Here is a 54514-nt window from a genome sequence, read left to right on the forward strand (position 1 = left end):
CGCGGGCGCCCTCGTCCAGCGCCTGCTGCGCGGCGGCCTGCGCCCCCGGGCCGGTGCCGCCATCATCCTTGACGATCAGCCGGATGCGGGCGCCGGCGAATTCCGACAGCGCCATCTCGGCCGCGTTGCGCAGCGAAAGCGCCACCGCGCCGGCATTGCCGGAGGCGCCGAGCGGCAGGATGAGGCCGATGGGGGTGCCGGTGCCAAGGCCGGCATTGGGGTCGGGCGGCAGTTCCGGCATCGGTAGCGCCGCCTGCGGCGCGCTCATCTCCGGCCCCGAAGAGCAGGCGGCCAATCCTGCCGCGCCGGCCATGAGGAGAAAGCCGCGCCGGCTGGTACGGGCGAGGCGTGTGCGGATCGCGGCCGTGTCCTTCGCGTTCATGCGGTGCGTTCGGCTCGGCTGTGCGCCTGCCACCCTGGCCGACGTCGCTTCCTTTTTAGGACGGCGGGACTCGCCCTGTCACCTCGCCGCCGGTGCGCGGGCGGCGAAAGCGCGACATATCCACCCGTTCGGCCCGGTTTCCGGGGCTTTTCGCCCGCGCTCGCGCGCCACGAGACGCATGACGGCGGCGCCGGGGCTCTCTACAATGCGCCGCCATGACCCTTCCCAGCGACGCCGCTTCCCCCGATCCGCTTCCCGCCGAACCCGCTCCCGACACGGCGACCGCCCGCCGTTTCCGCATCGGCGCGCACAGCCTTCCCGCCGCGCGCCCGCAGCCGGGCCTCTACATCGTCGCCACGCCGATCGGCAATCTCGGCGACGTGACGCTGCGGGCGCTGGAGACGCTGGCGGGCGCTGACCTCATCGCCTGCGAGGACACGCGCATCACAAGGCGGCTGCTGGAGCGTTACGGCATCGAAACGAAACTGGTGGCCTATCACGATCACAATGCCGAGCAGGCGCGCCCCCGGCTGCTGGCGCGCCTCGCCGAGGGCGGTGTGGTGGCGCAGGTGTCGGATGCCGGCACGCCGCTGATCTCCGATCCCGGCTACAAGCTGGTAGCGGCGGCGATCGAGGCCGGGCACCGCGTCATTCCGCTGCCCGGCGCCTCGGCCAGCCTTGCCGCGCTGGTGGCGGCGGGGCTGCCGACCGACCGCTTCTTCTTCGAGGGTTTTCTCCCGCCCAAGAGCGGCGCCCGCCGCACCCGCATCAGCGAGCTGAAAACGCTGCCGGCGACGCTGATCCTCTATGAGAGCGGCCCGCGCCTGCCGGAAAGTCTCGCCGATCTCTCGGAAGGGCTCGGCCCCCGGCCGGCGGCGGTGTGCCGGGAACTCACCAAGACCTTCGAGGAAGCGCGGCGCGGCACGTTGGACGTGCTCGCCGCCTTCTATGCCGAGGCTGGCCCGCCCAGGGGCGAGATCGTGCTGGTGATCGGTCCCCCCGGGGCGGAGGAATCCAGCGCTGCCGATCTCGACGTCGCGCTGAAGCAGGCGCTGGCGAGCCTCTCGGTCAAGGACGCGGCGGCGGCGGTGGCGACCGCGACCGGCCTGCCCCGCCGCGCCGTCTATGCCCGCGCGCTCGCCCTGCAGGGCGGCGATGGCTGAGGCGGCGCGGCCGGACGGGACGCCGAAACAGGGCACGCCGGAAGAGCGGGCGCAGCAGCGCCGCCGCGCCGCCTTCACCCGTGGCATGGCGGCGGAGGCCGCCGCCGCCGCCCTGTTCGAGGCCGAGGGCTTCGTCATTCTGGAGCGGCGCGCCCGCACCCCGCGAGGCGAGATCGACCTTGTGGCGCGGCGCGACGGGCTGCTGGTGTTCATCGAGGTGAAGGCGCGGGCCTCGCTGCGTTTCGCTGCCGAATCGATTCTGCTGCGGCAGCGCCGGCGCATCGTCGGCGCGGCGGAGATCTATCTCTCCCGCCACCCCGAGCTGGCCGGGCTCGACATGCGGCTCGACGTCGTGCTGGTGGCGCCGGGCGCGCCGCCGCTGCACCTGCCGGGCGCCTTCGAGGCGGAATGAGCGGGGAAACGAGGTCGTGGCGCGACGCCGCGCGAGCGATTAAACAGGAAGGCGAATGCCGCCGGGCGACCCCGCCTCCGGCCGGCTCCCTCCTGTCGCAGACGGAACTCCCATGAGCCTCAACGTCGCCGTCCAGATGGACCCGATCGACCGCATCAATATTGCGGGCGATTCCGCCTTCGCCCTGATGCTGGAAGCGCAGGCGCGCGGCCATGCGCTCTCCTACTACACCACCGACCGCCTCGCGATGCGCGATGGCGAGGTGTTCGCCACCGTTCAGCCGCTGGAAGTGCGCGACCTGAAGGGCGACCACTTCACCCTCGGCGACCCGCAGCGCGTGCGGCTCGACAGTTTTGACGTGATCCTGATGCGGCAGGATCCGCCCTTCGACATGAACTACATCACCGCGACGCATCTGCTGGAGCGCATCCATCCGCGCACGCTGGTGGTGAACGACCCGGCCCATGTGCGCAACGCGCCGGAAAAGATCTTCGTCACCGAATTCCCCGATTTGATGCCGCCGACGCTGATCACCCGCGACCTCGATGAGATCAAGGCGTTTCGCGACGAGTTCGGCGACATCGTGATGAAGCCGCTCTACGGCCATGGCGGCGCCTCGGTGTTCCGCCTCACCCGCGACGACCTGAATTTCGGCTCGCTCTATGACCTGTTCGCCACCACCTTCCGCGAGCCCTGGGTGGTGCAGCGCTTCATTCCCGAGGTGAAGCATGGCGACAAGCGCATCATCCTGGTGGACGGGGTGTTTGCCGGCGCAGTCAACCGGGTGCCGAGCGAGGGCGATCTGCGCTCCAACATGGTGCGCGGCGGGGCGGCGGCGGAAACCGACCTGACGCCGCGCGAGCGCGAGATCTGCGAGCGGCTGGGGCCGGCGCTGCGGGCGCGCGGGCTGCTGCTCACCGGCATCGACGTGATCGACGGCCATCTCACCGAGATCAACGTCACCGCCCCGACCGGCATCCGCGCCATCAAGCGGATCGGTGGGCCGGACATCGCGCCGATCGTGTGGGACATGATCGAGGCCAAGCGGGCCTGAAGCGCGCCTGAGGGCGCGGGCGCCGGCCGGACATGAGCCGGCCAAACATGAAAACGGCACCGCCTCGGGGAGAGACGGTGCCGTCTTTGCGTCGCGAGCGCGCGGCGCCGTTCAGTGGACGCTGAGCGTCACCAGTTCGTTCTGCATAGCGTTAGCGATCGCCGCCTCCCGGCTGTCGGTCAGCATGATCGGCGTGCCATCGGCGGCGTGCAGGGTGAACAGCACGAGGCCCGGCGAGAGATGGGCCTGCGGGAACATTTCCGCCGCCTCTTCGGAACGGATGGTGCGCAGATAGGCGATGTGCCCGCCGCCGAGATTTGCGAAATCTTCCGCGGTGAGGGCGCCGGCGAGCGCCGAACCGGCGGAGGCGGGGTCGATGTGGAATTCATTGGTCATGATCGGCTACTCCTCTGCGTACAGTCGAGACCGGCTTGGGGTTCCGTCATTCATCCGTCGCTATGGTGATACGCCGGACGATGCGTTCCGGTTCCGGTCGCACCAGCTCGACGCAGAGCAGGCCGTTCTTCAGCTCGGCACCGATCACCCGCATGCCCTCGGCCAGCACGAAGACGCGCTGGAACTGGCGTGCGGCGATGCCACGGTGAAGAAAGACCCGTCCGGGCTCTTCGCTCTGGCGGCCACGGATGACGAGTTCCTTCTCCTCCACCGTCACCTCCAGCTGCTCGCGGGTGAAGCCCGCGACGGCCAGGGTGATGCGGAGCTTTTCCGGCTGCTCGGCCGTGGCCACCCGCTCGATATTGTAGGGCGGGTACCCGTCGGAACCTTTCATGACACGGTCGAGCGCCCGCTCGACCTCGTCAAAGCCAAGCAGGAAGGGGCTCGACAGCGAGGGAATACGCGACATGCTCCCAAAGTCCTCGTCTGAAGCGACTTTGTGTGATGGGACCCCGTTCAGGCATCCCGTTGGGAAGCGATATGGGACAGCGTCCGTCTCCGCGCAAGACGAGGGCCGGGCGATCAGCGACGCAAAGGGAGGCGGCGGGGCGCAGAGCGGCGCCACTCGCGCGCGCCACGCCGGGCCGGCAGGAGTGGGGCCGGTTGGCTCAGTGGGACGGGGCTTGGCGGCGGGCAGCGGCGCCGGGGTGAGCCCCCGCTCACCTTCAGGCGCACCGGAAGGTGAGCGCAAAGGCCTTCAAAGGCGCCGGCCTCGCGCCTCGCTCAGGCGGCGTGGCGCTCGCCATTGACGCCGAAATGGTCGAGATAGCGCGGGCTGATCTTCTCCACCGGCAGCACGATCAGCACATCAGTGGTGCCGAACTGGCGATCGACGACGGCGCCGCGCCCGATCTGGGCGCCGAGGCGCAGATAGCCCTTGATCAGCGGCGGCAGCGCGCCCAGCGCCGCCTTGGCGTCCAGCGCCTCGACCGAGACGAGGTCCATCGGCGCGGCATGGCGGGGCAGCGCCTGCGCCGCCCATTCCGGATCGGTGGGGGCGAAATGGTGCAGGAAGGCGAGCGGGCGGGCCAGCGCCTGCGGGTCGCAGCCCTCCAGGCTGGCGCAGCCGAACATCACATCGATGCCGTGCCGGCGCACATAGGCCCAGATGCCGTGCCAGAGCAGCTCCACCGTGCGCTTGTTGCGGTAGGAGGCGAGCACGCAGGAGCGGCCGAGCTCCAGGAAGCGGCGGTGCGGATGGCGCGCCAGCAGAGGGGCGATGTCGAACTCGCTCGCCGTGTAGAAGCCATTATGGCGGTCGGCGATCTCCTGGCGCAGCAGGCGATAAGTGCCGACGACGCGCGGCACACGCTTGCCACGCACCATCCGGCAGGATTCATGGTCGAGCACCAGAAGGTGATCGCAAATGCCGTCAAAGGCGTCGACATCGCGCCGGGTAAGCCGCATGGCGGCGGCGGGCGTCGCCGACATTTCCTCGTAGAACACCTCGTAGCGCAGGCGCTGGGCGCGGCGCACATCCGCCGCCGTCACCGCCAGGCGCACTTCCAGCGCGCCGATCCGCCCCAGCGTCGCCGGGCCGGGTTCGCCCCGGCTGCCGCGATGGCGCACGCCGGAATAGGAGCGCAGCGCCGGCATCAGGCGGGAGGGGGTGAAGGCCGCCGGCACCAGCCGCAGCGGCGCGGCGCCCTTCGGGCCCGGCGTGGCGTGCTTGGGGTTGAATTTGGGGGTGAAGAAGCTGCGCCAGGCCGCCAGCCCGGGTGTGGCGAGCGAGGCGGTGAGGGCGACGACACGCGACGACGGCGGTGTCTCGACAGTCCCATCGGCGAACAGCTGCGTCATGACCGACCCCCCACGCTGCCTTCACTATAGCGTTTTATGACAGGAATCACATTTCTCGGACGCTCATGTGACAGCCCGATCGCACCGGCCTGCCGCAACGGGAGTGGGGCCCGCCGGCGGGGGACGAAAGCGCGCGTGGCGGCGGAGATGACGGATCGTCCCCAGCGGCGGCCTGCGGCAGCGGAAGGGCAGGAGGGGAGCTGTGCGACGGGCGTGGCATGACCGCCCCGGCGGCCACAGCGCAAGGGCGGGGCGCGCCTGCGGTAGAGCCGGAGCTGGCGGATGATTGCCCAGTTTGCTCGCCCAATCCTGCTCGCCCAATCCTGCTCGCTTGGTCCTCTTCGTTTGGTCCCGCTCTTTCAGCCGGCGCCGCCAAGCCCGGTGCGGTATGCGGCGCGTGCCTCTCTGGAAACGCTTCCAGCCGCCTCATCCCAACGCGCCGCCGGTCCCGTCCGTGATCGGGGAGAACTCCCGGCGAAGTATCGCGGCTCTGCGCTTGCGGGAGCGGCTGCGGCGACGGTCGCTCGGATGTCTTGCGAACGGTTGCCGAGGAGGGAGAGGCATATCCTCGCGCCTCTCTGGAAATTCTTCCAGCCGCGCCCTTCTGGCAGAATGTTAGGTCCCGTACCTGTCGTGGAGAACTCCCGGCGAAGTATCGCGGCTCTGCGCTTGCGGCAGCGGCGGGAAGTCAGGAGGGGTGCCCGAGGTCATACGAACGGCCCGTGAGCCGGAGGGCCCCTCTGGAAACGCTTCCATCCGGCGCAAACCCCTTTCGCGCGGCCGCCGACGTGCCGGGCTGGTCCTGCCGGTTCGCGTGCTGGGCGTGCTCCAGACGTGTGCCGGGGCATGCTTTCCCCTTGGCCTTTCTCTCCCCCTCAGGCCGCCGCAGGGTTGCGGTCGGCGGCGGCGCGGTAGGCGAGGGCTTCGGCCAGATGGGGCCGCCCGACCGTTTCGGCGCCGGAAAGATCGGCCAGGGTGCGCGCCACCCGCAGCACCCGGTGATAGCCCCGCGCCGACAGGCGCATGAGCTTGGCAGCGTCCGCCAAAAGGGCCGAGCCCGCGGCGTCCGGGGTGGCGATCTCTTCCAGCACCGGCCCGCTGGCTTCGGCATTGGTGAACAGGTCCGGCCGGCCGAGCGCGCAGAAGCGCTCGCGCTGCACGATTCGCGCCTGCGCCACCCGCAGCGCCACGGCGGCGCTGGGCTCGGACGGGCCGGGGCGCACGAGATCGACTGCCGCGACCGCCGGCACGTCGAGATGCAAATCCACCCGGTCGAGAAACGGGCCGGACAGGCGCGCCTGGTACTCCGCCGCGCAGCGCGGCCCGCGCCGGCAGGTCTGCCCCGGCTCGCCGGCCCGACCGCAGCGACAGGGATTCATCGCCGCGATCAGCTGGAAGCGGGCGGGATAGGAGATGCGGTGATTGGCGCGGGCGATCACCGCCTCGCCGGTCTCCAGCGGCTGGCGCAGTGAATCGAGCACGGCGGGGGCGAATTCCGGCAATTCGTCGAGGAACAGCACGCCATTATGCGCCAGCGACACCTCGCCCGGCCGGGCCCGCATGCCGCCACCCACCATCGCCGCCATGCTGGCGGAGTGGTGCGGGGCGCGAAAGGGGCGCCGGCTGGTGAGCGCGCCGCCCTGCAGCGTGCCGGCGACCGAGGCGACCATCGACACTTCCAGCAGCTCGGACGGGGTGAGCGGCGGCAGGATGGAGGGAAGCCGCTGCGCCAGCATGGATTTGCCGGCGCCCGGCGGGCCGCTGAGCAGGAGATTGTGGCGCCCGGCGGCGGCGATCTCCAGCGCCCGGCGCGCGGTTTCCTGGCCCTTCACCTCCGCCAGATCGGGCAGATGCGCCGTGCCGGCCTCCAGCCGCGGCTCCGGGCGGGCGAGCAATTGGCGGCCCGCGAAGTGATTGACCAGCTGGATCAACGAATGCGGCGCCAGCACCGCCATGTCGGGGCTGGCCCAGGCGGCCTCCGGCCCGCAGGCCTCCGGGCAGATGAGGCCATGATTGCGGGCATTGGCGCCGATGGCGGCCGGCAGGACGCCGGAGACGGCGGCGATGCGCCCGTCGAGCGCCAGTTCGCCCACCACGGTGAATCCGTCGAGCGCGTCAGGGCTGATGGCGCCGATCGCCGCCATCAGGCCGAGGGCGATCGGCAGGTCGTAATGGCTGCCTTCCTTCGGCAGGTCGGCGGGGGCGAGGTTGACGGTGATGCGCCGGGCGGGCAGCGCGAGGCCGGAGGCGGTGAGGGCGGCGCGCACCCGCTCCTTCGCCTCGGTGACTGCCTTGTCGGCCAGGCCGACGAGATTGAAGGCCGGCAGGCCCGGGCTCACCTGAACTTGAACATCGACCGGGCGGGTCTCGACGCCCTCGAACGCCACCGTTGCCACGCGCTGGACCATCGACGCCCTCCTGCCGGAGCCTGGCGCGCCGGGAGCCGGCGGACGCGCGGGTGGCAGGATACGGCCCTCGCCGCCGACGTCAAGAACAATACAGGAACAAGCTCCGAGAAAGATGAACAAAACGTTAGGGAAGGGCGGCCGCAGCCCTATGATAGAAAAACTCTATCGTGGCACGGAACACCTGAATTGATTTCGGTTTCCGTGCGTACCATCCTTACCTTTGGAAAATTCTAAAAGAAGGCTACGGGAGAAATGCCGCATTACGAACCCTGGAGCGACGAGCGCGCCCGCGCGGTCATCGATGAGTTCACTCATCTGGAAGGCCCGCTGATGCCGATGCTCCACGCGGTGCAGGAGACGTTCGGCCACGTTCCCGACGCCGTCGTGCCGATGCTGGCCGAGAAGCTCAATGTCTCGCGCGCCGAAGTCCATGGCGTCGTGACCTTCTACCATGATTTCCGCCACGAGCCGGCCGGCCGCCATGTGCTGAAGCTCTGCCGCGCCGAGGCCTGCCAGGCGGCGGGCGGCGACGCGCTTGCCGAACATGCCGAACACAAGCTGGGCTGCAAGCTCGGCGAGACCACGGCGGACGGGCGCGTCACCGTCGAGCCGATCTATTGCCTCGGCCTGTGCGCCACGGCGCCGTCGGCCATGCTGGACGGCCGGATCGTCGCGCGGCTCAATGAGCGCCGGCTCGACGCCCTGATCGCGGAGGCGCAGTCGTGAGCACCCATTCCATGCCCATTCGCATCTATGTTCCCAAGGACGCCTGCGCCATCGCCTGCGGTGCTGACGAAGTGGCCGAGGCCATCGCCGCCGTGTCGCTGGTCCGCAATGAGCCGGTCGAGATCGTCCGCAACGGTTCGCGCGGCATGCTCTGGCTGGAGCCGATGATCGAGGTCGTCACCACTGACGGCCGCATCGCCTATGGCCCGGTCGAGGCCGGCGACGTCGAAGGCCTGTTCGCGGCCGGCTTCCTCACCGGCGCCGACCACGCGCTGCGCATCGGCAAGCCGGAGGAGCACCCCTTCCTGGCCAAGCAGACGCGCCTCACCTTCGCCCGCTGCGGCATCATCGACCCGGCTTCTTACGAGGATTACCGCGCCCATGGCGGCTATCGCGGGCTGGAGCGCGCGCTGACGCTGGGCCCGGCGGGCATCATCGAGGAAGTGAAGACGTCCGGCCTGCGCGGTCGCGGCGGCGCCGGCTTCCCGACCGCCATCAAGTGGAAGACGGTGGCGGACGCAAAGGGCGACCAGAAATACATTGTCTGCAACGCCGACGAGGGCGACAGCGGCACCTTCGCCGACCGCATGATCATGGAAGGTGACCCCTTCGAGCTGATCGAGGGCATGACCATCGCCGGCATCGCGGTGGGCGCCACCAAGGGCTATGTCTACACCCGCTCGGAATATCCCCACGCCATCTGGGCGATGGAGAAGGCGGTCGAGGTGGCGCGGGCCAATGGCATGCTCGGCGCCAACATCGCCGGCTCGCCCTACAGCTTCGACATGGAAGTGCGCATGGGCGCCGGCGCCTATGTGTGCGGCGAGGAAACCGCCCTGCTCGACAGCCTGGAAGGCAAGCGCGGCACGGTGCGGGCCAAGCCGCCGCTGCCGGCTCATAAGGGCCTGTTCCAGAAGCCAACCGTCATCAACAACGTGCTCTCGCTCACCGCCGTGCCGCATATCCTGGCCGATGGCGGGCAGTTCTACGCCGATTTCGGCATGGGCCGCTCGCGCGGCACGATGCCGATCCAGATCGCCGGCAATGTGAAGTTCGGCGGCCTGTTCGAGACCGCCTTCGGCATCACGCTGGGCGAGCTGGTGAACGATATCGGCGGCGGCACCGCCACCGGCAAGCCGGTCAAGGCCGCCCAGGTCGGCGGCCCGCTGGGCGCCTATGTGCCGACCTGGCAGTTCGACCTGCCCTTCGACTATGAATCGTTCGCGGCCAAGGACGCGCTGATCGGCCATGGCGGCATCGTCGTGTTCGATGAGAGCTCGGACCTCGCCAAGATGGCCCGCTTCGCCATGGAGTTCTGCTCGGTGGAGAGCTGCGGCAAGTGCACGCCCTGCCGCATCGGCTCGACGCGCGGCGTCGAACTGATGGACAAGATCATCGCCGGCGAGCGCGTCACAGCCAACCTCGCGACGCTGACCGATCTCTGCCAGACGATGAAGCTTGGATCCCTTTGCGCCCTTGGCGGGTTTACCCCGTATCCGGTGCTGAGTGCGCTGAACCATTTCCCCGAGGATTTCGGTGCGCCCCCGCGCGTCGTCCTCGAAGCCGCCGAATAGGAGGACGCCCCATGTCACTCGTCCATGAGATCGACTACGGAACGCCCGCTCCCAAGACCGACAAGATGGTGACGCTCACCATTGACGGGATGGAAGTGACGGTGCCGGAAGGCACCTCCATCATGCGCGCGGCGATGGAGATGGGGACGCAGATCCCCAAGCTCTGCGCCACGGACTCGCTGGAGGCCTTTGGCTCCTGCCGCCTGTGCCTGATCGAGATCGAGGGCCGCAACGGCACCCCGGCCTCCTGCACCACGCCGGTGGCGCCGGGCCTGAAGGTCCACACCCAGACCCCGCGCCTCGCCCAGCTGCGCAAGGGCGTGATGGAGCTCTATATCTCCGATCACCCGCTGGACTGCCTGACCTGCGCCGCCAATGGCGATTGCGAGCTGCAGGACATGGCTGGCGCGGTCGGCCTGCGCGAAGTGCGCTACGGCATGGAGGGCGCCAACCATTTCGCCCCCTCCTCCGAGCTGCTGATGCCGAAGGACGAGTCGAACCCCTATTTCACCTATGACCCGGCCAAGTGCATCGTCTGCAATCGCTGCGTGCGCGCCTGCGAGGAAGTGCAGGGCACCTTCGCGCTGACGATTTCCGGCCGCGGCTTCGGCTCGCGCGTCTCGCCCGGCCAGTCGGAAGCCTTCCTCACCTCGGAATGCGTCTCCTGCGGCGCCTGCGTGCAGGCCTGCCCGACCGCCACCCTCTCCGAGAAGCGGCTGATCGACATCGGCACCCCCGAGCATTCGGTGGTGACGACCTGCGCCTATTGCGGCGTCGGTTGCACCTTCAAGGCGGAAATGCGCGGCCAGGAAGTGGTGCGCATGGTGCCGTGGAAGGACGGCAAGGCCAATCGCGGCCATAGCTGCGTCAAGGGCCGCTTCGCCTGGGGCTATGCGATGCACCAGGACCGCATCCTCAAGCCGATGATCCGCTCCAAGGTCACCGAGCCGTGGCGCGAAGTGTCGTGGGAAGAGGCGATCGCCTACACCGCCTCCGAGCTGAAGCGCATCCAGGACACCTATGGCCGCAAGTCGGTCGGCGGCATCACTTCCTCGCGCTGCACCAATGAAGAAGCCTATCTCGTTCAGAAGATCATCCGCGCCGGCTTCGGCACCAACAATGTCGACACCTGCGCCCGCGTCTGCCATTCGCCGACCGGCTATGGCCTGAACCAGGCGTTCGGCACCTCGGCGGGCACGCAGGACTTCGATTCGGTCGAGGATTCCGACGTCATCCTCGTCATCGGCGCCAACCCGACCGACGGCCACCCGGTGTTCGGCTCGCGGATGAAGAAGCGGCTGCGCGAGGGCGCGAAGCTGATCGTCATCGATCCGCGCCGCATCGACCTCGTGCGCTCGCCCCACGTCACGGCGGACTATCATCTGCCGCTGCAGCCGGGCACCAATGTCGCCGTCGTCACCGCGCTGGCCCATGTCGTCGTCACCGAAGGTCTGGTGAACGAGGAATATGTCCGCCAGTTCTGCGACTGGGAGGAATTCCAGGACTGGGCCGAGTTCGTCGCCGATGCGCGCCACTCGCCCGAGGAAGTCGAGAAGCTCTCCGGCGTGCCGGCCGAGCAGATCCGCGGCGCGGCCCGGCTCTATGCCACCGGCGGCAATGGCGCGATCTATTACGGCCTCGGCGTCACCGAGCACTCGCAGGGTTCCACCACGGTGATGGCGATCGCCAACCTCGCCATGGCGACCGGCAATATCGGTCGTCGCGGCGTCGGCGTGAACCCGCTGCGCGGCCAGAACAACGTGCAGGGCTCGTGCGATATGGGCTCGTTCCCGCATGAGCTGCCGGGCTATCGCCACATCTCCGACGACGCCACCCGCGCCACCTTCGAGGCGATGTGGGGCCGCCCGCTCGATCCCGAGCCGGGCCTGCGCATTCCCAACATGCTGGACGCCGCCGTCGACGGCACCTTCAAGGCGATCTACATCCAGGGCGAGGACATCCTGCAGTCCGACCCGGACACGCATCACGTCGCTTCCGGCCTCGCGGCCATGGAGCTGGTGATCGTGCAGGACCTGTTCCTGAACGAGACCGCCGCCTATGCCCACGTCTTCCTGCCGGGCTGCACCTTCCTTGAGAAGGACGGCACCTTCACCAATGCCGAGCGCCGCATCCAGCTCGTGCGCAAGGTGATGGCGCCGAAGAACGGCTATGGCGACTGGGAAGTCACCCAGATGCTGGCCCGTGCCATCGGCATGGACTGGAACTACACCCACCCCTCGCAGATCATGGACGAGATCGCCGCGCTCACCCCGAGCTTCGCCGGCGTGTCGTTCAAGAAGCTCGACGAGATGGGCTCGGTGCAGTGGCCCTGCAACGACGCCAATCCCGAGGGCATGCCGATCATGCACATTGGCGGCTTCGCGCGCGGCAAGGGCAAGTTCGTCCTCACCGAATATGTCGCCACCGATGAGCGTTCGGGCCCGCGCTTCCCGCTGCTGCTCACCACCGGCCGCATCCTCAGCCACTACAATGTCGGCGCGCAGACCCGCCGCACCGAGAACGTGGCCTGGCATCCCGAGGACGTGCTGGAAATCCACCCCCATGATGCCGAGCAGCGCGGCGTGCGCGACGGCGACTGGGTGCGGATCGACAGCCGCGCCGGCTCCACCACCCTGCGCGCGCAGATCACCGACCGCGTGGCGACGGGCGTGGTCTACACCACCTTCCACCACCCGACGACGCAGGCCAATGTCGTCACCACCGACTTCTCGGACTGGGCCACCAATTGCCCCGAGTTCAAGGTGACGGCGGTGCAGATCGCCCGCTCGAACGGCCCGTCCGAGTGGCAGGAAGACTATGACGAGTTCACCCGCCAGAGCCGCCGTATCGCGGTCGCGGCGGAGTGAGCGGAGCCCTGAACCGATGATCGCGCCGGTCGCCCGCGTCTCGCGCATGGCCGTCACCCCCTCGGGGGCGACGGTGGGCGAGCGGGCGATCCCCGAGGAGACGCCGGTCGCCATCGTCCATAACGGCTCCACCTATGCCGTGATGATGGCGACGCCGGCGGACCTCGAGGATTTCGGCTATGGCTTCAGCCTGACCGAGGGCGTGATCGACAGCCTCGCCGACGTGCAGTCCATCGAGACGCTGGAATTCGAGGACGAGGCCGGCGTGCTCGGGGTCGAGGTGCGGCTGTGGCTGGACGAGGCGCGGGCCGGCCAGATGGTGGCGCGCCGCCGGCAGATCGCCGGCCCCACCGGCTGCGGCCTGTGCGGGGTGGAAAGCCTGGAACTGGCAGTGAAGCCAGCCCGCACCGTGGCGGACGGGGCGCGTTTCTCCGCCGCTGAGATTTCCCGCGCCGTGGCCTCGCTGCCGCCAGCGCAGCTGCTCAATCACCAGACCCGCGCCGTGCATGCGGCCGCCTTCTGGGAACCCGAAGCCGGGCTGGTGGCGGTGCGCGAGGATGTCGGGCGCCACAACGCGCTCGACAAGCTCGTCGGCCATCTCGTGCGCGAGGGGCATAAGGCGGGTGGCGGCGTTGTGCTGCTGACCAGCCGGGTGTCGATCGAGATGGTACAGAAGACCGCCATGCTCGGCGCCTCGGTGCTGGTGGCGGTCTCCGCCCCCACCGCGCTGGCGCTGCGGACGGCGGAGAAGGCGGGCATCACCCTCGTCGCCATCGCCCGCGACGATGGATTTGAAGTCTTTACCCACCCCCATCGCATCGTGCTGGACGGGGCAGAGAAGGAGCGTATCGCCCATGTCGGCTAACACGATGGAACGTCTGGTCTACATGGCGAACCAGATCGGCAAGTTCTTCCAGCCGCAGGGCCATGAGAAGACCGTCACGGGCGTCGCCAAGCACATCAGGGACTTCTGGGACCCGCGCATGCGCGCCCGTATCGAGGACCATATCGCTGCCGGCGGCGAGGGGTTGGCGCCCGACGTGCTGGAAGCGCTGCGCTCGCTGCCCAAGGTGAGCCGCGACACCATTCCCGCGCCGCACCCGACGCTCGACGTGCCCGGCCCGACCGCGCACCACCACTGATTCGGCCGATCTCCCGAGCGGGCCGGCACGCCGCAGGGCGCTGCCGGCCTTGCCATGTCGGCGCCAGGTCCGTCTGCCTTCCGTAAGGGCATGAGCCGGCGGCGTTTTCCGGAACGCCTGTTTTCACGCAATTGCCGCGTGGGGAGCGGATTCTTCACCGCACCATCACGCTTCCGCCATCGGCCCGCGTCATCCGATCCTCTACTGTGGGGCAGGGTAGCGGGCGGAGGATGGCGGGGTCATGCACGAAGACGGACACGGATTGCTGCTGGGGGCGCTGGTGTTTCTCGCCACCGCCGTCATCGCCGTTCCGGTGGCGCGCCGGCTCGGCCTGTCGCCCATTGTCGGCTACCTGCTGGCCGGGGTGGCCATAGGGCCGTCCGGCCTCGGGGCGTTCGACGATCCCGAGCGCATCATCACCGTCGCCGAGATCGGCGTGGTGCTGCTGCTGTTCATCATCGGGCTGGAGCTGCAGGTCTCGCGGCTGCTGGCGCTGCGGCGGGCCATTTTCGGGCTGGGCACGGCGCAGCTTCTGTTCAGCGGCGCCGCCATCGCGGTGCTGACCCATTATGCGGCCAACGGCTTCGACTGGCGCGGCGCGCTGGTGGCCGGCATGGCGCTGGCGCTGTCGGCGACCTCGATCGCGCTGCAACTGCTGGAGGAGAAGAGCGGCCTCGCCCAGCCTTACGGCCAGCGGGCCTTCGGCGTGCTGCTGTTCCAGGACATGGCGATCGTGCCGCTGCTCGCCCTGCTGCCCTTCCTCGGGCAGGGCGCGCATGAGGAGCACAGCTTCCTCGATTCGGCCAGGCATGTGGCGATCATCGTCGGGGCGATGCTGCTCATCATCGGCGCCGGGCGCTATCTGCTCACCCCGCTGTTCCGCATCCTCGCCCGTTCCGGCGCCCGCGAGGTGATGACGGCGGCGGCGCTGCTGGTGGTGCTGGGGGCCGGGGCGCTGATGGCGGCAGCCGGCATGTCGATGGCGCTGGGCGCGTTCCTCGCCGGCGTCATGCTGTCCGAATCCAATTTCCGCCACGAGCTGGAAGCCAATATCGATGCGTTTCGCGGCCTGCTGATCGCGCTGTTCTTCATGGGCGTGGGCATGTCGATGAACCTGGCCGTGGTGCTCGCCAACGCGCCGCTGCTCATCATCGGCACGCTGCTGGTCACGCTGGTGAAGGCGGTGTCGGTGTGGGCCGTGTTCCGCTTTTCCGACAGCACGCGGGCCGACGCGGTGCGCTCCGCCTCGGTGCTGACCCCGGCCGGCGAATTCTCCTTCGTGCTGTTCCCGCTCGCCCTCGGGCTCGGGCTGATCGATTCACGCCAGTCCGACATGCTGGTCGCCTGCGCCGCCATGACCATGCTGCTCGGCCCGCCGGTGGCGCTGCTCGGCGAGCAGCTGGCCCGGCGGCTGGATCGCCGCGCGAGCACCCTGCCGAGCGAGGATTTCAGCGACGCCCATGGATCGGTGCTGGTCGTCGGCTTCGGCCGCTTCGGCCAGATCGTCTCGCAATGCCTGCTGGCGCAGGGGATGGAGGTGACGATCATCGACAATGATGTCGAGATGATCCAGAACGCCGGCCGCTTCGGCTTCCGCATCTATTACGGCGACGGCACACGGCTCGACGTGCTGCGGGCCGCCGGCGCCGAGCGGGCACGGGTCGTCGCCGTCTGCGTCGACCGGCGCGAGACGACCGACCATATCGTCGAGATCATCCGCCAAAACATGCCCGATGTGCGCCTGCACGCGCGGGCCTTCGACCGCACCCATGCGGTGGCGCTGCGCGGGCGGGGGGTCGATTACGAGATTCGCGAAACCTTCGAATCGGCGCTGGCCTTTGGTGAAGCCGCCCTGCGCGCCAATGGCATCGACGCCGCCACCGCGCAGGCCACCGTGGCCGATGTGCGCCAGCGCGACCTGGAACGGCTGCGCCGTCAGCTCGCCGAGGGCGAGGATCGCGGGCCGCTGCCGCTCGAACCCGAGCCGCTGATCGCTCCCGAGCGTCCCGCGCGCCCGCTCAATCCCGAGGCCGAGGACGTGCTGAAGCACGAAACCGAGTTCTCTTCCTGACTTGTGAACGCGCCGTGATGGGTCGATGGCGGCGCTTTCTCACCCGGCCCGTTCCAATTGTCGCATGGTCGGCATAGGCTTGGCCTAGACATTCGGCTTGAATGCAACGGGCGCCGGCCCGGGCCGCGGGGTTCGCGGGCGCTGGCGTCGTATCGGGGAGAAAAGCAGATGCAGCTCGGAATCGTTGGCCTTGGCCGCATGGGTGGCAATATCGCGCGCCGTCTCACCAAGGCGGGACATGACTGCGTGGTGTGGGACCGCAACGAGGCCGCCGTGACGGAGCTGGGCGGCGAAGGCAACCGGCCCGCCGCCGACCTCGGCGATCTCGTCGCCAAGCTCGACGCACCGCGCGCCATCTGGGTGATGCTGCCGGCCGGCGGGCCGACCGAGAGCACCATCGCCACGCTGGCCGGCCTTCTGTCGCCGGGCGATGTCATCATCGATGGCGGCAACACCTTCTACAAGGACGACATCCGCCGCGCCGCCGAGCTGGAGCCCAAGGGCCTGCACTATGTCGATGTCGGCACGTCAGGCGGCGTGTGGGGCCTGGAGCGCGGCTACTGCATGATGATCGGCGGCACCAAGGAGGCGGTCGACCGGCTCGACCCGATCTTCGCCGCGCTCGCCCCCGGCCTTGGCGACATTCCCCGCACCCCGGGCCGCGAAGGGCGCGATTCGCGTGTCGAGAGCGGCTACATGCATTGCGGACCGGCCGGCTCCGGCCATTTCGTCAAGATGGTGCATAACGGCATCGAATACGGGCTGATGCAGGCCTATGCCGAAGGCTTCGAGATTCTCCGGCACAAGGATTCCACCGCCCTGCCCGAGAATGAGCGCTTCACGCTCGACCTCGCCGATGTCTCCGAAGTCTGGCGGCGCGGCAGCGTGGTGTCCTCCTGGCTGCTCGATCTCTCCGCCATCGCCCTGACCAAGGACGAGCAGCTGAGCGATTTCCCCGGCGAAGTCGCCGATTCGGGCGAAGGCCGCTGGACGGTGATGGCGGCGATCGAGGAGGCGGTGTCCGCCGAAGTTCTTTCCGCCGCGCTCTACACCCGCTTCCGCTCGCGCCAGGACCACACCTTCGGCGAGAAGCTGTTGTCGGCCATGCGCTTCCAGTTCGGTGGCCACACCGAATTCAAGTCCAAGTAAGCGGCGGATAGCGATCCATGGGAAGCGAGTCCGTCGTTCTCGGCCAGAAGGTGCTGGCGCCCGATACGGCGCCGGCACCGGCCTCGACCTTCTTCATCTTCGGTGCCTCGGGCGATCTAACCAAGCGCCTGCTGCTGCCCTCGCTCTACAACCTCGCCCATGAGGGCGTGCTGGTCGACGACTTCGCCATTGTCGGCGTCGACCATGTCGCGCAGAGCGAGGAGGACTACCGCGCCTTCCTCACCGACGCGGTGCGGGAACTGCCGGGCACGGTCGACCCCGAGGGCGAGACCTGGCGCTGGCTGATCAGCCGGATCTTCTACGTCTCCGGCGATTTCGAGGACCCGGCCACCTATGGGCGCATCCGCGAGCGGCTGGACCAGCGCAAGGCGCAGACCGGCAATGCGGTGTTCTATCTCGCCGTGGCGCCGCGCTTCTTCGCCACCATCTCCGAGCAGCTCGGCGCCGCCGGGCTGCTGAAGGAGGCGGAGGGCGCCTTTCGCCATGTCGTGGTGGAAAAGCCCTTCGGCTCCGACATGCCGTCGGCGAAGGCGCTCAACCGGCGCCTTCTGGCGGTGGCCGACGAGCGCCAGATTTACCGGATCGACCATTTCCTCGGCAAGGAAACGGTTCAAAACATGATGGCGCTGCGCTTCGGCAACGGCATTTTCGAGCCGATCTGGAGCAAGGAATATATCGACCATGTCCAGATCACCGCCGCCGAGACGGTGACGGTGGAGCAGCGCGGCGGCTTCTACGACGCGACAGGCGCGCTGCGCGACATGGTGCCGAACCACATGTTCCAGCTGCTCGCCATGACAGCGATGGAGCCGCCGAACTCCTTCGATGCCGACGCGGTGCGCTCGGAAAAGACCAAGGTGATCGAAGCGATCCGCCATATGCGCCCGAGCGAGGCGATCGGCGCGGCGGTGCGCGGCCAGTACCGCGCCGGCTTCGTCAATGGCGAGGCGGTGAAGGACTATCGCGACGAGAAGGACGTGCATCCCGACAGCCGCACCGAGACCTATGTGGCGCTGAAATGCTTCGTCGATTCCTGGCGCTGGAACGGCGTGCCGTTCTATGTCCGCACCGGCAAGGCGCTGGCGGTGCGGCGCACCGAGATCGCCATCCAGTTCAAGCGGGCGCCGGGCGTGCTGTTCCGCCATTTGCCCACGGCGCTGAAGCCGAACCTGATGGTCATCCATGTCCAGCCGGACGAGGGCGTGTCGCTGCGCTTCGCCGCCAAGGTGCCCGGCCGCAAGGTCAAGCTCTCGGATGTCGAGATGAGCTTCAAATATGCCGACTACTTCAAGGCGGCGCCCAGCACCGGCTACGAGACGCTGATCTATGACTGCCTGTGCGGCGACCCCACTCTGTTCCAGCGCGCCGACACCATTGAGGCCGGCTGGGAGGCGGTGGAGCCGATCCTCGAGGCGGTCAGCGGCGGCGAGAACGAGGTGCAGTTCTATTCCGCCGGTTCCAGCGGCCCGGCCATGTCGGATGTGATGCTGGCGCAGGACGGCTTCCAGTGGCTTCCGCTCGAAAGGGATCGCCCGCGATGAGCGTATCGAACCTCGCTGAGGCGATCGACGAGCACGGGGGCGCTGACCGCGGCCCCTCCTCGCGCATCCGCCTCATGGTGTCGGATGTCGACGGCACGCTGGTGAACAAGGCCAAGGAGGTGACGCCGGCCACGATCGAGGCGGTGCGCCGCCTCCACGCCGCCGGCATCGCCTTCGCCGCCGTCTCGGCCCGGCCGCCGCGCGGCATGAAGCTGATGGTCGAGGCGCTGAATGTCGACCTTTTCGGCGGCTTCAATGGCGGCTCCATCCTGCGCCGCGACTTCTCGGTGGTGGAAGAGCATTTCGTGGCGGCCGATGCCGCCCGTGCCGGCATCGCTTTGATGCAGCCGCGCGGCGCCTCGATCTGGGTGTTCGCCGACAATGAGTGGTTCGTCACCGACCCCGACAGCACCTATGTCGCCGGCGAAATCCGCACCGTGGCTTTCCAGCCGACGGTGGTGGAGGATTTCGGCGACCACATCACCCGCGCCGGCAAGATCGTGTTCTCCTCGACCGATTTCGACATGCTGGCGGCGAGCGAGCCGGAGCTGCAGGCGCTGGTGGGCGATGGCGCCACGGCGCGGCGCTCGCAGGCCAAATATCTCGACATGACGCCGCCCGGCACCGACAAGGGCTATGCGGCGCGCGCCTTCGCTCGGCATTACGGCGTGGCGATGGACGAGGTGGCTGTTATCGGCGACATGGCCAATGACCTGCCGATGTTCGGCGTCGCCGGCCTCGCTATCGCTATGGGCAATGGCGCAGCGGAGGTGAAGCAGCAGGCGCATTTCGTCACCCTCACCAATGAGGAGGACGGCGTCGCCCACGCCATCGAGCGCTTCGTGCTGCCGCGCGCGCCGCGCTGAATCGCCCCTCTCTCTGGAGTGGCAGGGAATCGACCGGGCGGCCGGCACAGGCCGGGCGCCCGGTTCCAGCGCCTTATTCGGTTGGAGCGAGCCCGTGCGGGCTAGATGCCGAGCCGCTGGCCGAGATTTTCGAATCCACCGCTGCCGAGCAGGCCGGAAACGCCGATGAAGATCAGATAGATAGCGACGATATAGGCGAGCAGGCGCGGCATGATCAGGATGAGAATGCCGGCGATCAGCGCGACGATCGGCTGGATGGCGATGATGTTGATGTCCATGGGACGCTCCGCTGGGTGGTAGCGACATAAGCCGCCGCGCGCAGGATGGTTCCCCGCCCGCGCCGGCGCAAGCGGGGGAGGGCGAGGCCGCTCCCCTCATCGTCCAACGGCCGTCAGGACCGGGCGTGACCCGGCCCACCACCTCCCCTTGCCCAAGGATGGATCCTCGGGTCAGGCGAGGGGATGACGGTGTGGGGTGGGAAGCGTGGCCCCTTCGCGGTTATCCATCGGGACGTCATCCTGAGGTGCGCGCACAGCGCGCCTCGAAGGATGGTTCTCGGTGCGGCAGGCGCAACGCCCTGCGTGCTTCGAGGGCGCCTTCGGCGCCACCTCAGCATGACGGGCGTCGGTTTCGATCTTGGGCACCGACAATGCGCTGAAAAGGCGTGGATCCGCGGGTCTGGCCCGGGGATGACGGCGTGGGGCGCAGGGGCCGCAGGTGAGGGCGCGGGCGCCCCTACCCCTCGATGCGGTCGAAATCGGCGATGCTGCGGGTGGCGGCGCGGATGTCGGCGAGCAGGCGCAGGCGGTTGACGCGCAGCGCCGGGTCTCCCGCATTCACCGTCACCTTCTCGAAGAACGCATCCACTGGGGCGCGAAGGCCGGCGAGCAGCGCCATGGCGGCCTCGAAATCCTCACGCGCCAGCGCCTGTTCGATCTGCGGGCCGAGCGCGGCGATGGAATCGGCCAGCGCGCGCTCCTCCGGCTCGTGCAGCAGCACCACATCGACGCCGCCCTCATAGGCGACGCCGTCCTTCTTCTCCTCGATGCGCAGAATATTCGCCGCGCGCTTGGTGCCGGCGAGCAGGTTCTTGCCGTCCTCGGTGGCAAGGAACCGCCCCAGCGCCTCGACGCGCTTCACGACGAGCAGGAGATCGTCCTGGCCGGGAAGGGCGAACACAGCGTCGACGAGGTCGTGACGGGCACCAGCCTCGCGGAGGTGGACCTTCAGGCGGTCGGCGAAGAAGGAGAGGAGGTCGGGTTCGGCGAAATCGCCAAGCTTCACGGTCAGCCCGTTCTCCAGCACGATCCGCACCACGCCCAGCGCCGCGCGGCGCAGCGCATAGGGGTCCTTGGAGCCGGTCGGCTTCTCGTCGATGGCCCAGAAGCCGACCAGCGTGTCGAGCTTGTCGGCCAGCGCCACCGCCACCGAGACCGGGGCGGTCGGCACGCGGTCGGTCGGGCCCTGCGGCTTGTAGTGTTCTTCCGCCGCGGCGGCGATTTCCTCGGGCAGGCCCTCAAGCCGGGCGTAATAGCGGCCCATCAGCCCCTGCACCTCGGGGAATTCGCCCACCACTTCAGTGCGCAGATCGCTCTTGGCGTAGAGCGCGGCCTGCTCGGCAAGGTTCGGGTCGGCGCCGACCATCGGCGCCAGCGCCTTCGCCAGCGCGGCGATGCGGCGGATGCGCTCCAGCTGCGAGCCGAGCTTCTCGTGGAAGGTGACGTTGCCGAATTTCTCCAGCCGCTCGGCGAGAGGCACGGTGGCGTTGGTCTTCTGGTCGGTTTCCCAGAAGAATTTGGCGTCCGACAGCCGGGCGCGGATGACGCGCTCATTGCCGGCGATGATCGCCGCGCCGCCATCGCTGGCGGCAAGGTTCGAGACGAGAATGAAGCGGCTGGCGAGGCGCCCGGTGGCGGGGTCCCTCAAGACGAAGCATTTCTGGTTGATGCGGATGGTGGCGCGGATCACCTCATCCGGCACGTCGAGAAAGGCCGGGTCGAAGGCGCCCATCAGCACGACAGGCCATTCCACCAGGCCGGCGATCTCCTCCAGCAGGCCGGCATCCTCCACCAGCTCCAGCCCCTGCGCGAGGGCGAGGTCCTTGGCATCGTTGAGGATGATGTCCTTGCGGCGCTCGCGATCGACCACGACGAAGGCGGCCTCGAGCTTGGCCATCCAGTCTTCCAGCCGGCGCACGCGGATCGTGCCTTCGGACAGGAAGCGGTGGCCGCGTGTGGTGTCGCCCGAGCGGAGGCCGTCGACTTCGAAGGCCACCACTTCCGGCTCCTCGGTCTCGGGGCCGAAGGTGCACAGGATCGACTGAAGCGGGCGCACCCAGCGCAGCGTGGTGGGGCTTGTGGAGCCCTTGCCCCAGCGCATCGATTTCGGCCAGGGGAAGGCGCGGATCACCTGCGGGATGATCTCGGCGATCACCTCGGGCGTGGCGCGGCCATGCTTGTGCAGGCGGGCGACATAGAACTCGCCCTTTTTCGGGTCGCTCTCGATGCTCGCCTGGTCGATCGAGGCAAGGCCGGCGGCCTTCAGGAAGCCGTCGATCGCGCCCTGCGGGGCGCCGACGCGCGGGCCCTTGCGCTCTTCATGCGTGTCCGGCTGCTGGGCGGGCAGGCCGTGCACGGCCAGCGCCAGCCGGCGCGGAGTGACGAACGCCTTGGCGCCCTCATAGACCAGGCCGCGCTCCACCAGCGCGTCGGTGACGAGCTTGCGCAGGCTTTCCGCCGCGCCGGCCTGCATGCGGGCGGGGATTTCTTCGCAGAACAGTTCGAGCAGAAGATCGGGCATGGCGCTGCGTCACGTCGGCTGGCGGGCGGCGCCGTGTGGGGCGCGCCCTTGCGGGAAGGTCGCGGGACGCCTAGCACGTCGCGCCCCGCGAGGGGAGGCATCACGTTCAGGAAAGCGCGCGGCCGCGCCCTTCCTTCATCGTCAGCGCGGCAATGAGCGAGAGCGCGGCAACCACGATGAGATAGGCGGCCGGGCCCATGTCGAACTGCTCGCGGTTGACCAGATACACCGCCACCATCGGCGCCGTCCCGCCGGCAAGGCCGAGCGCGAGATTGTAGCTCAGCGAGAGCGCGGTGCAGCGGGTGGCGGGGCGGAACATTTCCACCAGCACGCAGGGCATCGGCCCGGCATAGGCCGCCATCAGCACGGCAAAGCCGAGCTGCCCGGCGAGGGCATAGAAGGCATCGCCCGAATCCAGCAGGAGGAACAGCGGCCAGGAGAACAGCACAAAGCCGATCAGCCCGCCGCAGACCACCGGCTTGCGCCCCACCCGGTCCGAGAGCGCGGCGAAAACAGGCGCCAGCCCCAGCACAACCACCATGCTGATGGTGTTGATCTGCAGCGACAGCCGCTCGGTGAGCCCGTCCACCTGCTGCATATAGGTCGTGAGATAGACGAACAGCATGTAGAAGCTGACGCCCAGCGTGAGGTTGAGCACCGCCGCGCGGATCATCTCGCGCCCGTCCGCGCGCAGGGCCTCCACCAGCGGCAGCCGGCCGACGCGGTGCGGCCGCGCGGGCGCCGCCCGCTCCTGCGAGGAGCCGCGCAGATAGAGCGTGAAGCCGCCGAGCAGGATGCCGAGCAGGAACGGAATGCGCCAGCCCCAGGCGATCAGGTCGTCCGTGCTCATCAGCGTCGCGGTGGCCGCGCCCACCGCCGAGCCGAGCAGCGTGCCGCCCGAGGCGCCGCAGCCGGCGAAGGAGGCGATCAGTCCGCGCCGGCGGACCTTCGCGTTCTCGGCCAGGAAGATCGCCGAGGTGGTGTATTCGCCGCCGATCGAGAGGCCTTGCAGCAGCCGCAGCACCAGCAGCAGCGCCGGCGCCGCCGCGCCGATCGCCGCATAGGTCGGCAGCAGGCCGATGGCGACCGTCGAGGCGGTCATGGTGGCGGCGGAGATGAACAGCGCCTGCCGGCGGCCGTAGCGGTCGCCAATATGGCCGAAGACGATGCCGCCCACCGGCCGCATGATGAAGGAGGCGGCGAAAATCCCGAAGGCGGCAATCAGCCCGACAAAGGCGTCACTGTCGGGGAAGAAATTCTTGGCGAAGATGGCGGCGAGGAAGCCATAGGCGGCGAAGTCATACCATTCCAGCGCGTTGCCGAGCGCCCCGGCGAGGAGCGCGCGCGGCCCCGCCGGCGCGGTGGCGGGTGTGGGCCCGGTATCGGGATAGGACGCAATGTCGAGGCTGGACATGGACGCGGCTCCCGGCGGATTGGAGAGGATCAGGGCGCGGGAGTGCCGCCCGCCGCAGTGGCCAGCCAGGCCGCGCCGCAGGCCTTGGCCAGTTCGCGCACGCGCAGAATATAGCTCTGCCGCTCGGTGACGGAGATCACCCCGCGCGCGTCCAGCAGGTTGAACACGTGGCTGGCCTTGATGCACTGGTCATAGGCCGGCTGCGCCATCAGATGCCGGGCCTTGCTGCCGTCTTCCCAGCCCGCTTCAAGATATTTCGCCGCCGCGCTTTCGGCCATGCGGAACTGCTCGAACAGCATGTCGGTGTCGGCATGCTCGAAATTGTGCCGGGAATATTCCTCTTCCGCCTGCAGGAACACGTCGCCATAGGTGACCTTCTCGTCGCCCTCGCGGCCATTGAAATTGAGGTCGTAGACGTTCTCGACCCCCTGCACATACATGGCGAGGCGCTCCAGCCCGTAGGTCAGCTCGCCCGCGACCGGCGCGCACTCGAAGCCGGCCACCTGCTGGAAATAGGTGAATTGCGAGACTTCCATGCCGTCGCACCAGCACTCCCAGCCGAGCCCCCAGGCCCCGAGCGTCGGGCTCTCCCAATCGTCCTCGACGAAGCGCACATCGTGCAGATTGAGGTCGATGCCGATGGCCGACAGCGAGGCGAGGTAGAGGTCCTGCAGGTCGGCGGGCGAGGGCTTCAGTATCACCTGGTACTGGTAATAATGCTGCAGCCGGTTCGGGTTCTTGCCGTAGCGCCCATCCTTGGGCCGGCGCGAGGGCTGCACATAGGCCGCCTTCCACGGCAGCGGCCCGAGCGCCCGCAGCGTCGTGGCGGGGTGGAAGGTGCCGGCGCCGACTTCCATGTCGTAGGGCTGCAGCACGACGCAGCCCTTGTCCGCCCAGAAGGCATGGAGCGCGAGAATGAGCCCCTGGAACGAGTTGTCGGGGCGCATATGCGGCGGCAGAGCGGGATCGATCATGGAATGAGCCGGCGGTTGGCTTGAAATGGCGGCGCAACCTAGGCCGGGCGGGGGCGGGGATCAAGGTGGGGGCCGGTCCGGCCCGATCATGAGATCACCATCATCCTGAGGTGCCCGGCCCGCGGCCGGGCCTCGAAGGATGCTCGTCCTGTGCACCAGAGCGACCATCCTTCGAGGCTCGCTGCGCTCGCACCTCAGGATGACGGCGCTTCGGTGGATGAACCGACCGCCGGGTTTCCGCCTATGTCGTGGAGCGCACTGACACAGACCATCGTCATCCCCGGGCCTGACCCGGGGATCCACGCCTTGGGCGTGCGGCGAAGACTGGGATGGCCGGGTCAAGCCCGGCCATGACGGCGCGCAGGTTGCCCGGCGCGGGATCAAGGTGGGTGCCGGCCGGGCACCTCAGGATGACGGTGTTAGTGGGGTGATCGGGCCGCCCCGTTCCCGCCCGGAAAGAATCCGACTATCACTTCCCCATGCCCGACACGCTTGCCGAATCGCCCGTCTCCAACGCCCCCGACTGGACCGTCTCGGAGCTCTCCGGCGCGCTGAAGCGCACGGTAGAGGATTCCTTCGGCCATGTGCGGGTGCGCGGGGAAATCTCCGGCTATCGCGGCCCGCATTCCTCCGGCCACGCCTATTTCAGCCTGAAGGACCAGAACGCCCGGCTCGACGCCGTGGTGTGGAAGGGCAATTTCGGCCGGCTTCGCCTGAAGCCCGAGGAAGGGCTGGAAGTGGTCGCCATCGGCCGCATCACCACCTTTCCCGGCAAGTCCTCCTACCAGATCGTCATCGAGCAGCTGGAATTCGCCGGCGCCGGCGCCATCATGGCGATGCTGGAGGAACGCAAGAACCGGCTTGCCGCCGAGGGGCTGTTCGCGCCTGAGCGCAAGCGGCGCCCGCCCTTCTTGCCCCGCGTCATCGGCGTCGTCACCTCGCCGACTGGGGCGGTGATCCGCGACATTCTTCACCGGCTGAACGACCGTTTTCCCCGCCATGTGCTGGTGTGGCCGGTGCGGGTGCAGGGCGACACATCAGGCGCCGAGGTGAGCGCGGCCATTCGCGGCTTCAATGCCCTTCCCCCCGGCGGGCCGATCCCGCGCCCGGACGTGATCATCGTCGCGCGCGGCGGCGGCTCGCTGGAGGATCTGCTCGGCTTTTCCGAGGAGAGCGTGGTGCGGGCGGCGGCCGACAGCGCCATCCCGCTGATCTCCGCCGTCGGCCACGAGACCGACGTCACGCTGATCGACTTCGCCGCCGATCTGCGCGCCCCCACCCCGACGGCGGCGGCGGAGATGGCGGTGCCGGTGCGCGCCGACCTCGTCGCCGAGGTGGCGCAGCTGCACGCGAGGCTGCGCGCCAGCTTCGCGCGCGGGCTTGACAGGCGGCGCAGCGACCTGCGCGGCCTCGCCCGGCTGCTGCCGAGCGCCGACGCGGTGCTCGCCGTGCCGCGCCAGCGCCTCGACATTGCCGGCCAGCGCCTGCCGCGGGCGCTCAAGGCCAATGCCGGCGCCCACCGCCTGCGACTCACCCGCGCCGAGAGCCGCCTCACGCCGTCGATTCTCACCACCGCCCTTGCCCGGCGGCGCGAGCGGGTTGCCGTCGTGGCTGCCCGGCTGCCGCGCGGGCTGAGCGCCACCACCGCCGGCCATCGGCTGCACCTCACCCGCGCCGAATCGCGTTTGCGCCTGATCGCGCAGTCCCAGCGCGACCGCCGCGAGCGCGGCCGCGAGCGGCTGGAGAATCTGCGCACGCGGCTGCAGCGCTGCCAGCGCCAGCAGGCGCTGGAGCGTGCCGGCCGGCTCGATGGCGTCGCCAAGCTGCTGGCGGCGCTGTCCTATAAGGGCGTGCTCGCGCGTGGTTATGCTCTTGTCCGCGACGGTTCGGGCGCGCCGGTGCATGCGGCGGCCGGCATCCATGCCGGCGACGCGCTGGAGATCGAGTTCCGCGACGGCCGCGTGGCGGTGCAGGCCACGGTTGCCGGCCCGGACGCGCCCCCCTCCCCGGTCCGCCCGGCGCGCAAGCCGGCGAAGACGCGCGCGGCCCCCTTGCCGGACCCGCCCCGCCAGCCCACCTTGTTTGACAGCTGAGGGCTGCAGCGCCGATACGTAGTGGCAACGGGCTTGCCGGACCCCCGGCCGGGTCTTTATTGTCGCGGCAACCGAACCGACAGGATGAGCGGGACCATGAACCGCTTCGAACGATTTTCCGCCTCGGGTGAAGCCGAAGTGCGTTATCTCGACGGCGACTTCCGTGTCGTGCGTCCGGGCACCTTCGTGCGCTGCGCCGTGACCGGCGAGGCCATCCCGCTCGACGAGCTGCGCTATTGGAGCGTGGACCTGCAGGAAGCCTACGCCACCCCGCAGGCGGTGCTGGCGCGGCTGCATCCCGATCGGCTCACGCCGGGCTGATCCCCCAGCCCCCGCGCTCTATTGCTCGCGCGGGCCGGCGTCCAGCCCGCCGAGCATGCGCTCCAGCGCCTTGGCGCTTTGCGGCTCCAGTGCCATCCGCACCGGCAGCACGTCCGACACCTCGATCAGATGCTGGCCGATCTCGCTGCCGGCCAGGCGCATGGCGTCCTTCTCGGTGGTGACGAGCAGGAGATCCATCGCCTCGGCCTGGGCGCGCAGCTCCTGCACGTCGGCGGCGGTGTAGACGTGGTGATCGGGAAAGGCCCGCGTCACCACAGGCAGCACGCCGAGCGTGCGCAGCGTCTCGAAGAACTTGGCCGGCCGGCCGATGCCGGCATAGGCGAGAACGCGCTTGCCGAACAGCCGCGCCACCGCCTGCGCCTCCGGCGCCAGCCTGCCGCGCAGCACCACGATGCCGGCGGCATAGCCCTCGCGGGCGGCGCGCTCGCCCGGCGCGCCCTCGCCGATGACGAGCAGCGCCTGCGCCCGCTCCAGCTGCGGGGCGAGCGGGGCGCGCAGGGGCCCCGCCGGCAGGCACAGGCCGTTGCCGATGCCGACGCCGGCGTCGATGACGAGGATCGACAGCGACTTGGCCAGCGCCGGGCTCTGGAAGCCGTCATCCATGATCAGCACGTCCGCCCCCGCCTGGGCGGCGGCCTGCGCGCCGGCCAGCCGGTCACGGGCGACGAAGGTCGGGGCGCTGCGGGCCAGCAGCAGCGGCTCGTCGCCCACCTCGTCGGCGCCATGCAGCAGCGGGTCGACCCGCACCGGGCCTTTCAGCCGGCCGCCATAGCCGCGGGTGAGCACCGCCGGCTTGTGGCCGTGCAGGGTGAGGCGGCGGGCGATCTCGATCACGGTCGGCGTCTTGCCGGCCCCGCCCACGGTCGGGTTGCCGATGCAGATCACCGGTACGCCGACCCCCGTTCCGGGCCGGCGCAGGCGGGCCAGCGTCGCCCCGCCCACCAGCGCGCCGAGCGGCGCCAGCAGCTGTGCTAGCCGCCCGCGTTCCCGACGCCACCAGAAAGCGGGTGCCCGCATGAACTTCAGTGCCTCTCCAGCTGGATCTGTACCAGATAGGGATCGATCGCGCCCAGCGTGCGCTCCAGCGCGCCGCCGAAGCTCTCCACCGTGACCTGCGCCGCCGCGATCATCTTCTGCCGCGAGGCGCCATCGGCCAGCAGCATGTAGATGGCGGCGGCCAGTGAGCGACCATCGGTTGCCAGCGCCGCGCCGCCGGCCTCGTCGAGCCGGGCATAGAGCGCGTTGAAATTGATCACGTGCGGCCCGTGCAGGATCGCGGTGTCGAGTTTGATCGGCTCGATCGGGTTCTGCCCGCCCTTGCGGACCAGCGAGCCCCCGAGCAATGCCACCGGGCCGAGGCGGTAGAACAGGCCGAGTTCGCCGATCGTGTCAGCGACATAGATGGCGGTGCCCTTGTCGGGCTGGTAGCCGTCGCTGCGCAGCACCGCCGGGCAGCCCGCCGCCGTCGCCAGCTGCACCACCGTCGTGCCGCGCTCGGGATGGCGCGGGGCGATGACGGTGAGCAGATTCGGCAACTCCTTGGCGAGCCGCTGATGCGCCTCGATGACGATCTCCTCCTCGCCCGGATGGGTGGAGGCGGCGACGAACACCACCCGCCCGGCCGTCGCCAGCCGCAGCGCGTCGAAGGCGGCGATGTCGACCGGCGGCGGGGGGGCGTCGAATTTGAGGTTGCCGGTTACGGTGACGCGCGGCGCGCCGAGCTGGCGCAGCCGCTCGCCATCCTCCGCCCCCTGCGCCAGGCACAGATCGACCCGCGCCAGCAGCGCCGACACGCTGCTATGGACGCGCCGCCAATTGGCGAAGGAGGAGGGCGACATCCGCGCATTGACCAGCACCAGCGGCGTCGACCGGGCGTTCACCTCCAGGATGAGGTTCGGCCACAGTTCCGATTCCACCAGCAGGACGAGGTCGGGTCGCCAGTGCTTGAGGAAGCGGCGCAGGAAGAGCGGCGAATCCAGCGGCACGAACTGATGCGGCACATCGGGCGGCAGCCGCGCCTGGGCGAGCCGCGCCGAGGTCAGCGTGCCCGAGGTGAACAGCACGCGAAAGCCGCGCGCGCGCAGCCGCTCGATCAGCGGCAGCACCGCGATCATCTCGCCGACGCTGGCGCCGTGCACCCACACCAGCGGCCCGCGCGGGCGCGGCGCGCTGGGCCGGCCATAGCGCTCGGTGAGCCGCGTGCCGTCTTCCTTGCCGCGCTTCAGCCGGCGCGCCAGCAAAAGGCCGACAAAGGGCGTCGCCAGCCAGGTGGCCGTCCGGTAGAGGCGCACGAGAAGGGGGGAGCGGGCGCGAGCCATGGCGCGCTAGCCGTTGCGGGAGGGGGCGGGAGCGGTATCGCCGGCCCTCACGGCGGTGGCCGGGGCCTCGACGGCGCGCTTGCGAGCGAGCGCCCTCGCCTCCTCCGGCCGGCCGACGAGCTCCTCGGCGCGGGCGGTGGCGACCTCCAGCTGGCGCTGCACCTCGCGCCGCGCCGCTTCCAGCTCTGCCGGCCCGGCATCGGCGGCCACAAGCACCCCGTCGCCGGCGACCACGGCGGCGCGGCCGAAGGGCAGGTGGATGGCCGATTTGTCCCAGCTGCGGGCGATGATGCGCCGCGAGGTGGCGATGGCCACCGGGTAGATCGGCCGGCCGGAATGCTTGGCGATGGTGACGACGCCAAGGCCGGCGACGCGCGAGATCTTCGGCACGTCCGCCGTCATCGCCACATTGGTGCCCTCAGCCAGATGGCGGATCATCTCCAGCGTGGCGTTGAACCCGCCCTTGGTGCGGAAATCGCGCCCCTGCGCGCCCGAGCCGCGCACCGCCCCGATGCCGAGCGCCTCGGCGGCAATGGCGTTCACGTCGGCATCGGCGCTGCGCGAGATCATCACCTTGGCGCGGTGATAGGGCCGCACCAGGAAGGGGGTGAGGAAATGCTGGCCATGCCAGAAGGTGAGGATCATCGGCAGCTGGGCGTCGGCCAGCTCATAGAGATTGGTCGGCTCCATCACCACGCGCTGGGTGCGCCAGACCAGCCTGAGATAGGACGCCATGCCGCGCCCGAGAACGGTGCGGACCGTCGGTGAGGTGCGCAGTCGACGCCACATGCGAGAAGCCGGCGGTCAGCTGGTCTTCGCGCTGGCTTCCGGGTCCAGCAGGCGATGGAGGTGCACGATGAAATAGCGCGTCTGCGCCTGGTCGACCGTCTGCTGCGCCTTTGCCTTCCACGCGGCGTGGGCGGTGGCGTAGTTCGGAAACACGCCGACGATGTCGAGCGCGTCGAGATCCTTGAAGGTGACGCCGTCGATCTTCTCGAGCTCGCCGCCGAAGACGAGGTGCAGAAGCTGGGGACTGGTGGTCTCGGGCATTCCGGTCGCGTCCTGTGCTCGGGGATCGTCAGCGCGCCAGAGCCACAAGGGCGGGGTGCAGCAGGCTGCCGGCAGAAACCAGCGCCCCATGCCGCGGCACCGGCGCGTTATAGGCGAGCGGACGGCCGTCGAGCGTGGTCAGCCGTCCGCCTGCTTCGTGCACCAAAAGGTCCGCGGCGGCAAGGTCCCAATCATTTCCGTTCGGCGAGGCCAGCGCCGCGTCGAGCTCGCCGGTGGCGACCCGGGCGAGGCGCAGCGCCAGCGAACGGATGCGATCAACCCGCTGCCAGCTGCCGGCCCGGTCGAGATGGGCGAGCCAGGGGGCCGGTCCATCGATCACGGCCCCGGCCAGCGCAGGGGTGGCGGAGACCCGGATCGGCTGGCCGTTGCGCGTCGCCCCGCCGCCCAGCACGGCGATGAAAAGCTCCTCGGTGACGGGCGCGAAAAGGGCGCCGGCAATGGGGCGGCCATCCTCCACCAGCGCCGCCTCGACGCACCAGTCGGCGCGCCCGGCCATATAGGCGCGGGTGCCGTCGATGGGATCGACGATCCACACCCGGCGGCGCGCCAGGCGGGAGGGCTCGTCCACCGTCTCCTCCGACAGCCAGCCATAGTCTGGGCCGAGCAGGCTGAGCCGCTCGCGCAGCATCGCGTCGACGGCAAGGTCGGCCTCGGTGACGGGGGAATCATTGTGCTTGGACCAGCTCTTCACGCCGGCGCGGAACATCTCCACCGCCACCGCGCCAGCCGCGACCACCGCCTCGGCCAGATGCTGCGCCGCGACCGCAGGGTCGGCGAGAGGATCGGGGCGGGGCAGGCCGGTGGCAAAGGTTGGCATGGGTTCCATTGGCGGGGAGTACGCGGGAGAGGTGAGGATTGCAAACGCGATATCGGCATTGCGAGTCATTCCGACAAGCTTTCATCAAGCATAGGTGCCATTCCCCGCCGAGAAGAAACCGTCAACCATCTCCCTTAAGCGGGCCAGCAACCGCCCGCGACTAGGGTGTCCCCACGACCGAGGCCATAGAGCCAGAAGATCGGCGGGGAGTTGCGTGATGCGTCAACAGAAGATGGAAGCACAGATGAGGCCGATGATTCCGGCGCCGGTGCGCGGGCCCTATGTGGCGCTGGCGCGCCCGAGCGGGCCGGAAGGCTGGCCACTCCGGTTCGACGCCGCCGATGCCGGTGCCGATGACGGCCGGCGCCAGATCGAGATCGGCCCGGAGGCGGTGATCCTGCGCCGGCGCGTGGCCGGGGTGGCGATGAAGGCGGCGCGCCCGCTCACCGCCTATCTCGGCCTGGCGGTGGCGCTGCTCGACCCGGAGGGCGATGATGACGGCGTCGCCATCGTGCTGGTGCATGAGGACCCGGCGCTGTCGGTCACGCTCTACAGCGCCCCCCATATCGACGATGTGGTGGCGGAATGGCGGGGCTGGAGCGCGGCGCTCGGCCGGCCGATGCTGGTGACGCAGGCGGATGGGCGGCATCGGCCGGCTTACGCCATGATCGGCCGGCTCACCCTTGGCGAGGTGCGCGGGCGCCGGGCGCGCCGGGGCGCGCTCAAGCACCGCCGGCCGAGCGTCTATCGCCGGCGCGGCGCCGGCCGCCCGGGCGAGCTTATGGTGCATCGCGGCGAGCGGGAGCTGAGCGCGCGCGACTGAACGCACGCGCCTTCGGTCGCCCGCCTGTCAGTCGCCACCCTGCCGCCCGAACGGGCGCACCAGATGGCCGTGAAAGGCGAAGGCGGTCATGGTGAGGCCCGCCAGCAGCAGGCACGCGGCCGCGAGCGCCGGCACCAGCCCGCTCGCCGCCAGCAGCAGGGCACCGATGCCGGCACCGGCCACAAAAGACGCCCACGAGCCGGCATAGGCCAGCGCCTCCACCGGCTCGCCGCGCCCCTTCGCCCAGCGCGCCAAAGCCTGACCAAGGCCGAACAGCGCCCCGGTGACGAAGCTCTTGCCGATATCCGCCCCGGCTATGACCTGGTGCACGCTGTTCTGCATGCCCATGGCGAGCGCCACCGGCAGCAGCGTCAGCCGGCCGGTATCAAGGCCGGCCAATCCCGCCGCCAGCGCGAACAGCAGCACCTCGCTGCCGAGCACCGCGACCAGCTTCCATTCGCCCACCGCGTCGGTGATCAGCGTGCCGAGGAAGGCGCCGGCGACGAAGCCGGCAATGACCGAGGCGGTGAAAAGCGCCAGCGGCCAGTGCCCCTGCGCCAGCTGGATGCCGAGCCGGGTGCTGTTGCCGCTCATGAAGGAGAGGAAGAGCCCGCCGAGATGGGCGTAGCCGACGGCATCGACAAAGCCGGCGACGAGCGTGGCGAAGGTGGCGAAGAGAAGCGGGCGGTAACCGGCATCGGTCATGGAGGCTCTCATGTCCCGCCAGTGAGGGGGTCGGCGGCACGGCAGGAAGGGTCAATAAAAAAGGGCGCAAGAGGCGCCCTTTTTCTTCTCAATTGGCACAGTCTCCTGCGGCCTGGGCGGGTGCCTCAGGGGCAGACATGCACCCAGCCGCCGCCCCAGCCACGACGCCAGAAGCAGTTCGGACGCAGCGGCGGGCCCCAGCCGCGGGCATAGGGGGGCACGTACCAGTTGTTCCAGTTCGGGCGCCAGGCGCAGCGCCAGGGGCCGCAGACCCAGCGTACCGTCTCGGTCAGCGAGGTCGAGGGGGCGAGGACGTCGACAGCGGCAGCGGCGGGCGTGGCGAGGCCCGGCGTGGCGACGCCGGCCTCGGCCGAGCCGAGACCGCCGGCGGTGAAGGCCGCGAAGGCCAGGGCGGCGGCGAAGACCGCGCGGCGCAGCTGCGCCAGAACGGACGTGACGAAGGGATAACGCATGAAGCACTCCCGGGGGAAAGATGGCGATAGCAAGGCAGGATAGCACGGGCCTTGTCTCGCACCAGCCGTAACCCCATGCGGCAACGGAAATTTTCGTCTGGTAAGCGGTGGCGGGCGACAGCGCGCGTTGCGCCGCTTAGAGTCCACCCCCGCGCGGGACGACCGCGCCCCGCGCCGCGCGCGGCCCCCTCATTCCGGAGACCTTCCATGCGCTCGAAGATCATCGGCACCACGCTTCCCGTTCTCGAACTTCAGCTCGACGCCGGCGACCGGGTCGTCGGCGTGCCGGACCAGCTTTCGTGGATGTCCGGCGACATCGCGCTCACCACCTCCACCGCAGGGGGCGGGGCGGGCGGATTGCTTGGTCTGATGAGCCGGGCGGTCTCGGGCGGCGGGCTGTTCATGACCGAGTTCCATGCCGAGCGCGGCCCCGGCAATGTCGCCTTCGCCGCCAAGCTGCCCGGCAGTTTCGTGGAGATCGAGATCGAGCCCGGGCGCGGCTATCTCGTCCATCGGCACGGCTTCGTCTGCGGCAGCCCCGGCATCGAGGTCACGACCGCCTTCCAGCAGACGCTGGGCGGGGCGGTGTTCGGCGGCGAGGGCTTCATCCTGCAGAAGCTTGCCGGCCGGGCCAGCGCCTTTGTCGAGCTGAGCGGCGAGCTCGTCACCTATGAGCTGCAGGCCGGCCAGCAGCTGCTCGTCCATCCCGGCCATGTCGGCCTGTTCGAGGAGAGCGTGTCCTTCGAGTTGACGACGATGCGCGGGGTGCGCAACGCGCTGTTCGGTGGCGACGGGCTGTTTCTGGTGCGGCTCTCCGGCCCCGGCAAGGTGTGGCTGCAGAGCCTGACGGCGCCGGGCCTTGCCCATGCGATCATCCCTTATCTGCCCGAGCGCCGGGGATAGGCACCTCCAGAAAAGGGCTCAGGGCGGGGGCGTCAGTTCGGGGGCATGCCGGCACCGGTGCCACTGAGCAGAGCGAGGCCCACCAGCCCGCCGCCCAGCACCAGCAGCGCCGGGTTCACCTTCTTCACGCAATAGACCCCGGCGAACACGGCGAAGGCGATGATGATGGTGAGCCGGCCGTCGATCGCCGTGCGGGCGATGGAAATGGTGCCCGACGCCATCAGCCCCACCACCAGCGGCGCCAGCCCCTGCTGCAGCGAGCGGCGCCAGGGCGAGCCCTCGAAATGGTCCCAGACCCGCGAGGCGGCCCAGGAGATCGCCCCCGCCGGCAGGAAGAAGCCGACAAAGGCCATCAACGCCCCGAGAAAGCCGGTGACGTGGTAGCCGATGACGATGACCATCAGCATGTTCGGCCCGGGCACCACCTGGCCGAGGCCGTAAATGTCGCGGAACTGGTCGTCGGTCAGCCAGTGATGGGTTTCCACCACCAGCGCCTTGGTTTCCGGAAGCACGGCGGCACCGCCGCCCACCGCGAGGATCGACAGCAGCGAGAAGACGCCGAGGACCGACAGGTTCTCGTTCATGAGGCTTCCCCTTCGCCCTCGCCCGAATCGCCCTTGCGCGGCCGGAACAGGAACACCGCCACCGGCCCGACGGTCAGCAGCACCCAGACCAGTGAGATGTGCAGGAAGCTCACCATCAGCACGGTCGCGGCGATAATGGCGACGTTCAGCATCTGGCCAAGCTGCTTGTGGCCGATCTGCAGCGTTACCGCCGAGAGCATGCCGACCGCCGCCGCCCCGACCCCGACCAGCGCGGCGTTGACGTAAGGATTATGGGCATTGGCGGCATAGGCGACGCCCAGCGCCAGCACCATGCTGCCGCCCGGCAGCGTCATGCCGGTGAAGGCGACGATGGACCCGGCCACGCCGCGCAGCCGGTCGCCGACGATGATGCTCATATTGGTGGCGTTGAGGCCGGGCAGCGCCTGGGCGATCTCCAGCGCCGAGAGGAAATGCTCCTCGTCGAGCCAGCCCTTCTTCAGCACCAAGCTGGCCCTGAGATAGGCGACCACCCCGCCGCCGAAGCTGATGGCGCCGATCAACAGGAAGGTGACGAAGATGTCCCACAGCCGCACGTCCTGCGGCACCGCATAGGCGGGCGGCGCCTCGGCGGCAGGCGCCGCGCCCGGGACAGGCGGGAGGGGAGGGCTCATGGCGGGGGCGGTTCCCAGATGCGAGGGGGCGGCGTCAGCCCTCGTGGCTGGCCACGAGCTGCTTGCCGAAATTGTAGACCAGCGCCGTCTTGGTGGCGCCGAGCTTCACCCATTCGGGCGCCCGGGTCTGCGCCGCCTTGAAGAACGCCTCCGCGCGCTCGCGGGCCTTGGCGTGCAGCGCGTCATAGCGGTCGAATTTCGCCTGGAAGGCGAACTCGCCGATGATCGCGCTCTCGGTGGCGCGGTCGCGCCAGACCGCGATGGTCGCCTTGGCGGTGAGGCCATGGCCGAAATCGAAGGAGCCGACATTCACCTGCACCTCTTCCACCGGCAGGTTGTTGACCAGCGAGATGGTCGCCGCCTTGTCGGCGGGGCAGTGCTCGGCCAGCTCCGGGAACACGGTGGTGATGCGCTCCAGCCCCTCATTGAGCACGAGGCCGGGGCTCAGCAGCACGCAATTGTGCGAGTAGAGCGAGCGCATGCCGCCCAGGCTGTCCTTCAGCGGCAGCAGCTCTTCCTTGAACTTGATGTCGGCATGGCCGCTGAGATGGGGCACGACATCCACCGCCGCGGCGACGGCAAGATCGGGATGGCGGAATTTGAGCGTCAGCTCATGCTCCGGCTCGGGCCAGCCATCGGTGTAGAAGGTGCGTTTGCGCAGAATGAAGGCGTTGCGGTAGAGGTCGTAATCGGGCGTGTCGTAGAACAGCACCTCGCGCACCTGGCGCTTGAAGCCGTCCTTGTTCGTGGTCACCCCGACCTTGAACTCGGGGGCGATCAGGCCCAGCTTGTGCCAGTAGACCTCGAACTGGTGCGGATCGAAGAAGCGCTCCGGGCGGAGCAGGATTTTGCATTCGAGGTAATGAATATCATCCATGGAAGATCCCGCTGGCCCAAGCCGCTTGCAGGGTTGAGAGATTTACGCCTCTCGCGAGGCCGCGACAAGGCCGCTGGATGGCGATGTCACATGCGCGTCATCGATTGCGCACCTTGAAGACAGAGCCCCAAATGTGGTCCAACGAAGCCGATCCGTTGCTCCGTGCCTGCGGACAGGACCACGGGGGTCCTTTCCCGCGAGAAGAGAGATAGCGCCATGCCCTCCAAGCTCGACCAACTGCGTACCATGACCGTCGTCGTGTCCGACACCGGCGACATCGAGACGGTGCGCCGCCTGAAGCCGCAGGACTGCACGACCAATCCCACGCTTCTGCTCAAGGCGGCGGAAATGTCCGCCTATTCCTCCCTCGTCGACGAGGCCCTCGACTGGGGCACCAAGCAGGGCGGCACCTCGGACGCCGTCGTCGCGGCGACCTGCGACCGGCTGGCGCTGAACTTCGGCGCCGAACTCTCGAAGATCGTCCCCGGCCGGGTTTCCACCGAGGTGAATGCCGATCTCTCCTTCGATACGGAAGCGACGCTGGCCAAGGCGCGCTCCTTCATCAAGGCCTATGAGGAGCGGGGCGTCGGCCGCGAACGCATCCTCATCAAGATCGCCTCGACCTGGGAGGGCATCCGCGCGGCGGAGGTTCTGCAGAAGGAAGGCATCGACTGCAACCTGACCCTGCTGTTCTCGCTCGCCCAGGCGGCGGCGGCGGCGGATGCTGGCGCCTTCCTCATCTCGCCCTTCGTCGGCCGCATCCTCGATTGGCACGTGAAGGCGGGCGAGGGCCCGTTCACGCCCGAGACCGACCCCGGCGTCGTCTCGGTGCGGCAGATCTACGCCTATTACAAGAAGCACGGCATCTCGACCGTGGTCATGGGCGCCTCCTTCCGCAACACCGGCGAGATCGAGGCGCTGGCCGGCTGCGACCGGCTGACCATCGGCCCCTCGCTGCTCGACCAGCTCGCCGCCGATGAGGGCACGCTGGAGCGCAAGCTCGACCCCGCCAACACCGAGGGCGCGCCGGAGCGGCTGCATCTCGACGAGAAGGCGTTCCGCTTCGCCCTCAATGAGGACCCGATGGCGACGGAAAAGCTCTCCGAGGGCATCCGCCAGTTCGTCCGCGACCTCAATTCGCTGCGCGCGCTTGTCGCCAAGCGGATCGAGGGCGCCAAGGCGGCCTGAGACCGCCCGATCGCTGCTGAATTGCGGAGGAGGGCGGCGCCCTCCTCCTTCGTTTCTTCCGCCGGTTCCTGCCGTCATGTTCGTGCCCGATCTCGGCTTCGCCGTCGCCGCCGGCCTTGCCGCCTTCTTTGTCGGCATGAGCAAGGGCGGGGTGCCGATGATCGGCTCGCTCGCCGTGCCGACCATGGCGCTGTTCATGTCGCCGGTGGTGGCCGCGGGCCTGTTGCTGCCGGTCTATGTCGTCAGCGACATGTTCGGGGTCTGGGCCTATCGGCGCGAATTTTCCGGCCGCAACCTCGCCATCCTCATTCCCGCCGCGACGTTCGGCATCGGCATCGGCTGGGCCACCGCCTCGCTTGTGACCGACGCGATGGTGATGCTGATCGTGGGCGTGATCGGCCTCGCCTTCTGCCTCATCCGCTGGCTCGGCGGCGCCGGGCGGGAGGCGCGGCCGGCCGACGTGCCGCGCGGGCTGTTCTGGGGCGCGGTGTCGGGCTTCACCAGCTTCGTCAGCCATGGCGGGGCGCCGCCCTACCAGATGTATGTGGTGCCGCAGCGCCTGCCGAAGATGGTCTATGCCGGCACCACCACTCTCGCCTTCGCCGCCATCAACGCCATCAAGCTCATCCCCTATGCCGCGCTCGGCCAGCTCAACCCGGCCAATCTGACGGTCACGGCGGCGCTGATGCCGGTGGCGGTGGCGGCGACCTTCGCCGGCGTCTGGCTCACCAGGCGCCTGCCTGAGGCTCTGTTCTACAAGCTGGTGATGGGCGCGCTGTTCCTCATCTCGCTGAAGCTCACCTATGACGGTGCGGTGGGGTTGATCGGCGCCTGAGGTCGTGCTCAAGCGCGCGACGCCGGCCCCAGCAGCGATTGCACGAGGTTCACCCAGTAGCTGGCGCCCACCGGCAGCAGCGCGTCGTTGAAGTCGTAAGCCGCGTTGTGCAGGTTCGGCCCCGGACCGCTGGCAAGGCAGAGATAGGCCCCGGGCACCGCCTCCAGCATGTAGGCGAAGTCCTCCGCCGCCATGATGCGCTCGAAATCGGCATCCACCGCCTCGCCCACCGTGGCATGCGCCGCCGCCAGCGCGTGGCCGAATTCCTGTGCGTGGTTTACCAGCGAGGGGTACCGGCGATCATATCGCACCTCCGCCCGCGCGCCCTGTGCGGCGCACACGCCCTCGACGATGGCGCGGAACCGCTGCTCCGCGAGGTCGCGCACCTCAGGCGCGAAGGTGCGCACCGTGCCGCGCAGCACCACCTCGTCGGGAATGACGTTCCAGGTGTCGCCGCCATGGATCTGGGTGACGGTGACCACCGCCGCCTCCTGCGGGTTCACGGAGCGGGCGACGATGGACTGCAGCTGAGCGACGATGTGGGAGGCCGTTAGCACCGGGTCGATGCCGCGCTGGGGCATGGCGGCATGGGCGCCACGCCCGATCACCTTCACCTCGAAGATGTCGAAGGCGGCGAACATGGCCCCGGGCCGGCCGAGAAAGGTGCCGAAGGGCGCGTTCGGCCAATTGTGCAGGCCATAGACGCCCTGCATCGGGAAGAGGTCGAACAGGCCCTGCTCGACCATCACCTTGCCCCCGCCCTCATTTTCTTCCGCCGGCTGGAAGATGAAATGCAACGTGCCTTTGAAATCGGGATTTTCGCTCAGATGCCGCGCGGCGGCGAGCAGCATGGTCATGTGCCCGTCATGGCCGCAGGCGTGCATCTTGCCCGGCGTGTCGGACCGCCAGGGCAGGTTGGTCGCTTCGTGAATGTCGAGCGCGTCCATGTCGGCGCGCAGGCCGATTGCGGGGCCGTCGCCTTCCTTGCCCTTCAGCGTCGCCACCAGCCCTGTGCCCGCCAGCCCCCGATGCACCGGCAGGCCGAAGCTCTCCAGCTTCTCAGTGACGAAGGCCGAGGTGCGATGCTCCTCGAAGGCGGTTTCCGGCATGGCGTGCAGGGCGCGGCGCCATCCCGCCAGTTCGTCCGCCTGCGCCGCCAAAGCGGGGAGGATGCCGGGCAGTATGCCAGCAGGGATGGAGGCCTCGCGCGTTTCGTCCTTCACCCTTAATACCCCTTGCTGACGGCGCCGGGCGCCAGGACCGAACTGCCTCTACCGATCCGCCTATTTGGGCTGCGCCCAAGCGGCAGGCAAGCGCGCCCTTGTGACCGGCGGAGGGCGGGCCGCTGCGCTATGCCGGACCGGCGCCACAAAAATTCGTCGAGGCAACGGATGAAGGGCGGCCACGGCTCCGTATACGGGACATGAAGCGCGACGAGACCTCCTTCGACGTGCCGGCCCAGCTCGGCGTGATGCGGCGCTATGCGCGCTCGCTGACGCGCGACGACATCGAGGCCGAGGACCTGGTGCATGACGCGCTGGTGCGCGCCTATGAGCGGCGCGGCAGCTTCGACACCGAGCGCGCCGCGCCTGGCAAGGGGGCGCGGGATTCGGGGCAGAGGGGCGCGGAGCAGAAAGGCTCGGTGTTGCGGGGCTGGCTGCTGTCGGTGCTGCACAATGTCTTCATCGACCGCCGCCGCTCGCGCATCGCCGAGGCCCGGCGCGAGGCTGACAGCGTCGACCTCGCCGAGACCAGCGCTGCCCCGGCGCAGGAGCACCATCTGCGCCTCGCCCAGGTGCGGGACGCCTTCATGGCCCTGCCGGAGGAGCAGCGCGCGGCATTGCACCTCGTCGCCATCGAGGGGCTCGGCTATGCCGAGGCCGCCGCCACGCTCGGCATTCCGCCGGGCACGCTGATGTCGCGCCTGTCGCGCGCCCGCGCCACGCTGCGGGCGATGGAGGACGGCACGGCGGCGGCTCCCAATCATTTGCGCATCGTAGGAGGTACGGATGAACCGTCCCGTTGATCCCGTCTCCGGCGACGATTTGCAGGCCTATGTCGACGACCAGCTGAGCGTCGCCCGCCGCATCGATGTCGAGGCCTATCTCAGCGCCAACCCTGCGGCCGCCTCGCGAGTGATGGGGGATTTGCGCATCCGCGACGAGCTGCGCCTGGCGCTCGCCGAAACGCCGCGCGCAGCCTCCACGGCGGCGGCCCGCCTCGCCACGGTGGAAGCGGCACGGCGGCTGCAGGGCGCGCTCACCCGGGCGCGCTGGACCCGCCGGCTGCGCATTGCCGCCATGGTGGCAATGCTGGTCGGTGCCGGCTGGATGGCCAATGCCCAGTTCGGGCATTTCGGCGTGAGCCGCGTCGTCGCCTCGGGGCTGAACCCGGCCTATCTGGAGGACGCTGTGCGCTCCCATCGCACCGCTCTGGTGCGCGCCGGCATGCCCTCGCAGCCGGGCACGCGCCATTACGACCCGGCCGAGATCCTCTCCGCCACCGCCATCGTCATGCCGGCGTTGCCAGAGGGCTGGAAGGTGGAAGACGTGCAGGTGTTTCCCTCCACCTTCGGCCCGAGCGTGGAAATGACCGTTGAGGCCGGGGAGATCGGCACCGCCTCGCTGTTCGCGGTGCGGCCGGGCGGTTTCGACGTGGTGCCCGCCACCACCGTGCCGCAGGACGACCTCACCGCCGCCTATTGGCAGATCGGCGAGGTGGCCTATGCGCTGGTCGCCCAGCGGAGCCCGGCCGCCGATTCCCAGGATCTCGACCGGGCGGCCGCGCGCCTTGCCCGGTCGCTCTACTGACCCCAGATGCTTCTCATCAGGAGACTGACATGAACACGCCGAATTCCGGCTTCCAGTGGTCCCGCACCGCCAGCGTCGACCAGGCCGTCTATGACGAGGGCCTGCGCCGCCACATGCTGCGGGTCTATAACTACATGGCCCTCGGCCTGGTGCTGACCGGCGCGGTGGCCTTCATCGTCGGCACCACGCCGGCGCTCTATGTGCCGATTTTCTCCACCCCGCTGAAATGGGTGGTGATGCTGGCGCCGCTCGCCTTCGTGCTGATCTTCTCGTTCCGCATGCAGTCCATGTCGGCCAGCAGCGCGCAGACCATGTTCTGGGCCTTCTGCGCGGTGATGGGCCTGTCGATGGCGTCCATCTTCCTGGTGTTCACCGGCACCTCGATCGCGCGCACCTTCTTCATCGCCGCGACGATGTTTGGCGCCACCAGCCTCTATGGCTACACGACCAAGCGCGACCTCTCGCAGTTCGGCTCGTTCCTGATCATGGGCCTGATCGGCGTGGTGATCGCCAGCGTGGTCAACATCTTCCTCGGCTCGACGATGCTTCAGTTCATCGTCTCCGTGGTCGGCATCCTCGTCTTCGTCGGCCTGACCGCCTGGGACACCCAGTCGATCAAGGAACAGTACGCCGACAATTTCGACGCCGAATCGCAGCAGAAGCTCGCCGTGTTCGGCGCCTTCTCGCTCTATCTGAACTTCGTCAACATCTTCCAGCTTCTGCTGAATCTCACCGGCGAGCGGGAGTGAGGCGAGCAATCGCCAAGGGAACCCAGCCATGAACGACCAGGACCGACAGGCCATTGACGGCCTCTTCGCCAAGCTCGCCGAGGCCGAGCGCCAGTCCGGCCCGCGCGATGCGGACGCGGAAGGCTTCATCGCCCAGCGCGTCGCCCAGCAGCCGGCCGCGCCTTACCTGATGGCGCAGACCATCGTCATGCAGGACTACGCCCTGCAGCAGGCGCAGGCCCGCATCGAGGCGCTGGAGCAGCAGGCGCAGCAGGCCCAGGAATCGGCCGAGCAGCCCCAGGGCGGCGGCCTCTTCGGCGGGCTGTTCGGCTCCAGTCAGCCGGCGCGCCGCAGCTCCGTGCCCTCGATGCCGCGCGCCGGGGCTGTGGGCGCCGGCGGCGCCATTCCAGCCGGCGCGTCGCCGGCCTGGCAGTCCGGGTCCGTGCAGGGCGGCCAGCCGATGGGTGGACCAATGGGCGCACCCGGTGCGCAGCAGCAGGGCGGCTTCGGGCGTCCGGGTGGCGGCGGCTTCCTTGCCGGCGCGGCGCAGACCGCCATGGGCGTCGCTGGCGGCGTGCTGCTCGGCAGCGCCATTGGCAGCATGTTCGGCGGTGGCGAGGCCAAGGCGGCGGAAGCCCCGGCTGAAGCCCCCGCCGAGGCCCCGGCGGAAGAGCCGGCGGCGGCCGACGAGCCGACGGATGCGGGCGCCGATGATGGCGGCTTCTTCGGCGGCGGCGGCGATGACTGGTTTGGCGGCGGCGGCGAGGAGTTCTGACCTCGCCGCCTCCCCCGCGTCTATCGACCCCCTGCCGTCGGGCAGGGGGCACTTCCCAACTCCAGCAGGCCGGCCCCTCACCGGCCTGTTCTTTTTTGCCGACGGCGCCTGCGCTCAGACGGCGAGGCCGTTCTCCCCGGCATAGTCCTTCAACGGCCGCTCCGGGCGGGCGCCGATATGGCTGATGATCTCGGCCGCGCACAGCGCACCGAGCCGCAGGCATTCCTCGGCACCGAAGCCCTTGGCGAAGCCGTGGAGATAGCCGGCGGCGAAGAGGTCGCCTGCCCCTGTTGTGTCGACCAGCTTCGGCACCGGGAAGGCCGGCACCGTCACGAGTCCGTCTCCCGACACAGCCAGCGCGCCCTTCTCGCTGCGGGTGACGACGCCATGCCGGGCGTCCTGCCGCAGCTGGGTGAGCGCGGCGTCGAAATCGGTCTCGTAGAGCGACATCAGCTCCGCCTCATTGGCGAAGACGAGATCGACCGTGCCCTCGCGGATGAGCTTCAGGAACTCCGCCCGGTAGCGCCCGACGCAGAAGGCGTCCGAGAGGGTGAGCGACACGGTGCGCCCGGCCTTGTGGGCGATGCCGGCGGCCTTGAGGAAGGCTTCCTTGGCCGGCGGCGGGTCCCAGAGATAGCCTTCGAGATAGGTGACCTTCGCGCTCGCCACCATCGCCTCGTCGACATCGGCGGGGGAAAGGTCCTGCGCCGCGCCGAGATAGGTGTTCATGGTGCGCTCGCCATCGGGCGTCACCAGGATGAGGCAGCGGGCGGTGGCGGCGCCGGCGGTCGCGGCTGATGTGGCATAGGCGACGCCGGCGGCGCGGATGTCATGGGCGAAGATGCCGCCCAGCTCGTCGTCGCGCACCTTGCCGATGAAGCCGGCGCGCCCGCCCAGAGCGGCGATGCCGACCATGGTGTTGGCGGCCGAGCCGCCTGATATTTCGACACCCGGTCCCATGGCGCCATAGACCGCCTCGGCCCGTGCCTCGTCGATCAGCGTCATGCCGCCCTTGCGCATGCCGTGGCGGTCGAGAAAGGCCTCTTCGGAGCGGGCGATCACGTCGACAATGGCGTTGCCGAAGCCGATCACATCGAGCGGGGGGACGGTCATGGACGGCTTTTCTCCGCAGGGTTTCGCCGGGGACGAAGGCGGGTGAGGCGGTAGCAGACGAGCGCCCATCCCGCAATGTCGGCGCCGCGTGCGACGGAGCCTCGGCCCACCTTTGTCGCGCGATTCCAAGCCGCGTCATCCTGAGGTGCCCGGCCCTCGGCCGGACCTTGAAGGACGGGACTGAGGGGCGGTGAAGGGAGCGTCGGGGCGGAGACATCGGGTGCATATGAGAACCATCCTTCGAGGCCGCCTGCGGCGGCACCTCAGGATGACGGCGCACGGGCGGGGGGTGAGGGGCGCGGTTGCGCCTATCGCCGCCCTCATCCATGGGCTCGACCCTGGGCCTCGCCCTGACCCACAGCTGGCTTCAGGTCGGGATGGCCGGGTCGCGCCCGGCCTTCAGGCGGCACGGCGGGCAGGCGACGGCGCTCCTGCTCCGATGCGCGGCTTTTCCTTCCCGCGCCAGCCGACTATTGCTAGCCGATGGCCCTGCTCCGCCACGCCTCCACCGTCGCTCTCCTCACCCTTGCCTCGCGCGTGCTCGGCTTTGCCCGCGACGCCGGGGTGGCGGCGCTGTTCGGCACCGGGGTGGTGGCGGACGCCTCCGTCGCCGGCCTCGCCGTGCCGCAGATCGCTCGCCGGCTGCTGGGCGAGGGCGCGCTCAACGCCGCGCTGCTGCCCGGGCTCGCGCGGGCGGAGGGCGAGGCCGCGCGCCGGCGTCTGGCGGGGGCGACGCTGGTGCTGTTTGCGCTGGCCGGCCTTGCCCTTGGGGGCCTGCTCTTCCTCTTCATGCCGCAAATGGTGGCGGTGCTGGCGCCGGGCTTTGCCGGGGATGGTCCTCGGGCGGAAGGCGCGGTGCTGGCCGGGCGGCTGGCGGTGGTCTGCCTGCCGCTCGCTTTGCTTGCCGGGGTGCTGGCCGCCTTTGCCAATGCGGCCGGACGCTACGCCCGGCCTGCCATGGCCCCTGCGGCCGCCAATGTCGCTGTTATCGCGCTGCTGGTGATGCTCTGGATGGCAGGGGCTCACCTGATGAGCCCCTCCGCTGCGCTCGCCTGGCTGGCGGCGGGAGCGGTGGCGGGGGCGGCGACGCAGTTCGTGCTGAACCTCCACGCCGTGCCTGGCGGCTATTTCACGCTTTCCCTCGCACGCGCCGATCTGAAGGCGGCGCTGCCGCTGCTGACCGGGGCGGCAACGCCGCTGCTGGCCGCCGCCCTGCCGCAGCTGCGCTTTCTCATCGCGGCGGCGGCGGCTTCGGGCATTGGCGGTGGCGTCGCGGCGCTGTTCTACGCCACGCGCCTGGTCGAGCTGCCGCTCGGGCTGGTCGGTGCCAGCGCCGGGGCGGTGCTGCTGCCGGCGCTGGCGGGGGAGCGCGAGGAGGGCGAGGCCGGAATCAGCGACACCGGGCTCGGCGCGGGCGCCATCACAGCGGCGCTGGCGCTCTCGCTGCCGGCGGCGTTCGGCCTTGCCGTGCTGGCCCACCCTATGGTCAGGGTGCTGTTCGAGCGCGGCGCCTTCGACGCGCAGGCCAGCACGCTCACGGCGAGCGCGCTGGCCCTGCTGGCGCTGACGCTGCCGGTGCAGGCGCTGGAAAAGGTGCTGATCGCCATCGCCTTCGCCTGCGGCCTGTCTCGTCTTGTCACCGTGTGCAGCCTCGTGGCGCTGCCGGTGGGGGCGCTGGTCGGCTTTGTCACCGTCGGCCCGCTCGGCATGGCGGGGCCGGCGCTGGGGGTGCTGGCCTCCAGCCTGGTGGCGCTCGCCGGGCTGGCAACAGGCCTCGCCCGCCGCCGACTCATCGTACTGCCGAAGCCCTCACGCCGCCGGCTGGCGCGGCTGGTCATGGCCGCGCTCGCCATGGCGGCGGCGGTGATGGCAGCGCGGCAAGGGCTCGAGGGTGTGCTGGCGCCGGGCGGACTGGTCGCCGCCGCCGCGCTGGCCGGCCTCGTCATGCTGGGGGGCGCAGCCTATGCCGGGCTCGCGCTGGCGCTGGGCGGCGCCGACCTTGCCACGCTGCGCGCGGGCATGCGCAAATAGCGCGTGTGCCGTCGCCGGAAGAAACTTGCCCCTGAAGGTCATGCGTGCCATAGCGCCCCCGCGCCGGGGGCCAAGTCTCGCGGCACGGCGCGGCACGGCAGGGCGCAGACCACAGGACGTCCCGACATGGAATTCAAGCCGCTCGTGTTTTCCGGCGTCCAGCCGACCGGAAACCTGCATCTCGGCAATTATCTCGGCGCCATCCAGCGCTTCGTGGCGCTGCAGGACAGCCATGACTGCCTCTATTGCGTCGTCGACATGCACGCGATCACGGTGTGGCAGGACCCGGCCGACCTGAAGCGGCAGATCCGCGAGGTCACCGCCGCCTTCATCGCCTCCGGCATCGACCCGACCAAGCACATCGTGTTCAACCAGAGCCAGGTTTCCGGCCATGCCGAACTCGCCTGGGTGTTCAACTGCGTGGCGCGCCTGGGCTGGCTCAACCGCATGACCCAGTTCAAGGAGAAGGCCGGCAAGGACCGCGAGGCCGCCTCGGTCGGCCTCTACGCCTATCCGAGCCTGATGGCCGCCGACATTCTGCTCTACCGCGCCACCCATGTGCCGGTCGGCGAGGACCAGAAGCAGCATCTGGAGCTGACCCGCGACATCGCGCAGAAGTTCAACAATGATTTCGGCACCTCCATCGCCGCCAACGGGCTGGGCGAGGCGTTCTTCCCGCTGCCCGAGCCGCTGATCGGCGGGCCGGCGGCGCGGGTGATGAGCCTGCGCGACGGGGCGAAGAAGATGTCGAAGTCGGACCCGTCCGATCTCTCGCGCATCAACCTCACCGACGAGGCCGACCTCATCGCCTCGAAGATCCGCAAGGCCAAGACCGACCCCGAGCCGCTGCCCTCCGAGGCAGAGGGTCTGAAAGGCCGGCCGGAGGCGGAGAACCTTGTCGGCATCTATGCCGCGCTCGGGGCGGTGCCGAAAGAGGACGTGCTGACCCAGTTCGGCGGCGGCCAGTTCTCCACCTTCAAGGCGGCGCTGGTCGACCTCGCAGTGGCCAAGCTCGGGCCGATCGGCGCCGAGATGCAGCGGCTGGTGGCCGAGCCAGACCATATCGACGCCATTCTGCGCGACGGCGCGGCGCGGGCCCGGGTGCTGGCCGAGGCCACCATGGCCAATGTCCGGGACATTGTCGGCTTCGTGCGCTAGCCTTGTCCGCAGGATAGCCCGTCGGGGGGAGTGCCTATGCCGCGCCGGCGCCAAAGCCATGAGCCCGGCCACCGCCGCAAGTTTCTCGTTCTGGCTGACGATACGCCGGAATGCGACCGCGCGCTCTATTACGCGGCGCGGCGCGCGGCACGCACCGGCGGCGGGGTGGTGCTGTTGAGCGTGCTGCAGCTGGAGGACGCCCCGAGCCAGTGGCTTGGCGTCGCCGATCTGATGCGGGCGGAGGCGACCGACAAGGCGGAGGCCCGGCTCGACCTGCTCTCCGCCCGGGCACAGGGCATCTCCGGCATCGATCCCGAACGGATCGTGCGCGAGGGCGGCATCGCCGAGCAGATCCACAAGATCATCGAGGAGGACGAGGACATCGCCATACTCGTGCTCGCCGCCGGAACCGGAAAAGAGGGACCCGGCCCGCTCATCGCCTCGCTGGCCAAGGGGATGTGGGCGACCCTGCCGGTGCCGATCACGCTTGTGCCGGGTTCGCTCTCCGACAGCGAGATCGACGCGTTGGCGTGAACGGTGGGCCGCCGGGTGAGCAGCGTCGCTGGTGCGGGGAGTCTCCCGCCTCTTCCCCTCGCGGCGGTCAGAGCTTATCTAAAGTGGAAATTCCCCCGTCGCCGCGGCCTTGAACCCCGGTTGGCAAGGAGACCGACATGTTCATCCAGACCGAAGCCACCCCTAATCCCGCCACGCTGAAGTTCCTGCCCGGCCGTTCCGTGCTCGGGGACGGCACCTTCGAGGCGCGCGACGCCAATGAGGCGGCCCGCTCACCGCTGGCGGTGCGCCTGTTCGAGGTGCCGGGCGTCACCGGCGTGTTCTTCGGCTCCGATTTCGTCACCGTGACCAAGGCGCAGGGCGAGTGGGCGCATCTCAAGCCCGCCATTCTCGGCGCCATCATGGAGCATTTCGTCTCCGGCCAGCCGATCCTGCCGGAGGACCATGAGCACACCGCCGACGACGCCTTTTTCGAGGCCAAGGATGCCGGGCTGGTCGACACGATTCGTGAGCTGATCGACACCCGCGTGCGCCCGGCCGTGGCCAATGATGGTGGCGACATCACCTTCCGCGGCTATAAGGACGGCGTGGTGTTCCTGGCCATGAAGGGCTCCTGCGCCGGCTGCCCGTCCTCGACCGCGACGCTGAAGAACGGCATCGAGAACCTACTGCGCCATTTTGTGCCCGACGTCGTCGAGGTGCGTCCGGTCTGACGCGACCCGGTCAAAGGGCCGCCCGCTTTCCAATATGAGGCGACCATGAGCATGGTGGGCGCATGATCGCCCCTGCTGATTCTGGCCCTGCTGATTGTCGCCCATGCTGATCCTTGCCATCGACACCGCGCTTGAGGCCTGTTCGGCGGCCCTGCACGACATGGACACCGACCAGACCCGGGCGGTGGAGCATGTCGTCATGGCGCGCGGCCATGCCGAATCGCTGATCCCGATGGTGGAGCGGGTGATGGCCGCCGGCGGGGCGGAGTTCTCAGCCATCGACCTCTTCGCCGTCACGGTCGGCCCCGGCAGCTTCACCGGGCTGCGGGTCGGCATCTCCGCCGCGCGCGGCTTCGGCCTTGCCACCGGCAAGCCGGTTCTCGGCCTGCCGACGCTGACCGTGCTGGCCGCGCCGCTGCTGGCACGCGACGACGCGGTGCCGGTGGCCGCCGCCATCGACGCCCGCCACGGCAATGTCTATTTGCAGATGATCGGCCCGGCCGGCCGGGTGCTGGTGAGTCCCCGCGTCATGAGCGTGAAGGACGCCGCCCGCTCGGTCGCCAACGGGCCGGTGCGGCTGGTGGGCTCCGGCGCCGGCCTGCTCGCGGATGCCTGGCCGATGGGCGCGCAGCCGCCGGTCGAGGTGCGGGCCACCGCGACGCCGGACCCGGTCTGGCTGGCGCGCATCGCCAGCGTCGCCGACCCCGCCCGTTCCGAACCCAAGCCGCTCTATCTGCGCGATGCCGACGCCAAGCCGCAGACCGGCGGGCGGATCGCCCGTCGATGAGCGGGCTGCCGGCATGGCTCGACTGGATGACGGGCGGGCGCCCGCGCGAGGTGTCGCTGCGGGCCCTCCAGGCCGGCGATGCCGAGGCGCTGGCGCGGCTTCACGCCCAGTCCTTCCGCCATGGCTGGGACGCCGCCGAGTTCGAGCGCCTCATCGCCAACCGGCTGACCCGTGGCCTCGTGGCCACCGATGGCCCGGGCGGGGTGCCGGTGGGCTTCATCCTGCTGAGCGGGGTGACGCCGGAAATGGAGATTCTCTCGGTTGCCGTCGACCGCCGGCGGCGCGGCGCGGGCATCGGCCTCAAGCTGGTGCAGGCCGCCTTCGGCACGCTGGCGGCGCAGGGCTATCGCACCGTGTTCCTGGAAGTCGAGGACGGCAACGCCGCCGCCTTGCGCCTCTATGCCCGCACCGGCTTCCGCGAAATCGGCCGCCGTCCGGGCTATTATCGCGACAGCACCGGCGCGCCGGTGGCCGCGCTCACCATGCGGCGCGACATCGCCTGAGAGAAACCATTGCCCTTGCCGGCTTTGCTGCGCCATAAGGCGGACGGGCGCGGAAACACCGACCGATGCGGGCTGAAGGAAGCAGGCCGAGGAATGAACGACAAGCCGACCGCGATCGAGGAAGCCTGCGTTACGCTGGGCCTGCGGATGACCGACCAGCGCCGGGTGATTGCCCGCATCATCGCCGATGCGCAGGACCATCCCGACGTGGAGGAACTGCACCGGCGCGCCATCGCCGTCGATGACCGCATCTCCATCTCCACCGTCTACCGCACGGTGAAGCTGTTCGAGGATGCCGGCATCATCGCCCGCCACGATTTCCGCGATGGCCGCTCGCGCTATGAGCCGGTGCCGGACGAGCACCACGACCATCTCATCGACCTGCGCAGCGGCCATGTGGTGGAGTTCCGCTCCGAGGAGATCGAGCATTTGCAGGAAGAGATCGCCCGCAAACTCGGCTACCGGCTGATCGGCCACCGGCTGGAGCTCTATGGCGTGCCGCTCGACACGCCGCTGGGCGCGGAGATACCCACGCCTTCCCATTCGTCCCGGAAGGAGTAAGGCGTGCGGGCCTGGCTGGTGATCGTGCCGGTCGTGCTCGTCACGCTGGTCGGCATTCCGCTGCAATGGCTTTCGCTCGCGCTGCGCCTTCCGACCCGGCGCACCCTGCCCGTGCTCTATCATCGCATCGTGCTGGCGCTGGTCGGGGTGCGGGTGCGGGTGGTGGGGGCTCCGGCGGCGGTGCGGCCGCTGCTCATTCTCGCCAATCACGCCTCCTGGCTGGACATTCCCGTGCTCGGCGGGCGCCTGCCGCTGTGCTTTGTCGCCAAGAGCGAGGTGGCCCGCTGGCCGGGCATCGGGCTGCTGGCGAAGCTCCAGCGCACCATTTTCGTCGACCGCTCCTCGCGCACCGCCACCGGGCGGGTGGCGGGGGAGATGGCGGCGCGGATGAATGATGGCGATCCGGTGGTGCTGTTCGCGGAGGGCACCTCCAGCGACGGCAACCGGGTGCTGCCTTTCCGCTCGGCGCTGATCGGCGCCGCCCGCCTGAGCCTGGGCGAGGCCGCGGGGCCGGCCGCGACGATCCAGCCGCTCGCCATCGCCTATGTCGGGTTTGCCGGCCTGCCGCTCGGCCGCGCCGGGCGCCCGCGCCTCGCCTGGTATGGCGACATGGACCTCGCCCCGCATTTGATGGAGGTGCTGCGGCGCGGCGGCGTAGAGGTGGAGCTGCGCTTCGGCGAAACGCTCGCGGCGGGCGGGCGCAAGGCGGCGGCGCAGGAGGCCGAGCGCGCCGTCCGTGCCCTGCTGGCGCAGGCGCTTACCGGGCGGCCTGGCTCAGGGATAAGTTGCGGCATTTAAGGCTTTGCGCCCGCAGAGCGGGGCGGGGCGCATTTCCTTTTCGCGGGAATCCCGCTACACAGAACCTCTAGGCGTCACTTCTGGAGAGCTGGACGATCTCGACCTGCGCGATACCGAGCTGGGACCGGGCGGCAATGGATGAGGGCGCCTTGCGAGCGCGCGCCTGTCGTGCCCTCGGGTTGCCCACGCAGTGTGCCGCCGCGTCCCTGGACGCCGCGCGGTACGGGTCGATCGACACGCAATGAGTGAAACGCGCAAGCTTTACGTCCGCTCCTTCGGCTGCCAGATGAACGTCTATGACGCCCAGCGCATGACGGACACGCTGGCCAAGGAGGGCTATGTCGAAACCGACAGCCCCGACGACGCCGATCTCGTCATCCTCAACACCTGCCATATCCGCGAAAAGGCGGCCGAGAAGGTCTATTCCGAGCTTGGCCGGCTGAAAAAGGCGCAGGAAGTGGCCGGTCGCCAGCAGATGGTCGCCGTCGCCGGCTGCGTGGCGCAGGCGGAAGGCGCCGAGATTCTCAAGCGCGCCCGCGGCGTCGACCTGGTGGTGGGGCCGCAGAGCTACCACAAGCTGCCCGAGCTGGTCGCCGACGCCCGGCGGCGCGGCCATAACCAGCGGGCCGGCATCGTCGAGACCGAGTTCCCGGTCGAGGACAAGTTCGATTTCCTGCCCCCGCCGACGCGGGCGGCGATCAACAAGCGCGGCCCGGCGGCTTTCGTCACCGTGCAGGAAGGCTGCGACAAGTTCTGCACCTTCTGCGTCGTGCCCTATACGCGCGGGGCGGAAGTCTCGCGCCCGCTGCCGAAGATTCTCGACGAGGTGATCCGCCTCGCCGAGGCCGGGGTGCGCGAGGTCACGCTGATCGGCCAGAACGTCAATGCCTATCACGGGCTCGACGCCGCCGGCCGCTCCGCCAACCTGCCCGAGCTGATCCGCCGCATCGCCGAGGTGCCCGGCATCGCCCGCGTGCGCTACACCACCAGCCATCCGCGCGACATGGATGACGAGCTGATCGGCCTGCATCGCGACCTGCCGGCGCTCATGCCCTATCTGCACCTGCCGGTGCAGTCCGGCTCCAACCGCATCCTCGCGGCGATGAACCGCAAGCATGACCGCGAGCTCTTCTTCGAGATCGTCGCCAAGGTGCGTGCCGCGCGGCCCGACATCGCCTTTTCCTCGGATTTCATCGTCGGTTTTCCCGGCGAGACCGACGCCGATTTCGCCGACACGATGGATCTCGTGCAACGGGTCGGCTTCGCCTCCGCCTTCTCGTTCAAATATTCCTCCCGCCCCGGCACGCCGGCGGCCGGTATGGGCGGGCAGGTTCCTGAAGAGGTGAAGTCCGCGCGCATCCATGCGCTGCAGGCGCTTCTCGACTCCCAGCGGACCGCCTTCGACACTGCCTGCCGTGGCCGGGTCCTCGACATCTTGATCGAGAAGCCGGGCCGTTTCCCCGGCCAGCTCATCGGCCGCTCGCCCTATCTCCAGTCGATCGTCGTCGAAGGCCCGGTGGAGGCCATCGGCACGCTGGCGCAAGTGGAGGTGCACGGGGTCAGCACCAGGAATCTTTCGGGCGACATACGCGGCGGCGAATTTTTCGTTGAACGGCCGGCGCGCGAATCGCGTTTCATCGGGCAGAGCGAGAAGCTGGAGGCGTGAGCGTGCGTCGACCTGGTAGCGGATCTGGTAGCGAGACGGAACGTGCCTTGGCTTCCCCGCGCGCGGCGCCGCGCCCCGCCCCGGCGGCTCCGCGCTGGATGGAGCCCCCCGGTGAGGAGGCGTCCGGGCAGATCGTCCTCGCCTTCGACGACAATCGAATCGCCAGCCAGCTTTTCGGCCATTATGGGCAGAACCTCGCCTTGATCGAGCGGCGGCTGGAAATCGTCGCCGAGCAGCGTGGCAACCATGTCACGCTGGAAGGGCCGCGCGAGGCCTGCGAGCAGGCGCGCCACGTGCTGGAAACGCTCTATGCCCGGCTGAAGAAGGGTGGCGAGCTGCAGCCCGGCGATGTCGAGGGTGTGATGCGCGAAGCCGCTGCGCAGGGGCAGCTGTTCGAGTTCGACCCCGCCACCAAGAAGCAGAGCTTCGACGAGATCCAGCTCCGCCGCCGCCCGGTACGCGCCCGCACCGCCGCGCAGGACGCCTATATCCGCGCGCTCAAGCGCCAGACACTGGTGTTTGGCGTCGGCCCGGCCGGCACCGGCAAGACCTGGCTGGCGGTGGCCTATGCCGTGCACCTGCTAGAGCGCCGCGTGGTCGACCGGATCATCCTCTCCCGCCCGGCGGTGGAGGCAGGCGAGCGGCTCGGCTTCCTGCCCGGCGACATGAAGGAGAAGGTCGACCCCTATCTGCGCCCGATCTACGACGCGCTGCACGACCTGATGGACCGCGCCTTCGTCGAGCGGGCGATGATTTCCGGTGAGATCGAGATCGCCCCGCTGGCCTTTATGCGCGGGCGCACCCTGGCCAATGCCTGCGTTATTCTCGACGAGGCGCAGAACACCACCTCGATGCAGATGAAGATGTTCCTCACCCGCCTGGGCGAGAATTCGCACATGATCATCACCGGCGATCCCAGCCAGATCGATCTGCCGCCGGGCCAGACCTCGGGCCTTGCCGAGGCGGTGGGGCTGCTGGGCGAGGTCGAGGGCGTCGACGTCTGCCATTTCAGCGCCGCTGACGTGGTGCGCCACGAACTCGTCGGCCGCATCGTCGCCGCCTATGAGACCAAGGACGCGGCGGCGCGGGCGGCAGCGCCCGCCGGGATGCCGCGCCGATGAGCGAGGCGCCCCAGATCGAGGTCGACGTGCTGGTGGAGGCCGCCCCCTGGGCCAGCCTCGCCGGCGCTGAAGCGTTGGTGGTGCGGGCGGTGAACGCGGCCTGCGCCGGTGCGCTCACCGAGTATGAGATCGACATTGACGGCGCCGAGATCGCGGTGAAGCTGACCGACGACGCCACGCTGCGGGCGCTCAACCGCGAGTGGCGCGGCAAGGACTACGCCACCAACGTGCTGTCCTTTCCCACCAACGAGGTGGCGCGCGCCGGCGGCGATCCCCATCTGGGCGACATCGCCATCGCCTATGAGACTCTGGTGCGGGAGGCGGAGGCGGAGGACAAGCCGCTCGCCGATCACCTCGCGCATCTGGCCGTCCATGGTACGCTGCATCTGCTCGGCTACGACCACGAGGTGGCGGAAGAGGCCGAGGAGATGGAGGCGATGGAGCGCCGCGTGCTCGCCGACCTCGCGATTGCCGACCCCTATGCCGACACTGAACCCGTACTCACCACTGACCGAGCAAACTGAACCAAAGAGCGATGTCCGATCCTGTTTCAAGCTCGCCCTCCGCCCCCCGGGGCAGCGAGGGCCCAAGTAGCGGCGCCTCCGAAAACGGCGCTTCCAGTAGCGCTACGGCGAGTGCCGGGCAGCGAAGCAAGGCCGGCGGAGGCTCCAGCGAGTCCCGCGCCGGCTTTTTCGACCGGCTCCGCCACCTCATCGGCGGCCGGCGCTCTTCCGGCTCGCTGCGCACCGATCTTTCC

At 69.4% G+C, this 54514-nt stretch carries 55 protein-coding genes (2 of these 55 cut by a window edge); 34 read left to right on the forward strand and 21 right to left on the reverse strand.

Annotated features, from left to right (window positions below; genetic code table 11):
• On the reverse strand, positions 1 to 382 hold the beginning of the coding sequence (locus J2S76_RS06615) for a penicillin-binding protein activator (RefSeq protein WP_307058696.1). It extends 824 nt beyond the left edge of the window; 382 of the gene's 1206 nt are visible here — the first part of the coding sequence; it begins with the start codon at positions 380 to 382; its stop codon lies beyond the left edge, outside the window.
• A gap of 215 nt (positions 383 to 597) precedes the next feature.
• On the opposite strand from J2S76_RS06615, the gene rsmI reads away from it, so the two are divergent.
• The 3 genes from rsmI (at position 598) to gshB (ending at position 3011) form a co-directional block, all read left to right on the forward strand.
• The gene (gene rsmI, locus J2S76_RS06620) at positions 598 to 1545 is read left to right on the forward strand and encodes a 16S rRNA (cytidine(1402)-2'-O)-methyltransferase (RefSeq protein WP_307058698.1); all 948 of its coding nucleotides are present in this window, start codon (positions 598 to 600) and stop codon (positions 1543 to 1545) included.
• A complete protein-coding gene (locus J2S76_RS06625) occupies positions 1538 to 1957 on the forward strand; it encodes a YraN family protein (RefSeq protein ID WP_307058700.1) in 420 nt (139 codons plus the stop codon). Before rsmI ends, J2S76_RS06625 begins: the two co-directional genes overlap by 8 nt.
• Positions 1958 to 2069: 112 nt before the next feature.
• Positions 2070 to 3011, forward strand: a complete 942-nt coding sequence (gene gshB, locus J2S76_RS06630; RefSeq protein WP_307058702.1) for a glutathione synthase — start codon at positions 2070 to 2072, stop codon at positions 3009 to 3011.
• Positions 3012 to 3122: 111 nt separating this feature from the next.
• Here gshB and J2S76_RS06635 read toward each other — a convergent pair whose 3' ends face one another.
• The 4 genes from J2S76_RS06635 to J2S76_RS06650 form a co-directional block, all read right to left on the reverse strand.
• Positions 3123 to 3407 carry a BQ00720 family protein gene (locus J2S76_RS06635; RefSeq protein WP_018388532.1) on the reverse strand — a complete coding sequence of 95 codons (285 nt, stop codon included), beginning with the start codon at positions 3405 to 3407 and terminating at the stop codon, positions 3123 to 3125.
• Between the two features lie 46 nt (positions 3408 to 3453).
• Positions 3454 to 3876: an Hsp20 family protein gene (locus J2S76_RS06640; protein WP_307058703.1), complete on the reverse strand. Its 423-nt coding sequence runs from the start codon at positions 3874 to 3876 to the stop codon at positions 3454 to 3456.
• 314 nt (positions 3877 to 4190) lie between these two features.
• Entirely contained in the window at positions 4191 to 5267 is a 1077-nt protein-coding gene (gene olsB, locus J2S76_RS06645) for a l-ornithine N(alpha)-acyltransferase (RefSeq protein WP_307058704.1), read from the reverse strand.
• A gap of 875 nt (positions 5268 to 6142) precedes the next feature.
• Complete coding sequence (locus J2S76_RS06650; protein ID WP_307058706.1) at positions 6143 to 7675, reverse strand: YifB family Mg chelatase-like AAA ATPase; 1533 nt, start codon at positions 7673 to 7675, stop codon at positions 6143 to 6145.
• A gap of 252 nt (positions 7676 to 7927) precedes the next feature.
• Here J2S76_RS06650 and J2S76_RS06655 point away from each other — a divergent pair, with 252 nt between their 5' ends.
• From J2S76_RS06655 to J2S76_RS06695, 9 genes are all read left to right on the forward strand, one after another.
• Positions 7928 to 8401, forward strand: coding sequence for a formate dehydrogenase subunit gamma (locus J2S76_RS06655; RefSeq protein ID WP_307058708.1), 474 nt, complete (start codon positions 7928 to 7930; stop codon positions 8399 to 8401).
• Positions 8402 to 8412: 11 nt separating this feature from the next.
• Complete coding sequence (locus tag J2S76_RS06660) at positions 8413 to 9975, forward strand: formate dehydrogenase beta subunit (protein ID WP_307059132.1); 1563 nt, start codon at positions 8413 to 8415, stop codon at positions 9973 to 9975.
• An 11-nt stretch (positions 9976 to 9986) separates the two neighbouring features.
• Positions 9987 to 12842 carry a formate dehydrogenase subunit alpha gene (fdhF, locus tag J2S76_RS06665; RefSeq protein WP_307058709.1) on the forward strand — a complete coding sequence of 952 codons (2856 nt, stop codon included), beginning with the start codon at positions 9987 to 9989 and terminating at the stop codon, positions 12840 to 12842.
• Positions 12843 to 12858: 16 nt separating this feature from the next.
• Complete coding sequence (gene fdhD / locus J2S76_RS06670) at positions 12859 to 13707, forward strand: formate dehydrogenase accessory sulfurtransferase FdhD (RefSeq protein ID WP_307058710.1); 849 nt, start codon at positions 12859 to 12861, stop codon at positions 13705 to 13707.
• Complete coding sequence (locus J2S76_RS06675; protein ID WP_307058713.1) at positions 13697 to 13984, forward strand: formate dehydrogenase subunit delta; 288 nt, start codon at positions 13697 to 13699, stop codon at positions 13982 to 13984. Before fdhD ends, J2S76_RS06675 begins: the two co-directional genes overlap by 11 nt.
• A gap of 241 nt (positions 13985 to 14225) precedes the next feature.
• Complete coding sequence (locus tag J2S76_RS06680; protein ID WP_307058715.1) at positions 14226 to 16055, forward strand: monovalent cation:proton antiporter-2 (CPA2) family protein; 1830 nt, start codon at positions 14226 to 14228, stop codon at positions 16053 to 16055.
• 168 nt (positions 16056 to 16223) lie between these two features.
• Positions 16224 to 17204 (forward strand): phosphogluconate dehydrogenase (NAD(+)-dependent, decarboxylating), encoded by a 981-nt coding sequence (gene gnd / locus J2S76_RS06685; RefSeq protein ID WP_307058717.1) that lies wholly within the window; start codon positions 16224 to 16226, stop codon positions 17202 to 17204.
• Between the two features lie 17 nt (positions 17205 to 17221).
• Positions 17222 to 18766, forward strand: coding sequence for a glucose-6-phosphate dehydrogenase (zwf, locus tag J2S76_RS06690; protein WP_307058719.1), 1545 nt, complete (start codon positions 17222 to 17224; stop codon positions 18764 to 18766).
• Positions 18763 to 19632: a Cof-type HAD-IIB family hydrolase gene (locus J2S76_RS06695; RefSeq protein WP_307058721.1), complete on the forward strand. Its 870-nt coding sequence runs from the start codon at positions 18763 to 18765 to the stop codon at positions 19630 to 19632. Before zwf ends, J2S76_RS06695 begins: the two co-directional genes overlap by 4 nt.
• Positions 19633 to 19733: 101 nt before the next feature.
• Here J2S76_RS06695 and J2S76_RS06700 read toward each other — a convergent pair whose 3' ends face one another.
• From J2S76_RS06700 to J2S76_RS06715, 4 genes are all read right to left on the reverse strand, one after another.
• Complete coding sequence (locus J2S76_RS06700; protein WP_307058723.1) at positions 19734 to 19910, reverse strand: DUF3096 domain-containing protein; 177 nt, start codon at positions 19908 to 19910, stop codon at positions 19734 to 19736.
• A gap of 457 nt (positions 19911 to 20367) precedes the next feature.
• Positions 20368 to 22431, reverse strand: coding sequence for a glycine--tRNA ligase subunit beta (gene glyS, locus J2S76_RS06705; protein ID WP_307058725.1), 2064 nt, complete (start codon positions 22429 to 22431; stop codon positions 20368 to 20370).
• A 106-nt stretch (positions 22432 to 22537) separates the two neighbouring features.
• The gene (locus J2S76_RS06710; protein WP_307058727.1) at positions 22538 to 23845 is read right to left on the reverse strand and encodes an MFS transporter; all 1308 of its coding nucleotides are present in this window, start codon (positions 23843 to 23845) and stop codon (positions 22538 to 22540) included.
• Positions 23846 to 23874: 29 nt separating this feature from the next.
• A complete protein-coding gene (locus J2S76_RS06715) occupies positions 23875 to 24819 on the reverse strand; it encodes a glycine--tRNA ligase subunit alpha (RefSeq protein ID WP_307058729.1) in 945 nt (314 codons plus the stop codon).
• 479 nt (positions 24820 to 25298) lie between these two features.
• On the opposite strand from J2S76_RS06715, the gene xseA reads away from it, so the two are divergent.
• Complete coding sequence (gene xseA / locus J2S76_RS06720; protein ID WP_307058730.1) at positions 25299 to 26912, forward strand: exodeoxyribonuclease VII large subunit; 1614 nt, start codon at positions 25299 to 25301, stop codon at positions 26910 to 26912.
• Positions 26913 to 27008: 96 nt separating this feature from the next.
• Positions 27009 to 27233, forward strand: a complete 225-nt coding sequence (locus tag J2S76_RS06725) for a DUF2093 domain-containing protein (RefSeq protein ID WP_307058731.1) — start codon at positions 27009 to 27011, stop codon at positions 27231 to 27233.
• A gap of 18 nt (positions 27234 to 27251) precedes the next feature.
• Here J2S76_RS06725 and lpxK read toward each other — a convergent pair whose 3' ends face one another.
• The 5 genes from lpxK to J2S76_RS06750 are packed head-to-tail and all read right to left on the reverse strand — an operon-like array spanning position 27252 to position 31460.
• The gene (gene lpxK / locus J2S76_RS06730; protein WP_307058733.1) at positions 27252 to 28271 is read right to left on the reverse strand and encodes a tetraacyldisaccharide 4'-kinase; all 1020 of its coding nucleotides are present in this window, start codon (positions 28269 to 28271) and stop codon (positions 27252 to 27254) included.
• Between the two features lie 5 nt (positions 28272 to 28276).
• Positions 28277 to 29572, reverse strand: coding sequence for a 3-deoxy-D-manno-octulosonic acid transferase (locus tag J2S76_RS06735; RefSeq protein WP_307058734.1), 1296 nt, complete (start codon positions 29570 to 29572; stop codon positions 28277 to 28279).
• Between the two features lie 6 nt (positions 29573 to 29578).
• Positions 29579 to 30361 (reverse strand): lysophospholipid acyltransferase family protein, encoded by a 783-nt coding sequence (locus J2S76_RS06740; protein WP_307058736.1) that lies wholly within the window; start codon positions 30359 to 30361, stop codon positions 29579 to 29581.
• Positions 30362 to 30376: 15 nt separating this feature from the next.
• Entirely contained in the window at positions 30377 to 30622 is a 246-nt protein-coding gene (locus J2S76_RS06745; protein ID WP_307058738.1) for a DUF4170 domain-containing protein, read from the reverse strand.
• Between the two features lie 28 nt (positions 30623 to 30650).
• Entirely contained in the window at positions 30651 to 31460 is an 810-nt protein-coding gene (locus J2S76_RS06750) for a 3'(2'),5'-bisphosphate nucleotidase CysQ (RefSeq protein WP_307058740.1), read from the reverse strand.
• Between the two features lie 244 nt (positions 31461 to 31704).
• Here J2S76_RS06750 and J2S76_RS06755 point away from each other — a divergent pair, with 244 nt between their 5' ends.
• Positions 31705 to 32283 (forward strand): DUF6101 family protein, encoded by a 579-nt coding sequence (locus J2S76_RS06755; protein WP_307058742.1) that lies wholly within the window; start codon positions 31705 to 31707, stop codon positions 32281 to 32283.
• A gap of 27 nt (positions 32284 to 32310) precedes the next feature.
• Here J2S76_RS06755 and J2S76_RS06760 read toward each other — a convergent pair whose 3' ends face one another.
• Both J2S76_RS06760 and J2S76_RS06765 read right to left on the reverse strand, forming a co-directional pair.
• Positions 32311 to 32988, reverse strand: a complete 678-nt coding sequence (locus J2S76_RS06760) for a YoaK family protein (RefSeq protein ID WP_307058744.1) — start codon at positions 32986 to 32988, stop codon at positions 32311 to 32313.
• Between the two features lie 125 nt (positions 32989 to 33113).
• Positions 33114 to 33461 carry a hypothetical protein gene (locus tag J2S76_RS06765; RefSeq protein WP_307058745.1) on the reverse strand — a complete coding sequence of 116 codons (348 nt, stop codon included), beginning with the start codon at positions 33459 to 33461 and terminating at the stop codon, positions 33114 to 33116.
• A 207-nt stretch (positions 33462 to 33668) separates the two neighbouring features.
• On the opposite strand from J2S76_RS06765, the gene J2S76_RS06770 reads away from it, so the two are divergent.
• A complete protein-coding gene (locus tag J2S76_RS06770; protein WP_307058748.1) occupies positions 33669 to 34364 on the forward strand; it encodes a TIGR00266 family protein in 696 nt (231 codons plus the stop codon).
• 32 nt (positions 34365 to 34396) lie between these two features.
• Here J2S76_RS06770 and J2S76_RS06775 read toward each other — a convergent pair whose 3' ends face one another.
• The 3 genes from J2S76_RS06775 to J2S76_RS06785 are packed head-to-tail and all read right to left on the reverse strand — an operon-like array spanning position 34397 to position 36457.
• Positions 34397 to 34948 (reverse strand): chromate transporter, encoded by a 552-nt coding sequence (locus tag J2S76_RS06775; protein WP_307058750.1) that lies wholly within the window; start codon positions 34946 to 34948, stop codon positions 34397 to 34399.
• Entirely contained in the window at positions 34945 to 35580 is a 636-nt protein-coding gene (locus tag J2S76_RS06780; protein WP_307058752.1) for a chromate transporter, read from the reverse strand. Before J2S76_RS06780 ends, J2S76_RS06775 begins: the two co-directional genes overlap by 4 nt.
• Before the next feature lie 34 nt (positions 35581 to 35614).
• Complete coding sequence (locus tag J2S76_RS06785) at positions 35615 to 36457, reverse strand: hypothetical protein (RefSeq protein WP_307058754.1); 843 nt, start codon at positions 36455 to 36457, stop codon at positions 35615 to 35617.
• A 216-nt stretch (positions 36458 to 36673) separates the two neighbouring features.
• On the opposite strand from J2S76_RS06785, the gene tal reads away from it, so the two are divergent.
• Positions 36674 to 37645 (forward strand): transaldolase, encoded by a 972-nt coding sequence (gene tal, locus J2S76_RS06790; protein WP_307058756.1) that lies wholly within the window; start codon positions 36674 to 36676, stop codon positions 37643 to 37645.
• 76 nt (positions 37646 to 37721) lie between these two features.
• Positions 37722 to 38480, forward strand: coding sequence for a sulfite exporter TauE/SafE family protein (locus J2S76_RS06795; protein ID WP_307058758.1), 759 nt, complete (start codon positions 37722 to 37724; stop codon positions 38478 to 38480).
• 8 nt (positions 38481 to 38488) lie between these two features.
• Here the strand turns inward: J2S76_RS06795 and J2S76_RS06800 are convergent, their stop codons facing one another.
• Positions 38489 to 39640 carry a M20 aminoacylase family protein gene (locus tag J2S76_RS06800; protein ID WP_307059134.1) on the reverse strand — a complete coding sequence of 384 codons (1152 nt, stop codon included), beginning with the start codon at positions 39638 to 39640 and terminating at the stop codon, positions 38489 to 38491.
• A 263-nt stretch (positions 39641 to 39903) separates the two neighbouring features.
• Between J2S76_RS06800 and J2S76_RS06805 the strand changes: the two genes are divergently transcribed.
• Genes J2S76_RS06805 through J2S76_RS06820 form a run of 4 tightly spaced genes read left to right on the forward strand, consistent with a single transcriptional unit; the run spans position 39904 to position 42793 of the window.
• On the forward strand, positions 39904 to 40506 hold the full coding sequence (locus J2S76_RS06805) for a sigma-70 family RNA polymerase sigma factor (protein ID WP_307058760.1): 603 nt from the start codon (positions 39904 to 39906) through the stop codon (positions 40504 to 40506).
• A complete protein-coding gene (locus tag J2S76_RS06810; protein ID WP_307058762.1) occupies positions 40490 to 41290 on the forward strand; it encodes an anti-sigma factor family protein in 801 nt (266 codons plus the stop codon). Before J2S76_RS06805 ends, J2S76_RS06810 begins: the two co-directional genes overlap by 17 nt.
• Positions 41291 to 41319: 29 nt before the next feature.
• On the forward strand, positions 41320 to 42039 hold the full coding sequence (locus tag J2S76_RS06815; protein WP_018388569.1) for a Bax inhibitor-1/YccA family protein: 720 nt from the start codon (positions 41320 to 41322) through the stop codon (positions 42037 to 42039).
• Positions 42040 to 42067: 28 nt separating this feature from the next.
• On the forward strand, positions 42068 to 42793 hold the full coding sequence (locus J2S76_RS06820; RefSeq protein ID WP_307058764.1) for a DUF2076 domain-containing protein: 726 nt from the start codon (positions 42068 to 42070) through the stop codon (positions 42791 to 42793).
• Between the two features lie 114 nt (positions 42794 to 42907).
• On the opposite strand, the gene J2S76_RS06825 is transcribed toward J2S76_RS06820, so the two are convergent.
• Positions 42908 to 43906 carry an adenosine kinase gene (locus J2S76_RS06825; RefSeq protein WP_307058766.1) on the reverse strand — a complete coding sequence of 333 codons (999 nt, stop codon included), beginning with the start codon at positions 43904 to 43906 and terminating at the stop codon, positions 42908 to 42910.
• 483 nt (positions 43907 to 44389) lie between these two features.
• Here J2S76_RS06825 and J2S76_RS06830 point away from each other — a divergent pair, with 483 nt between their 5' ends.
• From J2S76_RS06830 to J2S76_RS06885, 12 genes are all read left to right on the forward strand, one after another.
• Complete coding sequence (locus tag J2S76_RS06830) at positions 44390 to 45937, forward strand: lipid II flippase MurJ (RefSeq protein WP_307058768.1); 1548 nt, start codon at positions 44390 to 44392, stop codon at positions 45935 to 45937.
• 126 nt (positions 45938 to 46063) lie between these two features.
• Positions 46064 to 47095 (forward strand): tryptophan--tRNA ligase, encoded by a 1032-nt coding sequence (gene trpS, locus J2S76_RS06835; protein ID WP_307058770.1) that lies wholly within the window; start codon positions 46064 to 46066, stop codon positions 47093 to 47095.
• A 36-nt stretch (positions 47096 to 47131) separates the two neighbouring features.
• On the forward strand, positions 47132 to 47629 hold the full coding sequence (locus J2S76_RS06840) for a universal stress protein (RefSeq protein ID WP_307058772.1): 498 nt from the start codon (positions 47132 to 47134) through the stop codon (positions 47627 to 47629).
• Between the two features lie 137 nt (positions 47630 to 47766).
• Entirely contained in the window at positions 47767 to 48321 is a 555-nt protein-coding gene (locus J2S76_RS06845; protein WP_307058774.1) for a NifU family protein, read from the forward strand.
• Between the two features lie 103 nt (positions 48322 to 48424).
• On the forward strand, positions 48425 to 49108 hold the full coding sequence (gene tsaB / locus J2S76_RS06850) for a tRNA (adenosine(37)-N6)-threonylcarbamoyltransferase complex dimerization subunit type 1 TsaB (protein ID WP_307058776.1): 684 nt from the start codon (positions 48425 to 48427) through the stop codon (positions 49106 to 49108).
• Positions 49105 to 49611, forward strand: coding sequence for a GNAT family N-acetyltransferase (locus J2S76_RS06855; RefSeq protein ID WP_307058777.1), 507 nt, complete (start codon positions 49105 to 49107; stop codon positions 49609 to 49611). The genes tsaB and J2S76_RS06855 overlap by 4 nt, the downstream gene beginning before the upstream one ends.
• A gap of 93 nt (positions 49612 to 49704) precedes the next feature.
• Positions 49705 to 50172 (forward strand): Fur family transcriptional regulator, encoded by a 468-nt coding sequence (locus tag J2S76_RS06860; RefSeq protein ID WP_307058779.1) that lies wholly within the window; start codon positions 49705 to 49707, stop codon positions 50170 to 50172.
• Between the two features lie 3 nt (positions 50173 to 50175).
• The gene (olsA, locus tag J2S76_RS06865) at positions 50176 to 50970 is read left to right on the forward strand and encodes a lyso-ornithine lipid O-acyltransferase (protein WP_307058781.1); all 795 of its coding nucleotides are present in this window, start codon (positions 50176 to 50178) and stop codon (positions 50968 to 50970) included.
• Between the two features lie 241 nt (positions 50971 to 51211).
• On the forward strand, positions 51212 to 52636 hold the full coding sequence (gene miaB / locus J2S76_RS06870; RefSeq protein ID WP_370874702.1) for a tRNA (N6-isopentenyl adenosine(37)-C2)-methylthiotransferase MiaB: 1425 nt from the start codon (positions 51212 to 51214) through the stop codon (positions 52634 to 52636).
• 98 nt (positions 52637 to 52734) lie between these two features.
• The gene (locus J2S76_RS06875; protein WP_307059136.1) at positions 52735 to 53757 is read left to right on the forward strand and encodes a PhoH family protein; all 1023 of its coding nucleotides are present in this window, start codon (positions 52735 to 52737) and stop codon (positions 53755 to 53757) included.
• Complete coding sequence (gene ybeY / locus J2S76_RS06880; protein WP_307058783.1) at positions 53754 to 54281, forward strand: rRNA maturation RNase YbeY; 528 nt, start codon at positions 53754 to 53756, stop codon at positions 54279 to 54281. Before J2S76_RS06875 ends, ybeY begins: the two co-directional genes overlap by 4 nt.
• 11 nt (positions 54282 to 54292) lie before the next feature.
• Positions 54293 to 54514, forward strand: the 5' end (the start) of a protein-coding gene (locus J2S76_RS06885; protein WP_307058785.1) for a hemolysin family protein. The gene runs 1026 nt beyond the window's last position; the window shows 222 of its 1248 coding nt (coding positions 1-222); the start codon lies at positions 54293 to 54295; the stop codon falls past the right edge of the window.

The sequence above is a fragment of the Ancylobacter vacuolatus genome (genome assembly GCF_030813595.1).
GTDB classification, from domain to species: domain Bacteria; phylum Pseudomonadota; class Alphaproteobacteria; order Rhizobiales; family Xanthobacteraceae; genus Ancylobacter; species Ancylobacter vacuolatus.

Bases quoted from the DNA above. Each gene is read 5' to 3' on its own strand.
- J2S76_RS06780 (WP_307058752.1), bottom strand. From the start codon at position 35,580: ATGAGCCCTCCCCTCCCGCCTGTCCCGGGCGCGGCGCCTGCCGCCGAG.
- J2S76_RS06825 (WP_307058766.1), bottom strand. From the start codon at position 43,906: ATGACCGTCCCCCCGCTCGATGTGATCGGCTTCGGCAACGCCATTGTC.
- lpxK (WP_307058733.1), bottom strand. From the start codon at position 28,271: ATGCGGGCACCCGCTTTCTGGTGGCGTCGGGAACGCGGGCGGCTAGCA.
- J2S76_RS06725 (WP_307058731.1), top strand. From the start codon at position 27,009: ATGAACCGCTTCGAACGATTTTCCGCCTCGGGTGAAGCCGAAGTGCGT.
- J2S76_RS06680 (WP_307058715.1), top strand. From the start codon at position 14,226: ATGCACGAAGACGGACACGGATTGCTGCTGGGGGCGCTGGTGTTTCTC.
- miaB (WP_370874702.1), top strand. From the start codon at position 51,212: ATGAGTGAAACGCGCAAGCTTTACGTCCGCTCCTTCGGCTGCCAGATG.
- J2S76_RS06760 (WP_307058744.1), bottom strand. From the start codon at position 32,988: ATGACCGATGCCGGTTACCGCCCGCTTCTCTTCGCCACCTTCGCCACG.
- tal (WP_307058756.1), top strand. From the start codon at position 36,674: ATGCCCTCCAAGCTCGACCAACTGCGTACCATGACCGTCGTCGTGTCC.
- J2S76_RS06785 (WP_307058754.1), bottom strand. From the start codon at position 36,457: ATGGATGATATTCATTACCTCGAATGCAAAATCCTGCTCCGCCCGGAG.
- xseA (WP_307058730.1), top strand. From the start codon at position 25,299: ATGCCCGACACGCTTGCCGAATCGCCCGTCTCCAACGCCCCCGACTGG.
- J2S76_RS06765 (WP_307058745.1), bottom strand. From the start codon at position 33,461: ATGCGTTATCCCTTCGTCACGTCCGTTCTGGCGCAGCTGCGCCGCGCG.
- tsaB (WP_307058776.1), top strand. From the start codon at position 48,425: ATGCTGATCCTTGCCATCGACACCGCGCTTGAGGCCTGTTCGGCGGCC.
- J2S76_RS06695 (WP_307058721.1), top strand. From the start codon at position 18,763: ATGAGCGTATCGAACCTCGCTGAGGCGATCGACGAGCACGGGGGCGCT.
- J2S76_RS06810 (WP_307058762.1), top strand. From the start codon at position 40,490: ATGAACCGTCCCGTTGATCCCGTCTCCGGCGACGATTTGCAGGCCTAT.
- J2S76_RS06675 (WP_307058713.1), top strand. From the start codon at position 13,697: ATGTCGGCTAACACGATGGAACGTCTGGTCTACATGGCGAACCAGATC.
- J2S76_RS06750 (WP_307058740.1), bottom strand. From the start codon at position 31,460: ATGCCAACCTTTGCCACCGGCCTGCCCCGCCCCGATCCTCTCGCCGAC.
- J2S76_RS06795 (WP_307058758.1), top strand. From the start codon at position 37,722: ATGTTCGTGCCCGATCTCGGCTTCGCCGTCGCCGCCGGCCTTGCCGCC.
- J2S76_RS06715 (WP_307058729.1), bottom strand. From the start codon at position 24,819: ATGATCGATCCCGCTCTGCCGCCGCATATGCGCCCCGACAACTCGTTC.
- fdhD (WP_307058710.1), top strand. From the start codon at position 12,859: ATGATCGCGCCGGTCGCCCGCGTCTCGCGCATGGCCGTCACCCCCTCG.
- J2S76_RS06655 (WP_307058708.1), top strand. From the start codon at position 7,928: ATGCCGCATTACGAACCCTGGAGCGACGAGCGCGCCCGCGCGGTCATC.
- J2S76_RS06815 (WP_018388569.1), top strand. From the start codon at position 41,320: ATGAACACGCCGAATTCCGGCTTCCAGTGGTCCCGCACCGCCAGCGTC.
- J2S76_RS06775 (WP_307058750.1), bottom strand. From the start codon at position 34,948: ATGAACGAGAACCTGTCGGTCCTCGGCGTCTTCTCGCTGCTGTCGATC.
- trpS (WP_307058770.1), top strand. From the start codon at position 46,064: ATGGAATTCAAGCCGCTCGTGTTTTCCGGCGTCCAGCCGACCGGAAAC.
- glyS (WP_307058725.1), bottom strand. From the start codon at position 22,431: ATGCCCGATCTTCTGCTCGAACTGTTCTGCGAAGAAATCCCCGCCCGC.
- J2S76_RS06840 (WP_307058772.1), top strand. From the start codon at position 47,132: ATGCCGCGCCGGCGCCAAAGCCATGAGCCCGGCCACCGCCGCAAGTTT.
- J2S76_RS06875 (WP_307059136.1), top strand. From the start codon at position 52,735: ATGGAGCCCCCCGGTGAGGAGGCGTCCGGGCAGATCGTCCTCGCCTTC.
- J2S76_RS06650 (WP_307058706.1), bottom strand. From the start codon at position 7,675: ATGGTCCAGCGCGTGGCAACGGTGGCGTTCGAGGGCGTCGAGACCCGC.
- J2S76_RS06700 (WP_307058723.1), bottom strand. From the start codon at position 19,910: ATGGACATCAACATCATCGCCATCCAGCCGATCGTCGCGCTGATCGCC.
- gnd (WP_307058717.1), top strand. From the start codon at position 16,224: ATGCAGCTCGGAATCGTTGGCCTTGGCCGCATGGGTGGCAATATCGCG.
- rsmI (WP_307058698.1), top strand. From the start codon at position 598: ATGACCCTTCCCAGCGACGCCGCTTCCCCCGATCCGCTTCCCGCCGAA.
- olsB (WP_307058704.1), bottom strand. From the start codon at position 5,267: ATGACGCAGCTGTTCGCCGATGGGACTGTCGAGACACCGCCGTCGTCG.
- zwf (WP_307058719.1), top strand. From the start codon at position 17,222: ATGGGAAGCGAGTCCGTCGTTCTCGGCCAGAAGGTGCTGGCGCCCGAT.
- J2S76_RS06805 (WP_307058760.1), top strand. From the start codon at position 39,904: ATGAAGCGCGACGAGACCTCCTTCGACGTGCCGGCCCAGCTCGGCGTG.
- J2S76_RS06635 (WP_018388532.1), bottom strand. From the start codon at position 3,407: ATGACCAATGAATTCCACATCGACCCCGCCTCCGCCGGTTCGGCGCTC.
- J2S76_RS06770 (WP_307058748.1), top strand. From the start codon at position 33,669: ATGCGCTCGAAGATCATCGGCACCACGCTTCCCGTTCTCGAACTTCAG.
- fdhF (WP_307058709.1), top strand. From the start codon at position 9,987: ATGTCACTCGTCCATGAGATCGACTACGGAACGCCCGCTCCCAAGACC.
- gshB (WP_307058702.1), top strand. From the start codon at position 2,070: ATGAGCCTCAACGTCGCCGTCCAGATGGACCCGATCGACCGCATCAAT.
- ybeY (WP_307058783.1), top strand. From the start codon at position 53,754: ATGAGCGAGGCGCCCCAGATCGAGGTCGACGTGCTGGTGGAGGCCGCC.
- J2S76_RS06640 (WP_307058703.1), bottom strand. From the start codon at position 3,876: ATGTCGCGTATTCCCTCGCTGTCGAGCCCCTTCCTGCTTGGCTTTGAC.
- J2S76_RS06625 (WP_307058700.1), top strand. From the start codon at position 1,538: ATGGCTGAGGCGGCGCGGCCGGACGGGACGCCGAAACAGGGCACGCCG.
- J2S76_RS06755 (WP_307058742.1), top strand. From the start codon at position 31,705: ATGAGGCCGATGATTCCGGCGCCGGTGCGCGGGCCCTATGTGGCGCTG.
- J2S76_RS06845 (WP_307058774.1), top strand. From the start codon at position 47,767: ATGTTCATCCAGACCGAAGCCACCCCTAATCCCGCCACGCTGAAGTTC.
- J2S76_RS06820 (WP_307058764.1), top strand. From the start codon at position 42,068: ATGAACGACCAGGACCGACAGGCCATTGACGGCCTCTTCGCCAAGCTC.
- J2S76_RS06855 (WP_307058777.1), top strand. From the start codon at position 49,105: ATGAGCGGGCTGCCGGCATGGCTCGACTGGATGACGGGCGGGCGCCCG.
- J2S76_RS06660 (WP_307059132.1), top strand. From the start codon at position 8,413: ATGCCCATTCGCATCTATGTTCCCAAGGACGCCTGCGCCATCGCCTGC.
- J2S76_RS06735 (WP_307058734.1), bottom strand. From the start codon at position 29,572: ATGGCTCGCGCCCGCTCCCCCCTTCTCGTGCGCCTCTACCGGACGGCC.
- J2S76_RS06740 (WP_307058736.1), bottom strand. From the start codon at position 30,361: ATGTGGCGTCGACTGCGCACCTCACCGACGGTCCGCACCGTTCTCGGG.
- J2S76_RS06830 (WP_307058768.1), top strand. From the start codon at position 44,390: ATGGCCCTGCTCCGCCACGCCTCCACCGTCGCTCTCCTCACCCTTGCC.
- J2S76_RS06860 (WP_307058779.1), top strand. From the start codon at position 49,705: ATGAACGACAAGCCGACCGCGATCGAGGAAGCCTGCGTTACGCTGGGC.
- J2S76_RS06745 (WP_307058738.1), bottom strand. From the start codon at position 30,622: ATGCCCGAGACCACCAGTCCCCAGCTTCTGCACCTCGTCTTCGGCGGC.
- J2S76_RS06710 (WP_307058727.1), bottom strand. From the start codon at position 23,845: ATGTCCAGCCTCGACATTGCGTCCTATCCCGATACCGGGCCCACACCC.